The organism is Carboxydocella thermautotrophica (genome assembly GCA_003054495.1).
GTDB lineage: Bacteria > Bacillota.
Map to the genome: position 1 here is coordinate 398,438 of CP028514.1, position 57,671 is coordinate 456,108.

Here is a 57,671-nt window from a genome sequence, read left to right on the forward strand (position 1 = left end):
GGGAGGACCTGCCGGGGCGCCCATTCAGATCAATATCAAGGGGCAGGACCTGGAGGAGCTGGCTCGCCTTGCGGATGAAGTAGTGAAAAGGGTGAAACAGGTGCCTGGAACCCGGGAAGTGGAAAGCAACCTGGAAGCCAGTCGGCCGGAACTGCAGATTTATCTCAAGCGGGAAGTGGCGGCTCAGTATGGTCTGACGGCTACTCAGGTAGCCAGTGCAGTACACCAGGCTCTGGCCGGGGAAACTGCCACCCGGTTCCGTACTGGCAAAGATGAAATAGATGTGCGATTGGCTCTGGAAGACAGCTATGCCGAAAGTCTGGGGCGCCTGGCAGCGTTGCCTTTATCCCTGCCTGGGGGCGGGGTGGTGGCATTGGGTCAGGTGGCAGACCTTTCGGTTACCATGGGCCCGACCTCCATCAAGCGGGAGGAAAATGCCCGGGTAGTGACGGTTTCGGCAGAAAATGTGGGCCGGGACCTGGGCAGCGTCACCAAAGACATTCAAAAGGCTCTGGCCGACCTGCCCTTGCCCCCTGATTATACCCTGGAATATGGCGGGCAGAACAAGGAAATGATGCAATCCTTTGTCAGCCTGGCGCAGGCGCTGGTATTGGCGATAATTATGGTCTATCTGGTCATGGCAGCTCAGTTTGAATCCTTCCTCTATCCTTTTATCATTATGTTCTCCTTGCCTACTACCTTTATCGGGGTGGTAGCAGGGTTGGCCTTGACTGGCAGAGCCTTTAGTGTCAATGCCTTTATCGGAGTGATCATGCTGGTGGGGATTGTGGTTTCCAATGCCATCGTGCTGGTGGATTACATCAATATCCTGCGGGAACGGGGCAAAGACCGCTGGACGGCCATTCTGGAAGCCGGGCATACCAGGTTGCGCCCGATTCTGATGACTACCCTCACTACTGTGCTGGGGATGATTCCTCTGGCTCTGGGAATTGGCGAAGGAGCAGAGGCGGAAGCTCCGCTGGCTACGGTAGTAGTAGGGGGATTGACCACCTCCACAATTCTGACGCTGGTGTTTGTGCCGGTGGTCTATACCCTGTTTGATGATGTGCGTAACTGGCGCTTTAAAAAATCAAAGATAGGGGGGAATTACCATGAAAGCAAGAATTAAAACCGCAGCCCTTTTCCTGGTTATTTTGCTCACCACTTTAACTTTATCTGATGGGGTAGGAGCACAAACTGCTAATCCTAAAGTGGTGAAGCTCTCCCTGGATCAGGCTATTGATCAGGCTTTAAAACACAGTTCGGATTTGAAACTGGCGCAAATAGCAATAGATAAGGCACAGATTGCTGTGGACAAAGCGGAAAACGGCAAAGAGCAGATGGAAGATGCTAAAGACAAATTGAGCTCGATCGGACAGTGGAATGACAGTTTTGATAACGACCTGGTCATGTATTATTATCCCCGTCAGGCCCGGTATGCGCTAACTATGGCGGAGAAGGCCAAAGCCCTGAAGGAAAAAAAGGTACGCCTGGAAACCCAGCAGCTTTATTATGAGGCTTTAAAAGCCCAGATGATGCGGGATGTCAAGAAACGCAGCCTGGATAAAGCTCAGGAAATGGTGCGGCTGGCTTATGCCAACCAGAAAGCCGGGGTTTTCTCCAAACTGGATGTCCAGAATGCCGAAACCCTGGCCGCATCCGCCAAAGCGGAATATATAGCCTATGAAAATAAGTTTCAGATCGCACGCATGAAATTGAATAAGCAGCTGGGACTGGACCTGGACACTCCCCTGCAATTGACCACTGTGCTCAATTATGTTCCCAGCAATGACCTGGATGTGGAAAAAACCATCAAAGATACGGTGGCTGAATCCCTGGATATTTACAGTGCCAATGAAGCAGCCAGTCTGGCAGCATTGAAGGCTCAGCTGGCAGATAAATATTATACTTCCAATGTTTTTACCAACCGGGAAGCTCAGACGGCCAAAGCAGAGGCAGAAGCGAAAAAAGAAAAAACGGAAGTAGAAGTGCGGCTGGCAGTAAAACAGGCCTATTATACCCTCAAATCTGCCGAGGAGAGGATTAATGTCTTAAAAGCCAGTATAAGTAGGGCCCGGGAGGGACTGCGCATTACCACCCTGCGCTATCAGAAGGGGATGGCAACCAATGCTGAGCTGCTGGATGCCCGGGTTAGCCTGGAACAGGTGGAAGCCCAGTACGCAGAAGCCATTTTCGACTACAATCTGGCACGGGCCCAGTTCACTTCCCGGCTGTTTGTGTTAGCTGGCTCTGAAGCCCAGACTACAGCTTCCACCGGAACCGGGGGGGCAGGATTTTAATGGAAACCAGCGGCAAGCGGGAACAAATTCTGGCGGCGGCGATGGAAGTCTTCAGCCGCCGCGGCTTCCATGAAGCCAAAATGGAGGAGATAGCGGCCGCAGCAGGAGTAGGCAAAGGTACAGTTTATGAATATTTTAGCAGTAAGGCTGAGCTGTTTCAGGAAATGTTTCGGCAAAACATATGTAAGCACCTCTCCCGTCTGGAAGACGCTATAGCGGCAGAAACAACGACAACGGGCAAAATTCAGCGTCTGCTGGAATTGCATTTTCAGTTTGCCTGGGAAGCTCAGGACTTAACCAGGTTAAGTCTGGATTTTGGCCATCTGAATTTTAACCAGGAGTTCAGGCAATGGATTCTCAGACATCAGAGACAAAAGATAGAATTGATTACCCGGCTGGTGAGGGAAGGCCAGGAGAAGGGAGAAATCAAAACAGAACTAAATCCCCATGCGGTAGCGCTGGTTATCCTGGGTACTTTCCATTCGCTGTTCGGGGCAATTATGGCTGGCACAGCCGAAGACAGACTGGTTAATGATATTTTTTCCGTAATTATTCAGGGTTTAGCAGGAAAAACCAACAATTAGTCGAACAATATTATAAATATGCATAACCATTTTAAAGAAGATATAGATACCCTGGTGGCAAGGGGAGGACTGAAAAGGTTGAAAAGGATAGAGAAAAAAGTCAGGGGCCGGGCATATCTTTGCCTGGCAGTCTGGCTATTAGGGCTTTTTTTACCTGTTTCTGCTCAGGCTGCGGTTTTTCGGGATATTAGTTATAGCTGGGCGAAAGGGCAAATTCAGCATCTGGCAGCCCTCAATCTGGTCGAAGGTTACCGCGGTTATTTTGAACCAGACAGATTTTTGACCAGAGCAGAGCTGGCCAAAATTCTGATTGAAATAAATGGCCGTGGGAAGGAAGTTCAGAGCCTGCAGAACGTCTGGGGAGTATTTCGTGATCTGAGTCCGAAACACTGGGCCAATGGCTATATTCTCCTGGCCCAGGAACAGGGCTGGGTTAAGGGTTATCCTGATGGTACCTTTCGCCCTGACCAGCCTGTCACTCGACTGGAGCTGGCCTATATCCTCTCCCGTTTGCAGCCTTCTGACCAGGACGTGCCCTGGTGGAATCTCAGTTTCCGTGACCTGGGGAAAATACCGGAGGAGGCCCTGGGGGTTGTAGCTAACGGAGTGAGCAAGGGATGGCTCCAGGGTTATCCTGATGGCACATTTCGCCCCCACAACAAGTTAACGAGAGCTGAAGCTGCGTCGGTTGTCTACCGTTTTCTGGCTGACACAGGCGGACTTTATGATCTGGTAGGTACTGTAACAGCTTATTACCCAGGGGAAAGTGTTACCTTGAAAGCGGGTAATAAAGAAGTAACTTTGCGCCTAGCGCATGAAGCATTACTGCCCGGTGGTGCCCTGTATAGCGGCTGGTATGGGGGACTAGTGCTGGACCAGCAAGGGCGGGTTCTGCTGGCTGGCCCGTTGCAGGGGGTAAGCGCTGAAGTAGCAGTTCAGAGGAATAATAGTTCCAGTAGCGCCTTAACCCGTGACAATGACCAGTATCGCCTCTTCAATGGACAGCAGGAACCCAGCCAGGCTGCGCCGGACCCGGCGGTCAGCCTCAATATTACCAGGCGGGAAATGGGTGTAGATGAGCTGCTCAACCTGACAGGCGGGGCGACTGGATTGGGCGAAACCATTGCCATTATCGATACCGGTGTGGATGCGGCCCATCCTGATTTGCAGGCTAATATCCAGGGCTGGCCCAAAATAGTGGATTGGCGGGATGTAACTGAGGATGGGCTGGTTAATTTAAAAGAATTGCCTGCTGATCAAGGCAATGTAATCCTGGATGGACAGACACTGGGTGTAAATTCCGCCTGGAGCAAAAGCGGGCTCTGGCGGGGAGGCTGGTGGCAGGAAAACGGAATTGACCTGGATTTTAACGGTACCGGTGATGACCGCTGGCCGGTACTGGTTGCAGATAGCAATAAAAAGGGAATTTATGATACTGTCTGGATTGATACCAATCATAATGGGGATTTTCGGGATGAAACTCCTTTAAAGGTTTTTGCCTCTAACCGCTCAGTACTTAAACTGGGCCAGGGGGAAAAGAAACGGGGGGTTGTCCTGGCTGAGCTGGCCAGTGATGGCTCCAGTTTGCGGCTGGGATTTGACGGCTCCGGCCATGGGACCCATGTCGCCGGGATTGCTGCAGCCAGTGGTCAGGTTAACGGTGTGGCTCCGGGAGCTCGCTTGCTGGTGATTAAAGCCGTGGATTCCCGCGGTCGTTCTGATACCAGTAAGCTGGCTCAGGCCATTAATCTGGCTGCTCGGCTGGGTGCCAAGATTGTAAACCTGTCCATCGGAATCCAGAGTGAAAATGGCCGGAGTTCCATTAACCGCCTTTTGAAAAACCTGTCCGATCAGTATGGTATTATTTTTGTAGTAGCTGCCGGCAATAATGGGCCGGGTTTATCCACTATCACCATGCCGGCAGACACAGCCGGAGTGATCAGCGTAGGGGCCTATATTTCCCCGGCTATGTGGTTACAGGATTACGGTTACAAGGTTAATAGCGATACCCTCTGGTTTTTCAGTTCCCGCGGACCCCGCAAGGATGGCCTGGCTTTGCCGACAGTAGTGGCTCCTGGCAGTGCGGTTTCTACTATACCGGGTGGTGGTTATGAACTATCTGAAGGAACCAGCATGGCTGCTCCCCATGTGGCAGGAGCTATTGCAGTTTTACGTCAGGGAGCCAAAGCTAAAGGATTGCCCGCAACACCTGAACTGATACGACGGGCACTGATCAGGGGGGCTGTGCCCATCAATGGTTATTCAGAAGTAGAGCAGGGAGCGGGCAAGGTCAATCTGGTCAAATCCTGGCTGGTCTTGAAACAGCTGCAGACACCGCCGCCAATGCTGGTGAGCATTAATGGTTATGATTTTGAATCACTAGCAGGACTTTATGGCAGGGAATTTCGGCCTCTTGTGCTTGACTTAAAAATAACCAATATAGACAGTCAAAACTGGCAAATGCGCTTTGAATCAAATATTTCCGGAACAATCATGAGCCAGAACTATCTTTTGCTACCGTCGCTGACAAGCCGAACACTACCCTTGCACTTTAACCTGCCAGCTGAACCGGGGCTATATACCTATCATTTGCAGGGTTATGCCGGGCCTAACCCTGAACCGGCGGTGGATTTGCTAACCACATATATTTCTCCGGAAAAATGGCAGACAGATGGCACGATCAAACGATGGCAAAAAGAGGATAATGCTCAGGCTGGGCAGAGTAAAAGATATTTTCTGAGGGTAGAGGAAGGCAGCAGCAAACTGCGGATCAGACTGCAAGTAGAAGGTGGACAGGGAAGAACCAGGCTGCACCTGTTTGACCCCCAGGGACGGGAAGTGGATCCTGACCTGACGGCTTTTGCCGGAGTTAATCCCGATGGCCAGAACCGCCTGGAAGTCAGCAAAGAGGTGCTGAATCCTCAGGCCGGTACCTGGGAGGTAGTAGCCTATACTTCCGCTACGCTGGCCAACTACCAGTTGACCGAATCCCGGTATAGCCTGCAGGCTGAACTGGAGAGCGGAACCGCTACATCAAAACCAGAAGGGGAATTGCTGGTTACTGTCTTCCGGGCCGAACAGGGGACGATGGTGGCGGTGCGCTGGCCTGATGGAAGACCCTATAATGGCATGATCTTGATTGACAGTGACCTTTTACAGGTAACCAGTGGCCGCGTCTATCTCTGGCCCAGACAAACATTAAACCCCGGCTATTGAGAGCCGGGGTTTTCCCTTAACTGCCACAACATCCCTAACAGAAACCAGAAATAAGTATTCATCATCGGTACCTCAAAAATATTCTCCACCCCATTGTGGGCCAGTACTCCCGTCAATCCTGCTACCAGGCCAGCAGCCAGCAGGCGATCACCGGGGGCGCGGATGCGCCGGTAGGAACCGATGGCATACCGCCAGGCATTGAAGTAAACAAACAGCAATAGTGCCAAACCGATCAGACCTGTTTCCGCCAGAGTCTTGATATAGTAGTTATCGACATAAAAAGTACCCGGGATATCATTTTGAGCCGCCACGGCACCGCCAAACCGGCCCAGACCCAGCCCGATCGCTGGCCGTTTCTCCACCTTTTCCAGGGCTGTGGTCCAGCGGACCAGGCGTCCGCCTTTCTGGCTGCTTTCGATATACTGGGGGCTGAGCATATAACTAATGCGGGCGCCAACCGATGGGGCCAGGACTGGTACCAGCAGAGAGAGGGCCAGGATGGCCACCAGCAGCCGGCGATTGTAGCAGAAGCCGAAGACCAGCATGGCCAGCAGGAAAGCCAGCCAGGCGCCGCGGGAATAGGTATAGACCAGACATAAGAGCTGGGCAGCCAGGATGCCCCAGTACAGTATGTACTCCGACCAGCGCCGGGCAGAAAGGGCAAAGGCCAGGTTAATGGGAATAAACAGCATCAGATAAGAGCCAAGTACGTTGGGACTGCCGATAATGGAAAAAGCCCGAAATGATATAGAGCGTTCTGCCTGGTCTACCCACTTGGCCGGGATGGAAACCCCGGCGGCCTTTTGATAGAGACCATAAGCTGCCACCAGGAATGCCCCCAGCAGGGCCACAAACAGCCAGGTCCGGATTTGGACCCTGTCCCGCAGGAAATTGACGGCCACAAAAAACCAGAGGGAATATTCCACTACAGCCCTGAGGCCATCCAGGCCGATTCTGGTATCGGGGGAGCGCAGGAAAAAGAGGAGCAACATGCCCCACCAGAACAGGATGATATATTTGGCAACTGGTGTGGCCTTAAGCTGCCGCCAGCCCTGGGTGGCTAACAGATAGACAAAGCCCAGACCTACAATAAGGACAAACAGCAATTCATCCCAGAGACCGGCCAGAAGGCCGATGGTTCGCAGGATATAATCGATGATAGGATAGAGGGCTACTAAAAGCAAAAGCAGGCCAGTAAGATTCAGCCGCACCAGGTACTGATAGGTACCAGAAGATTGCAGGAAGTTTTCCAGCTTTTGGGCCAGTACTTCAAGGAAGGTCAGGAGCTGACGGTAAACCAGGTACAGACGGCTTTGCGGCCAGGCTGGCCAGGAATCCACCGGTTCAGTTACCCAGCGATAAAAGCGGCTATTGATGAAGATGCGATAGAACCAGCTGTTGGCGAGCATTTGTTGCCACATACCTTCTTCCTCACTTCCATATTTCTGTTCTCCATTATACTGATGTTGTAAAAGGCAGTCAAATCAGCTACAATAGACAGAGGTGAGACTGACAGATTTTGCGGGAGTTGGTCAAATTGACGAAAATTCGCGTCCTGCACATTATCGGGGGCGGGGAAATCGGGGGAGCGGAAAATCACGTTCTTTCCCTTCTGGCCGCTCTGGATCAAGAAAAATTTGCTCCTACCCTTTGCTGTTTGGCTCCCCGCCCCCTGTACCAGCGGGCCCGGGAGCTGGGAATAGAGGCCTATGCCCTGGATATGCGCCATAAACTGGATATTCATGTGATAAAAAGTATTTATCAGCTGATTAAGGAAAAGGATATCCAGATATTACATACCCATGGGGTACGGGCTAACCTGGTAGGGAGGCTGGCTGGACTCCGGGCAGGGGTGCCGGTGTCTGTAACCACTGTTCACAGTGTGCTGGAATATGATTATCCTGGTTTGCTGGATCGTCTGGTCAACAGCTGGACCGAAAAATCCACCTGGCGCCTGGTAGACAGGTTTATTGCCGTTTCCCAGCTGCTGGCCAGGGATTTGCAGCGCAAAGGCGTGAACGCTGAAAAGATTAGCCTGATTTATAATGGTATCCCGATACCTGCGGAGCCGACTTCCCCGCTGGACAAAGGGCTGCTACGGCAAGAACTGGGGTTGGAGCCACAGCGGCCGTTATTAGGGGTGATCGGAAGATTACATCCCGTCAAGGGCCAGGCGGTGATGTTACAGGCAGCGGCTCGCCTGGTTGCTCAGGGACGGGATTTTACCCTGCTGCTGGTGGGAGAAGGGCAACAGCGTCAGGAATTGCAAAATCTGACATCAGAACTGGGCCTGACGGGATGCGTGCATTTTCTCGGCTTCCGGTCCGATGCAGCGGAAAAAATTATGCCGGCACTGGACATGCTAATCATACCTAGTTTATCAGAAGGATGTCCGCTGGTCGCTCTGGAAGCGATGATCCGTAAGGTGCCGGTAATTGCTTCCCAGGTGGGCGGTTTGCCGGAACTGGTAGAACATGGTGTCAGTGGACTGCTGGTTCCCCCCGGTGATCCGGTGGAGCTGGCGGAAAGAATTGTCTGGCTCTGGGAGCGGCCTCAGCTGGGACGGGAATTGACGGAGGCGGCCTATCTGCGGGCCAGGGAGAAGTTCAGTTTAGACAGAATGGTAGCAGATACGCAAAAAGTATATTTTGAGCTGCTGGCTCGTTTCAGGAAAGGGGAAAAAGACCGATGAACAAGGAAACGGCCCGGGCAGTGGTTTGCCTCTCTTCCATTGACTGGGACCCGATTTGGACCCGTAAACAACAGGTGATGTCCCGGTTGCCCCAGAACTACCGGGTACTTTATGTAGAACCTCCCATTACCCTGTTGTCAGCCTTTAAGGATAAAACCCTCTGGTTCAAATGGACGTTGTGGCTGAAAGGCAATCGTCCCTGGCGGGAGAATATCTGGCTTTATTCTCCGCCACCGGTATTGCCTTTTGGTAATAAATATCGCTGGATCAATAAAATTAACCAGTGGTGGCAGAGCCTCTTTATCCGGCGGCAGATCAGGAAACTGGGCCTCAAGCAGCCCTGGTTATGGATGTACCTGCCAGGCAGTGTGGATATAGTTGACCGCCTGGAACACAGCAAATTGATTTACGATTGTGTGGATGAACATTCCGAATATACCGGGCTGATTGATAAACAGGTGGTACGATCCATGGAAGCAGAACTCTGCCGCCGCTGTGATGTGGTATTTGTTACTGCTCTTGGCCTGTATGAAGATAAAAAAGGCTGGAATCCGCGTACATATTTCATTCCCAATGCAGCCAATCTGGAGCTGTTTGGCAAGGCCCAGGACCAGGCTACCCGGGTGCCGCCGGACCTGGAGCAAATTCCGCCTCCCCGGCTGGGATTTGTAGGGGTAATTCAGGACTGGGTGGACCTGGATTTGCTGGCGGAAGTAGCCCGTCTGCGTCCGAATTGGTCTGTGGTGCTGGTGGGACCGGTAGGGGCTGGGATTGATGTCAGTGCCCTGCAAGCTCTACCCAATGTTTACTTGCTGGGGCGGCGGGAGCAAAAGGAGTTACCTGCTTATCTGAAGGGGTTTGATGTTTGTCTCAATACCTTCAAAATCAATGACTTGACCCGCAACGTCAGTCCCCTCAAGTTTTATGAGTACCTGGCTTCAGGCAAGCCTATTGTTTCAGTGGATATGCCCCAGGTACGAAATTTTGCCGATGTTGTCAAAATCGCTTCAACCCCGGCAGAGACGGTAGCCGCAGTAGAGGAGATTTTAGGCAGCGACAATGAGGAGCAGAAGGCCAGGCGGCTGGCCAGGGCCCGGGAAAACTCCTGGGAGAGCCGGGTTAAACAAATGCTGGAGATTATTTTAAGGAGGCAGTAAACATGACAGAACCGGTAAAAGTAACAGTCTTTGGTCTGGGCTTTGTAGGGCTGCCCCTGGCCCTCAGTTTTGCCATGCGGGGCTGCAAAGTCTATGGTGTGGATGTCAATGAGGAGCTGGTAGCTGAGCTAAAGGCAGGCATAACCCATCACCTGGAGGCTTATCATAGCACTCCTATTCAGAAAATCCTCAAGGATCAGCTGGCAGCTGGTCGCTTCATTCCCACAACTGATGCCAGTGAGGCCCTGACTAACAGTGACAATTTCATTGTTACTGTAGGCATTCCCGTTAAAGAGGGGCGGGCGGATTACAGTCATATAGAAGCAGTAAGCAAAACCATCGCCCGAGGCCTGAAACCCAATGATCTGGTCTTGATTCGCAGTACTGTGGTACCTGGAACTACCCGCAATGTCATCAAGCCCATTCTGGAAGAGCTTTCCGGCCTGAAAGCCGATGAGGATTTCTATCTGGCCTATTCCTCGGAACGGATTGCTGAAGGTAGAGCCTTTGAAGAGTTTGAAAACATGCCGACCCTGGTTTCCGGGGTGGACAGAGCCAGCCGGGACCGGGCCGCCAAGTTGCTCTCCATTGTAACCAAAGCTGATCTTATCCCCTGTTCCAGCATGGAAGTGGTGGAAACTGCCAAGGTAATGGAGAATGTTTCCCGGGATGTTAATATCGCGATGGTCAATGAGTTCGCCCGGTTTACCAAGGCCCTGGGGATTGATATTTTTGAAGTAATCAAGGCTGCCAATACCCATACCCGGGTCAATCTGCTTCTGCCAGGTCCGGGCGTAGGGGGGTACTGTATCCCCAATGCTTTCCACTATCTGGCGCCCAAGGCAGAGGAACTGGGGGTAAATCTGAGTCTGACCCGCATTGCCCGGGAAATCAATGAGCAGGTACCGGAACGGGTGGTAACCATGATTAAACGCAATATGACTCCGGAGTTGCCACCGGTAGTGGCGGTGTTCGGTCTGGCCATGAAGGATTATTCCAATGATGATCGCATCAGTCCGGCCATCCGCATTGTGGAACTGCTACAAAGGGAAGGAATTACTGTACAAGCCTTCGATCCTGCAGTACCAACCCGCTATGAATTTAAGAAAGAAAGTATGGCGGAAGCGCTGGAAGGAGCTCAGGGCATTGTGGTTCTGGCCAGGCAGGAAGGCATCGATTTCCACAACTATGACCTTTTCCGCAGCAAGTTGATCGGGGAACGGCCCTTTATCGTGGATACCCGCAATGTTTACCGCCGGGAAATGGTGGAAGCAGCTGGACTGGTTCTGGAAACCATCTAAACCCATAAATAACGCCCGGGAGCATTTGCTCCCGGGCCTTGAAACTGAGACCTAACGGGTATTGATGGTGAGGACGGAACCTTTCAGCTCATAGCGCAGACTCTTGAGCCAGAAATCCTTGCCTACCCGGATTTCCTGTCCGGCAAATTTCATGGCCGTCGGCCCGATGGATACTTTCCCTTCCAGGGTAACATAGGCATCCTTGCGGTAGGGATTGGTAGTCAGCAAGGTTGAACCATCAGCCCTGGTGGTAACGGTGAGCGCCGGTTTGATTTCCACTTTTTTTACCACCGCATCGGTCACAGCTGTATCAGTAACCAGCTGATCCCCGGTTTTAATGGATTGGGCTTCTTCCGGGCGCACAGCCGGTACGATCACGGTGACTTCGGCATTCTGAGCCTTCAAAGCCTTTGGGGCCAGGAAAAATTTATAGCCGGCACCGGCGATGACCGTTACCAGTCCAATGATCACCAGCAAGTCAATGATATTGATTTTGCCGAATAACCGGCCCTTTTCATCGATGATAGACATGGGTTCACTCCTTTCTTAAATAAGTATGCAAGCAACAAATATTTTTTATTCTCCATTCCTTTACATTTTCCTGCTTGGGAGAAGAGATAAATGAGGAGTTACAAAATTGTCCTATCCGGGTATTATGGTTTTAATAATTTAGGGGACGAAGCTTTATTGGGTGCCATAAGCCAGGGATTAAATGACCGCTGGCCACAACTGGAACTGGTAGTACTGTCTCACCGACCGGAAACGACAGCGGGCCAGCATCAGGTGCGGGCTGTTAATCGCTGGTCTTTGCCTGCGGTTATAAAGGAGCTAAAAAACGCAGACCTGCTGATCAGCGGTGGTGGCAGTCTCTTTCAGGATGTCACTGGCAACAAAAGCCTCTATTATTACCTGGCTATTGTTGAGCTGGCCCACTGGCTCGGGGTGCCGACTTTGATTTATGGCCAGGGGTTCGGGCCCGTTTTGCGTCCCTACAATCGACGACTGGTGGCAGCTGTTCTCAACCGGGTCGACTATATTACCGTGCGGGATAGCGAGTCAGCCCAGGATTTGCGCCAGCTCGGTATAAAGCGGCCTCCTCTGGAAGTGGTGGTGGATCCGGTTCTTGGCCATCAACCCACTGAGACAGAGCGGGCTGCCGGATTACAGCTGTTGACCAGCCTGGGCTGGCAGTCAGGGCAGCCCACCCTGGGTCTGAGCTTACGTCCCTGGCTGGGACTGGAGCACGACTGGCCGGCTCTGGTCACTCTGGCCCGCTACTGGCTGGGCCAGGGAGGGCAGATAGTGCTATTGCCCATGCAATATCCGGGGGACTGGCAGGTTCTGGAGCGGTTGCGTCAGGAACTGGCGGGGTCAGGGCCTGTCTGGCTGCCACCATCCTACAGTCTCGACCAGGCGATTGGAATCTATGCCTGGCTGGACCTGGTCTGCGGGATGCGCTTGCATGCCCTGATTTTTGGTGCCCTCTGGCATAAGCCTCTGCTGGGAATCAGTTATGATCCCAAAGTGGAACGGTTTATCGCTGATGTAGGACAGGTGATGCTGGGAAGCAGCGGACATTTGCAGGCAGAGCCCCTGATAGAAAATCTGCAGATGGTCTGGCAGAAACGAGACACTTTTGGTACCGCCTTAAAGGAGAGACTTCCCTTACTCAGTAACCTGGCTCGACGTCCGGCGCAGCTGGCTTTTCAGATTTTGTCGAATGGTGAATTTAGCTAATTGACGGTGTTGAACCGGTTAGTCTATAATAAATATGATAGAGGGGAGGAGAAAAGATGAACTGGAAACGTTACATCGGGATTGGAGCATTGATGTTGCTCTGTACGGGTGCCGGTTTTTTGCTGGGACAAAAAGTCCAGGCGGATACCGGTACACCAGGTTCGTTAGCTGATCCTCTGGCCTCCCAAAGTTATGTCAATCAGGCGGTAAATCCGAAAGTACAGGAATTGCAGGCCAAAATCCAGCAGCTGACTACAAAAGCTACAGCATTAGAACAACAGGTGAAATTGCTGGAACAACAACTGGCCCAGGTAAAGAAATAACCTCAACCCCACCGGCCCAGGTGGGGTCATGGTTTGAGAGGAGGAATATCCATGGAGAGGAGACACAGGGAAAGGGGCTTTGCTGCCCTGGTGGTGCTGCTGCTGGTACTTGTCATAACAGCGGCAATTGGTTACGGAGCTGCTGGCCTCTGGCTGGGGGAAGATTCCCGGAAAGGTCCTGGCCTGCTACCAGGAAATTTGCGCAAATTTTTTGCCGGTGGACCTACCACTTTTCTCTTGTTAGGGGTTGATGCCCGACCAGGAGAAAAGGACGCCCGGACAGATACTATTATAGTGGCCCAGCTGGACCCTGAAAAGAAAAAACTGGTAATGGTTTCGGTTCCCCGGGATACCCTGGTGGAATTGCCAGGCCATGGCCGGGAAAAAATAAACAGTGCCAATGTATATGGCGGTGTGGATCTGGTTAAGCAAGTAGTCTCCGAGATGCTGAATGTGGAAATCGACTACTATATCAAGACCAATTTTGAGGGCTTCAAACAAGTGGTAGATACCCTGGGTGGGGTCGATATTGAGGTGGAAAAGCGCATGGTCTATCGGGACCCCACTGATGGGACGTATATCAACCTCAAGCCCGGTTTGCAGCATTTAAATGGCAAAGAAGCCCTGGACTATGTACGTTTTCGTCATGATGCCCTGGGGGATGTGGGGAGAACCCAGCGACAGCAACATTTTCTGAAAGCAGTAGCTGAAGCAGCCCTCAAGCCTTCGGTGGTTACCAAACTGCCCCAGCTGATGAAGGATATTAACCAGGCAGTCCAGACGGATATGTCAGTGGGCGAAATGGTCAAGTATGCCACTTTGGCCCGGGATTTTGGCCAGCTGGAGATTGTTTCCCAGACTTTGCCCGGTCAATTTTATAACAATCACGGCAGTTACTGGAAACATGATGCCACTATCGCCAGGACCTTAATTGCCGACTTGATGAACGGCAAGACCTATCCGATGATTGTAGGGGCAGATATCAATGAGGATGAGCGGCCGAAGAAGAAGGTAAGCCGTAAGACCCAGGTTGCTAAAGCCAGAGATAGCAAATCAACAACTGGCAGTGAGAAAAAAACTTCTACCCAGCCGGTTAATAATAATCCAACCCAGACGCCAGATTCTAATCAGAACGGCTCAGCTACCGGCAACGGAGGGAATGAGAATTTAGCTCAAACCCCTGCTGGCAGCATTAATGGCAGCGGATCCGCCAGTACGAATAACGGTAGTGGTACGAGCTCTACCTCAGGTGGTGATACGACCGGTGGAACTACCCCGGAAGGAACTACTCCTGTTGGGACGGAACCCGGAGGGAGTGGGAGCGGTGGTACTCCCGTTACTTCCACCCCTGCTCCGGAGAGTGGCTCCCAGACCACGCCGCCATCTCCGCAGGGGTAACAGAGCAAAGGAGGATGGAATTTGCGGCAGCAGATACTGGGGGTTGCCTTTGATCGGTTGACACTAGCCACAGCGGTTGAACGGATAGAAGAGCTGGTAGTATGTGATAGACAAGCCCCTGCCCTGGTGATTACTGCCAATCCGGAAATGGTGATGCTGGCCCGCCGGGATGAGGAAATGGCCCGGATCCTGGCGGCTGGAGATCTGGTAACAGCTGACGGCATCGGGATTGTGCTGGCAGCAAAAATCCTGGGTTGCCCGTTACCCCAGCGGGTAACGGGCATTGATTTAGCCCAGAGCCTTTTTGACCTGGGGAAGTATAGTTTCTTCTTTCTGGGGGCACGGCCGGGAGTAGCAGAAGAAGCAGCGGCCCGGCTTCAGTCTATCTATCCTGGCCTCAAGATCGCAGGCTGGCATGATGGCTATTTTCAGGATGATGAAGGGGTAATAGCGGCAATCAACCGGGTAAGGCCGGATATATTGCTGATAGCCATGGGCATGGGGCGTCAGGAAAAATGGTTCTGGAAAAACCGGCACCGTTTGCAGGTGAAAGTAGGCATCGGCGTCGGTGGCTGTTTTGATGTCTGGGCCGGACGGGTGAGGCGGGCTCCTATATGGTTACAGAAACTGGGGTTGGAGTGGTTTTACCGTCTGATCAAGGAGCCCTGGCGCTACAAGCGGATGCTGGTATTACCAGAATTTTTATTATTAGCCTTAAAAGAACGACTTGTCAGGGGAAAAGCCCGGTAGTACAATGATATAGGAGGGATTGGGAGTGGTCATGGAAGCCAGGGAAATTATGGAGATTATACCCCATCGCTATCCCTTTTTGCTGGTAGACCGCATTCTGGAACTGGAAGCGGGCAAACGAGCGGTGGGTATCAAAAATGTCACTATCAATGAGCCTTTTTTTCCCGGGCATTTCCCCGGTTATCCAGTAATGCCGGGGGTGCTGATCGTGGAAGCGCTGGCCCAGGTAGGGGCAGTAGCCATCCTGTCCCAGGAGCAGTTTAAAGGCCGTTTGGCCTTCTTTGCTGGCATTGATGGCGTGCGTTTTCGCCGCCAGGTCTTGCCGGGTGACCAGCTGCGCCTGGAGACGGAATTGCTGAAACTGAAAGGTACTGTCGGCAAGGCCCGTGGGGTGGCTACTGTCGATGGGCAAGTAGTCTGTGAAGGGGAATTGATGTTTGCCTTAAGCTAATGTCAGAGGACTGGAGAGGAGAAAGATGGAGACAATGGCTTTATCCCTGGCAGCGGCCTGGGGCATGGCTCTATTGACTACACCGCTGGTCAGGAAGCTGGCTTTTAAGGTGGGGGCGGTAGACCAGCCCAACCACCGTAAAGTCCATGCCCGGGTGATGCCCCGCATGGGTGGTGTGGCGATTTATCTGGCTTTTGCAGCCCTGGCCCTGTTGACTCAGGGATATCGTCCGGAAGTCTGGGGGCTGATCCTGTCGGGAGGTATTATTGTAGCAACTGGGTGTCTGGACGATATTATGGAAATATCACCGAAAGTTAAATTGATGGGCCAGGTAATAGCTGCGATCGTATTGATGGCCTTTGGCGTGAAAGTCAGTGTGATCACCAATCCCCTGGATGGGGGTGTGATCTTCCTGGACTGGTGGGCCTATCCGGTTACCCTTTTCTGGCTGGTCGGGATCAGCAATGCTGTTAACCTGATTGACGGCCTGGATGGCCTGGCGGCAGGTACCAGTGTAATCGGGGCTGTCACCATGGGGATTGTGGCCTGGCAACAGGATCCGGCGGTAGCTATCCTGGCCTGGTTGCTGGCTGCGGCTACCCTGGGCTTTATGAAATATAACTTTCATCCGGCCTCCATTTTCATGGGGGATGCGGGCAGCCTCTTTCTGGGCTTTGCCCTGGCGGCCCTTTCCATCATGGGGGTAGCCAAAGGGGCTTTTGTCATGTCGGTGTTCGTTCCCATCCTGCTGGTGGGGGTACCGGTGCTGGATACTACCTTTGCCATCGTCAGGAGAATGGCGAATGGCAAACCCATCTTTCAGGCAGATAAGGCCCATTTACATCACCGCCTGATGGCTTTGGGTTTATCCCACAAACAGGCGGTACTGGCTATTTACCTGATCCACGCTATTTTTTCCCTGGCAGGGATTCTGGTCAGCTTCCTGCCTGCCCGTTTAGGCTGGCTGGTACTGGGGGCGTTGACCTTGCTCGCCTTTATGGGGGGGCGCTGGCTGGGTGTGATTGGGCGGAGAGGCTATGAGGTCCATCACCATAGACACTAAAGTTGGGTAGAGGGTTTCTATCTTCCGGATAGAACCCTTTTATTTTCCAGGAGCGGTAGGGAGGGAAATTGATGAAAAACAGCGCAAAATTCTGGCTTGGGGCAGTAATGCTGCTAGTCCTGCTTCTGGGGGGCGCAAACGGGGCTGGAGCCGCAGAACCCTGGTGGTATTATGAGCAACTGCCTTTGGAGCCGGTAGTGGCAATTTATACAGCACCAGACGGTAAAGAAATCGTAAGTTTGTCCTCTGCCTGGTCTGACCCTGGCAAATTACAGGCCTTATATTATGAGTTAAAAAACAATGTTCACGGTAAGGAATGGGATTACCTGGGTGGAGTGGTTATTTACCCTGATTATCCCCTGGGCCGGGGCGTAGGAGGTCTTTATGTTCCGGAACTGGGCTGGGACAGCAGAGGACAGAGATATGTCACACCTAAACGGCCGATTTTTTTATTTGGCGGTGACGAGCAGACAGAGCTGGCTGATGTCGCCAAAACTATGGCCCATGAATATGGTCACCATTTTACGGTCTACTATTTCTGGACTAAATATGGTGTAACCTTTGACAACTACTGGCGCACTCCCTGGTATGATATCCGGCAGGGGATTCGGGACCCGAGGGTAAATAACGGCAGCCATGCCTGGGACCCGGCAGAGATTGCGGCTGATGATTATGCCCAGCTCTTTGGTTCTCCCCAGGCCCGCCAGTTTACTAAATTCACCAGCCAGTTTGGCTATTTCAGCAGCAGCAGCTATAATCTTTCTCCCCAGGAAAACCTGGCCCTGCCTCTGGCAGCTCAGGTGCCGGGGCTGGAAGCCTACTGGCGGCAGCTGGCCGGTCTGCCTGCAGCTACCAATCAGCCGCCTAAGCCACCCCAGCTGGCATTAACCGGCAGCGGCCAGGATGAAAGGGGCCATTACCTTACTTTCTCCTGGAGTCAGGCGGTAGATGACCGCTATCCTGCCAGCCTGGAATACACTCTGGTCTATCACGGGCCCAATGATACTCTGGCTGCTCCGGTTGCCTATACCTTTGGAGATAACCGGGAGGCCAGGTTTTACCTGGGGCGGGAAACGGGTTCTTATTATTTTCGGGTCTTTGCCAGAGATGCCAGCGGGTATGTGGTTTCCTCGCCAATATTAGTGATAAATCTGTCTAACCTCCCGGCACCGACTGCTGTCCCCAGGGGCTGGTTGTTCTGGGATATTGGGCCCGATTACTGGGGTTATCTCCAGGTAGAGAAAGTAACTGCAAGAAAGATTCTTGTACCCAATGCTTATAACAACTTTGTTCCCTGGGGCAATATCACCCGGGCCCAGCTGGCAGTTTTTCTGCAGCGGGCCTTCCCACAGGCTCCAGCGACCCAAACACCACCGGTCTTCAAGGATACAAGCAACCATAGTTATGCCTGGTATATCAACTGGGCAGCCAGCCGGGGCTGGCTGAAAGGGACGCCCCAGGGCTATTTCTATCCTGACAAGCTGGTGACTAGAGCGGAGCTGGCGGCGGTACTGGCCCGTTTGCCGGGTGTGGACCAATTGCCCGTAGCGCAAAGTGGTGGCCTTTTTCCTGATACCACCAACCACTGGGCCAGGGACATTATCCGGGATGATGTTCGCCGTGGGCTGATGTATGGCAATCAACAGGGATATTTTAATCCGGATCGGGCGACGACCAGAATTGAATTTTCCGTAGCTTTGAGTAAATTGCTTTGAGTTCAGGACAAAAAATAAATTCCCCCTATGGTAGTTATAAAAGCTAACATAGGGGGATTGTTTTTGGGTGCCGGGTATTTTTTAGTCCGGTACTCTGGCATATTTAAAAGCTGTGGGGGCCTGGCCGGCCGGTAGGAGCAAATCCTGGCTGGTTTTTACTTCGATCTTGACTCCATTGACATTGATTAGCTGATCCAGGGTTCCGCCCAGAATATTGATACCAGCGGTAAGCGAGGCACTGTCACCGATGGCCTGGATTACATAGGGGTAGGTTATGGCATGACTGCCGACAATGGTATTGCCACTGGCACTCTGGGTGATGGCAGTATACTGGGTCAGGCGGATGCCATTTATGGCTATACCTTCAGCCCCCACATTCCAGAGCTCATTGATAATGCGGATCAGGTCATCATAACCGATGGGCGTCTGACTGGAAACGGTGATGGTAATGCCAGGCCCCCGCAGGGGTGCCAGGGCACCGGCAGCTCGCAGGCGGCTGTTTTCTTCCCTCAGGGCGGAAAGGAGACGCTGGCCCTGGCTGGGGTCGGACTTGATCAGGCGCAGGCGGTTCTCCAGCTCCCACTTTTCCTGTAATAGAGCTTCCCGCTTTTCATTCAGGGTCTTGATCACTGAAGCCAGGTTTTCCTGGCTCTGTGCCGTATAGTCTCTGAGGGCTGCTTCCTGGGTGTTGAGCTGGACTGATACCAGCAGCCCCAGGCTGAAAGTGGTAAAAGCCAGAGGTAGCTTTAATTTCTGCCAGTGCATGCTTAACTTCCTTTCTCAGCCGGTGGAGTCAGCGGCTGGCCGTAGCGCAGGGCCAGGGCACCACTGTAGGCCGGCACGAGGATTTTCTGGTGTTGTTCGATTCGGATGGGATAATCCAGAGATTTGAGCACACTATAAGTAAAGCCCCTTTCCACAGCCCGTTTCAAGGCGACGGGGTCCCCGATGGCCTTGATCTGATAGGGGGCGGTCAAACGGTTGGAATTGGTGAAAACGATAAAGCCGCCGCACTTGATATCACTGGAACTGATTATCCGCTCACCATTGACAGCGATGGCTTCGGCACCCCCTGCCCTGAGGTCATTGACCAGGTAGACCAGGTCGCTGTCATGGACCAGATAATCCCAGTAATCCACTTGCTGGTTTTCCTTGCGGGCCAGTTCCAGGGCCTCCGTGCGGTCATTGACCACTATTACCACTCCCGGTCCTTCCACTGGTGTCAGACCGACGAGGGCGCGGGTCAAATCCATTTGGGCCCTGATTGCTTGCAGTGTCAGGCTGCCTTCTGCCTTCTGGCTGGCTTCCCATTCTGCCAGCTGCTGGCGTAGACTGCTGACTTCTTTTTCTATAGCCTTGTTTTCCTTTTCCAGGCGGGAGGCCATGGCGGCCAGGGTCTCTGCCCGCTTGGTATTGGGACCGTTGGTTAACTGGTCATGGATGCGCAAATCGATGGCAATGAGTAAACCGGTCAAAACCGCAATTAAGGCGATAGGGGCTTGCCAGGGTGATAGTTCCCGGCGCTTGAGGGAGAGTTTCATTTTCCTGTGCCTCCTGCAAAATTTCTGGGAATTTATGCGGAAAAGAAAGGGATTTATCAATTTAAAGCGAATTTCTTTATAGTCTTTGGAAGGATAGGGAGGTCAGGGTATGCCCGGCTCTAACACCTATTATAGCATTATCGCTTTGTTAGACATAGCCCTTGTTACTTTTGTTTTATATAAAATCTTTTTGTTAATTAAGGGAACCCGTGCCATCCAGCTCTTGAAAGGGCTGGGTATATTGCTGGCGGTCACCATTATCAGCCAGTGGGCTGGACTCTATACTATTAACTGGTTATTGCAAAAAACGATTGGGATGGTGTTTGTGGCCCTGCCGGTAGTGTTTCAGCCGGAATTGCGCCGCGCCCTGGAACAACTGGGACGAGGCAAAATCTTTGCCAGCTCTTCCCGGCAGCTGGGGCCAGAGGCCAGAAAACGGTTGCTGGAGGAGCTGGTTCGGGCCATCAGCCAGGCCAGTCAGCAGAAAATAGGGATGTTAATCGTACTGGTGGGGGAAAGCAAATTGCATGAATTTACGGAAACGGGTACATATATCGATGGAGTGGTTTCCCGCGAATTGCTGGCTAATATCTTTAGTCCCAATACCCCCCTCCATGACGGAGCGGTAATCATCGATGGGGAGCGAGTGGTAGCAGCGGGCTGCCTGTTACCTCTGTCGGAAAACCGGGAGGTAGGGCGGGAGCTGGGTACCCGCCACCGGGCCGCCCTGGGTATCAGTGAAGTTTCCGATGCGGTTGCTATTGTAGTTTCGGAAGAAACAGGTACCATTTCCGTTGCTCAGGAAGGCAACCTGACTCGCTATTTAAGTGAAAAATCCCTTAAAGAAATGCTGGAGGTTCTATACAGTGCGCCGGAAAACCAGAACCGGCCCTGGTGGAGGAAAGTAAGATGAAAAGATTCTGGGAACGCAATACCGGACTGAAATTGCTGGCTCTCCTGACTGCTATTGTCCTCTGGTTTTACGTCAATCAGCTGGAAACCGGGGGCCAGCAGGAGATTCAGGCGACAGTACCAGTAGTGGTCAAAAACCAGCCAGCACAGCTGGTCATCGTAGAAATGCAGCCCACGGTGAATGTCCGTTACCTGAGAGGAAACAAGACTACCCTGCCGCTCTGGGGCAACCGGACCGGTGCTGAAGTCAAGGCGGAAGTGGATTTGAGCCAGGCCAAAGCCGGCCTGAACTGGGCCAAAGTCAAAGTGCAGGTACCCGAAGATGCCCGCCTGCTGGAAGTGAGTCCGGCCCAGATTGCTATTCGTTTGGAACCCTGGAACAAAACCCGCTAAGGAGGCTGCCTATGGCTATTCGCATCAATAATCTCAGGTTACCGCTGGAACACAGTGAACGGGAACTTACCCGCCAGGCGGCCCGGGAGCTGGGCCTGAAGGAAAAGGATATCCTTAGTCTGCAAATCGTGCGGCGCTCGGTAGATGCCCGGCGCAAGGACAGGATCTGGTTCGTCTATGCCGTTGATGTGGAGGTAACTCAGGAAGAACGGGTGCTGGCCCGCTGCCGGGGCAAAGGGCAAATTGCAGCCGTCTCTACACCGGCTGCGGAACCGGAACTGAACAAAGGCAGTCTGCTTTTGAACCAGCGGCCCATTGTGGTAGGAGCAGGGCCTGCGGGGCTGTTTGCCGCCTTGCTGCTGGCCCGCTATGGTTATCGGCCGCTGGTGCTGGAACGGGGAGCCGATGTCCACAGCCGGGCAGCAGCGGTGGAGGAATTCTGGAGCACCGGCAACCTGGATCCCCGCAGCAATGTCCAGTTCGGGGAAGGGGGTGCTGGGACCTTTTCCGATGGCAAACTCACTACCCGCATCGATGACCCCCGCCGCTTTCTGGTGCTGAAGGAGCTGGTTAAGGCCGGGGCACCGGAGGATATTCTCTATGTACATAAGCCGCATATCGGTACGGATATATTGCGCCGGGTGGTGGTCAATCTGCGCCGTCAGATCGAGGCACTGGGCGGGGAGGTGCGCTTCCTGGCCCGGGTTACCGACTTGATTCTGGAAGGAGACCGGATACAGGGAGTCATTGTTAACCATACGCAGGAAATTCCGGCTGAAGTAGTGATCCTGGCAGTAGGTCACAGTGCCCGCGATACCTATCGCATGTTACACCGGCATCAGGTCAGCCTTACGCCTAAAGCCTTTGCCATCGGTGCCCGCATTGAACATCCCCAGGCCCTGATCGACCGGGCCCAGTATGGCGCCTTTGCCGGGCATCCTCGCCTGGGAGCGGCGGATTATCACCTGACCTATCAGGATGAGGAGAGCGGGCGGGGAGCCTACACTTTCTGTATGTGCCCCGGCGGTCAGGTAGTGGCCGCTGCTTCAGAACCAGGCCAGGTGGTGACCAATGGCATGAGCAACCGGGACCGGGCCAGCGGCACCGCCAATGCTGCCCTGGTAGTGCAGGTATTCCCTCCTGATTTTCCCGAGGAGGGACCGCTGGGTGGGATCGCTTTTCAGGAAAAATGGGAACAGGCCGCTTTTCGCCTGGGGGGAGAAAGCTATCAGGCTCCAGCCCAGCGGGTAGAGGACTTTCTGGCCGGTCGTCCCAGTTCAGAAGTAAAAGGGGCCAGTTACCGACCGGGTATTACTCCTGCCGACTTGCATCGAACTCTGCCGCATTATGTTGCCAAAGCCATGGAAAAAGCTATAATAAATATGGATAAAAAACTGAAAGGATTTGCCCACCCCGACGCGGTTTTAACCGGGGTGGAAACCCGCACTTCAGCTCCGGTCCGTATCAACCGGGGAGAAGACCGGCAGGCCCTGGAGATTGCTGGTCTCTATCCGGCCGGAGAAGGAGCCGGCTATGCCGGAGGTATAATGAGTGCAGCGGTAGATGGCTTGAAAGTAGCGGAAGCCATTATCCAGCGCTATCGGGAAGGAGATTACTGAGATGGGAAAATTGTTTGGTACTGATGGGGTACGCGGTATTGCCAATCAGGAATTGACCCCTGAGCTGGCTTTTCGCCTGGGCCGGGCCGGGGGTGCAGTGCTGGCCCGGGCAGCCCGGGAACAGGGGATAGAGCGGCCAGCACTGGTGATCGGCCGGGATACCCGCATTTCCGGCCAGATGCTGGAGAGCGCTCTGGTAGCCGGTCTTAATTCAGCAGGAGTGGATGCCTGGCTGGCCGGGGTGATTCCCACGCCGGCGGTAGCCTATCTGATCCGGGCCTACGGAGCCCAGGGCGGGGTAGTGATTTCCGCTTCCCACAATCCAGCTCCGGATAATGGGATCAAGTTTTTTGGCCCCAGTGGCTACAAGCTTACTGATGAACAGGAGGAAACTATTGAAGCCCTGCTGGGCGAAACGGCAGAGGAGGACCACCTGCCCCGGCCCATCGGGGCCCAGGTTGGCCGGGTGCGTCAGCTGGAGGATGCGGAAGATCGCTATCTGGCCTTCCTCAAATCCACCATCCCGGGCGATCTGAGCGGCCTGAAAGTGGTGGTGGATTGCGCCAATGGGGCCGCCTGCCGGGTTTCCCCCCGCCTGCTGCGGGAACTGGGGGCGGAGGTTTTGGTCATCAATGACCAGCCTGATGGGCTCAATATCAATGCCGGCTGCGGTTCGACCCATCTGGACGCTCTCAAGGCAGCGGTGGTGGAACACGGGGCTCAGGTGGGGATCGCCCATGATGGTGATGCTGACCGGGTGCTGGCTGTGGATGAAAAAGGCCAGGTTATCGACGGGGATGTAATCATGGCCCTCTGCGCGCTGGCATGGCAAAAACAGGGCCGACTCCAACAGAATACCCTGGTGGTAACGGTGATGACCAACCTGGGCTTACATCTAGCTTTAAAGCCCAGGGGCATCAACATCCTGGAAACCAGGGTAGGGGATCGCTATGTCCTGGAAAAAATGCTGGAAAGCGGCGCCGTCCTCGGGGGCGAGCAATCAGGGCATATCATTTTTCTGGACTACAACACTACCGGTGACGGGGTGTTGACGGGATTGCAGTTACTGCATATTATTAAAGAGGCGGGTAAACCCGCTTCCGCAACAGCTGCGGTGATGGAACGCCTGCCCCAGTTCCTGGTGAATGTGCGGGTGAAGGATAAGGAGGCGGCCATGGCCAGCCTCAAGGCCCAGGAAGCTATCCGCCAGGCGGAAGCTCAGCTGGCCGGCCAGGGCCGGATTCTGGTGCGGCCTTCCGGCACTGAACCCCTGATCCGGGTGATGGGCGAAGGCCGGGACGGAGCCTTAGTGGAAAAACTGGTACGGGAAATTGCCGCCATTTTTGAACAGATGTAGGCTATAAGCAAGCGGGCCGCCTGCTGCGGGCGGCCCCCTGGCCTTAATTTTTTAAGGGGGTGAGACATGAAGAAAAAGAGCAACGGGCATACTGAAAAAAAGCGCCGGGACTCCTGCGGGAGTTGACGAGGTGAGGGAGCATCGAGGTTTCGGCGGATGCCCTCCGGTGAGGGGCCCAGGCCGTAAGGACGGGACAAAACCTGGCAGTGATGCCAGGGCCAAAACCCGTACCGGGGCCCGGATTTTGGCTTGAGGAGGATAACTTGCATGTGTGGAATCGTCGGCTATATCGGTAGTAAACCGGTTGTACCTATATTGCTGGATGGACTGGCTAAACTGGAGTACCGGGGTTATGACTCCGCTGGTATCGCTGTCCTGACAGAGCAAGGCATTGCTGTGGAAAAAAGCGTGGGCAAACTGGCCATACTGGCAGAAAAACTGGCCCACAATGCTCCCCAGGGTACTCTGGGCATCGGCCATACCCGCTGGGCCACTCATGGCCGCCCCAGCGATATCAACAGTCATCCCCATACTGACTGTGCGGAAAAATTTGCGGTTGTCCATAACGGGATTATTGAAAACTTCCAGAAGCTGAAGGAATGGCTGGCCGCCAATGGCCACACCTTCCGCTCGGAAACGGATACTGAGGTACTGCCCCACCTGGTGGAACATTTCTACCAGGGCGATTTGCTGGCCGCCGTTCGGGAAGTGGTGAAACACATTGAGGGCTCCTATGCCCTGGGCATCATCTGCCAGGATGAGCCCGACAAAATCGTGGCCGTGCGCAAGGACAGCCCCCTGGTGGTTGGCCTGGGTCAGGGGGAGAATTTCATTGCCTCTGACATCCCCGCCATTCTCAGCCACACCCGCGATACCTATATTCTCAATGACGGGGAAATGGTTCTGCTGACTGCCAATGAGGTCAAGGTCTTTGATCAGCAGGGGCAGGAAATCAACAAGGAAGTCTTCCGGGTCCACTGGGATGTGGAAGCAGCGGAAAAAGGCGGCTATCCTCATTTCATGCTGAAGGAAATCCACGAACAGCCCAAGGCCCTGCGGGACACCCTCTCCGGCCGTCTGGCCACCGATAACTCCCGGGTCCTGCTGGAAGAACTGCAAATGACACCGGAGGAAGTAAAGCAGATCAAGAAGATATTCATCACCGCCTGTGGTACCGCCTATCACGCCGGAATTGTAGGCAAGTATGTCATCGAAGACCTGGCCCGTATTCCGGTGGAAGTGGATATCGCTTCCGAATTCCGCTACCGCAATCCCATTATCGACCAGGATACCCTGGTAGTGGTGATCAGCCAGTCCGGCGAAACCGCCGATACTCTGGCTGCCCTGCGGGAGGCCAAAAACCGCGGCGCCAGAGTGCTGGCCGTTACCAATGTGGTGGGCTCTTCGGTGGCCCGTGAAGCCAACTGGGTGATTTACACCTGGGCTGGTCCCGAAATCGCCGTGGCCTCCACCAAGGCCTACACCACCCAGCTGGTGGTGATGTACCTGCTCGGCCTCTACCTGGCCCAGCAGCGGGGTACCCTTACCCAGGAGCAAATCAGGGAAGTGGTCACCGCCCTGCGGGAACTGCCCGCTCAGGTGGAAGCCATCCTGGGCCGGGAAGAGGAAATCAAGGGTTTTGTGCAGAAATACGCCCACTGTGAGGATGTGTTCTTCCTGGGCCGCAGCATCGACTATGCAGTGGCTATGGAAGGCTCTCTCAAGCTGAAGGAGATCTCCTATATCCACGCAGAGGCCTATGCCGCCGGGGAGCTGAAGCACGGTACCCTGGCCCTCATCGTCGAGGGGATTCTGGTGCTGGCCCTGGCTACCCAGATGGATGTCTTCGATAAGATGGTGAGCAATATCAAGGAGGTCAAGGCCCGCGATGCCTCGGTGGTGGGCATCACTTTCGAAGGGGAAGAGGAGCTGGCCAAGAGTGTGGATGAGGTGATCTATATTCCCCGCACCCATAAGCTGACCAGTGCGGTGCTGACGGTAGTGCCCCTGCAGTTGATCGCCTACTATGTGGCGGTGGCCCGCGGCTGTGATGTGGATAAACCGCGGAATCTGGCCAAGAGTGTGACTGTGGAGTAAAATGAAAAGGAAAAGGGTTGAGCGACGAGCTCAGCCCTTTTTGTTGTATCTAACGAGTGATATTCTCGAGCTGGGGTTGGTGAGTACCTACCGTTAGCTGAACGTACGGACTGAGGTGCACGAATCCAATTGTTCAGCGCTACACCGATTATAGGCTTATTTTAATTCTTTTATTAATAAATGTGTATAATTTCGGGCACCATGTAATACGCGATATACATATACTTTATTTTCTATAACCCGGTAAAAAGCTATATAAGGTTCAACGATAATCATGCGGAAATTAAACTTTTTCAGCGAGGGATCGAGTAACGGGGTTCCAGAATGAGGAAAATTCTCTAAACGGCTCAAGGCGTGCATAATACTTTCAAGTATACTATCTGCAGCGCTTGGATTATCTACCATAATATAATCAAATATCTCGTCTAGGTCTGTATATGCGGCAGGGAGTAGTTCTACATTATATTTTTCCATGGATTTTCTCCTTGAGCCGTTTTTGTGCCTCAGCAAGCGTGATGGTTGGCTCGCCAGCAAGGCGTTGTTGTTCGGCCAACAATAATTTTTCGCGGAGATCAAGCATAGCTTCTCGACGTTCAAAAGCCTCAATACTCATTATTACAAGATCGCCTTCACCATTTTTTGTGATGTATATAGGTTCTGCTTTTTCATGGGCAAGCTGGGAAATGGTATTATATTTATTACGAAGCATTGTAGATGATTTTATAATCATTTAATTGGCCCCCTAGTAGAATATTCTACTTTTATTATACGATAATTCTAATAGAATATAAATAGGCTTCTCCTCTCGATCCGGCAGCTGGCCAAAGATTTGCACATTAGTGTAATCACCACAAAACGGGCTTATGGGAATTTTTCTCTATCTCTTCAAAACGGCTGTAATTCCTCTTACTGCTAGCGGAAAGTGGCGAGGTATTGCAGATATTCTGGCAGTAGGTTTTTATTTATCTGGATCAATAACTCTGTTCGGGATTAGTTTGTTAGAAATTGGAGTACTGGAGTGGCCATATTCCTCATAGTAGCTCATATAGCAATGATTTTTGGAATGCTGAGTCCTGATATTTTTAGCCACGGTGGCAGTGGGATGAAAATGTGAAGTGCGATAAACTGCTGGTATTATCTACTCAGGATAAAAGATAACCATCTGGGCCCTTACTGTTTCCTCGCCTGCATTAAAATAGGCATGGGGCCTGTCCGCTTTAAACCTGATGGCATCCCCTGTCCTGACCACATATTCCTTCAAGCCGACCTGGATAGTCAGTTCTCCGCTAAATACAGTAATGAATTCCTGCGTCCCCTGACCGTGAGGCTCTGCCTGCAAAGAGCCTCCTTTTTTTATTTCAATTCCATAGATTTCAAAGCGGCGGCCCTCCTCGTAGGGGAAATAGGGATAAAGATAGTATTTGCCATTGTCTTCCACCAGGGGCTGAAGCTCCTGGTGGCGGATGAGCTCTGTTGCAGATTGGGGTGAGTTTAACAAAGAAGTAAAGGATATCTTCAGGCCATTGGCTATCTTCCACATAATTGCGATGGTGGGGTTGGCTTCTTCCCGCTCGATCTTGCTGAGCATGCTTTTGCTGACACCGGTCAACTGGGCCATTTTATCCAGACTGAGTTTTCGTTCTTCGCGAATTCGTTTTAAGTTGGAGGCAATAACAGAATTAAGATTTTCCAAACAGGCTCACCTCAACATCTTGTATTATATAGTAGATACATTGTATAATACTACGAAACTGTTTATTATAGTAAACGGTTAACCTATTTTATTATACTGAGAGACAGGAGGGAGGGTCAATGGCCAACTGGTTAGCTTTTCTATACGTCTTTGTGGTGACCTTTACTCCGGGCCCCAATAATATCATGGCTCTGGTCAATGCAAACCTATTCGGTTTTCGCAAAACCGTAAAGTTTTTACTGGGGGTTTTTACCGGTTTCGCTCTGATCATGCTGGTGTGCAGTTATTTTAACCTCTGGCTGTTCAATCTGTTGCCTAAAGTACAGATGCTAATGGGTATCATCGGTGCCGTCTATATGCTCTACCTGGCGATTATAATTATGAAGAGCGGGGAACCGGAGGAAAAAGAGGGGAATGCGCAACTCAACTCTTTTCTGGCCGGTCTGACCATGCAGTTTGTCAATCCCAAGGTGATTCTATATGGCATTACGGTTATCTCCAATTTTATTATTACTCATTACAGATCTCCGCTGACTCTATTCCTGTTTTCCCTCTTTCTAGCCTTTGTAGGCCTGGTGGCTACCTCCAGCTGGGCCCTATTTGGAGTGGTGTTTAAGCGCTTTTTGGCCCGTTATCGGCGGCCGTTTAATATAGTATTGGGCTTATTGCTGATTTATAGCGCTGTTTCTATATCAGGTATGGTTAAGTAAATTATCAGGAAGCTGAAAAATTTATTCAACAGTGTTACATTTCCATACAAACAACTCTATATGTATATAGTGAGCAGGCACGAAGAGAGTCCTCGTGCCTGCTCTGTTTGTGCGCCCGGCATGGGCGTTGTCTATAGGGTGAAAGTCCCGAACGGTGAAGGTAGCAGTAGCCGTATGAGAGTACCGATGCGAAGTATAGATGCGGAATGAACCGTAGTAGTGTAGGTGGACGAATTGAGTTTAGATATCTATTATAGCGAGCCTTTTGCGAAGAAATTTATAAGCCTTATGATCCGTAATGCGTGGTGCGTAACGAGCTGGTTTTCAAAAGGGCCCCCTCTATGTTTATGAGACCAATAGGCCGGCAGCGTGGAATTTATAAATTTTTTACTTGCCAATACTACCAAAATAAGGTATAATAATTTTGCCGGCAAACTTGCCGGCAAAAGGATGGTGTAAAAACACATGAAGAATGATCCAATTTTAGCCGACATAAAACAGGATGCAGACTCATTACCTTATTCCCTTTGGGAGGAGATAGGCTTCCGCTTTGGTGATAAGGGAACCCACACGAGCAGAACCATTATGCTGGAAGAGTTATCGTTATTACTTCATGAATGTGCAGAAGATGCGACGCGTGATGACTATGTAACGGCAATTGTTGACTACAATTGCCTGGGCAAGCGGACAGTTGCGACTCGAAGACTTTCCAGTCAGCGTATGCGGGAGTTATATGGTCTCGATCCATCGCTGCCTATATTTAGGATTTTGCGTTATTGCTGGAACGCAGATGAGAAAGGTCACCCACTTCTTGCCTTACTTACTGCTATGGCCCGGGATCCCCTTCTACGAGTTACATCCCTCCCCATTCTCCGGATGCAACCAGGGGAAGAACTGGCCCGGCAACAGATGATAGATGTCCTTCGCGAAAGTACTAGGAACCGACTAAATGATAGCACGCTTGATAAGGTTGTGCGCAACGCTTCTTCATCCTGGACCCAGTCAGGACACTTAAAAGGTCGTGTTCGTAAGATTCGCCAAAAAGTTGAGCCTACACCTGTCGTCACCGCATATGCTCTTCTTTTAGGTTACTTACTTGGTGCCCGGGGTCCCGGTTTATTCAAAACATTATGGACAAAGGTGCTTGATACACCCCCAGAGGAACTTATTTCCTTGGCAATGGATGCGAAGCGCTTTGGATTCTTGGATATAAGCTATTCCGGCGGTATAATCGAAGTTTCAGTTGACCGTATGTTAACCGAGGATGAAAGGAGGCTGATTCGTGAGTAGAATTGAAGAGCTGGCAAACCGCTATCGTAACCATATTGCTACGCCATGGCAGCGTAATCTGGCCGGCGAGCAAAGGATGATTTTTGTTGTCTATGCTCCAGCCCATGAGCGTAAACTCCGTGCCAGGTTAGAATTGTTCGAGATGGCGACCATTGAATCTGGACATAAATGGAAATCTTTCGACTTTACCCAAACCTTCGCCCGATGGATGAGCGGGTTAGAATACAAGGAAGTTTATTTCGAGGAGCCCGAAAATCTGGCGATACCCCTTGAGAGTGAATTCCCGTATTTTGCAGCCGCTGAACTCCGTAAAGTACTTACTGGTGAAGATGTTGACTCTGACACTGTGGTTGCTGTTTATGGCGTTGCCAGCCTGTACGGATTCACTAAAGTATCGTCGGTTCTGAAAGAAGTAGTAAGAGATATTCGTGGGCGATTGGTAGTCTTTTTCCCGGGCGAATTCGAAAATAACAATTATCGTCTTCTTGGTGCACGAGATGGTTGGAATTACCTGGCTATTCCCATCACTTTACATAATGGGGTGAGCGATTGATGAAGAACCGGGAGATTTTCCAACGAGATCCTATTGTTTCAAAACTGCTCAATGACGGCGTAGCTACAGTTACTGAAGCGGCCACTTCTAAAGAGATTGAAACCCTTCGCTATGAACTGGAGCATTTTGTTTGCGAGGGGCAGTATAAAGACGGACTTATACGCATTCTTGAGTCTTACTTGAGCAATGCGGATTCGACAAGCCAGCCAGCCGTTTGGGTAAGCGGTTTTTTTGGCAGCGGTAAATCACATCTTCTGAAGATGCTCCGCCACTTATGGGTTAACACCAAATTTGAGTCGGATGGAGCGACTGCCCGTGAGCTGGTCAGGTTACCGGTGGAAGTAAAAGATTTGCTTAAAGAATTGGATACGTTAGGGAAAAGATGTGGCGGGCTTCATGCTGCGGGGGGGACGCTGCCGTCCGGTGGAGGGAAAAGTCTTCGTCTGGCTGTTCTCAGTATTATCTTTCGCTCGAAAGGCCTGCCCGAGTCTCTTCCCCAAGCCCAATTTTGCCTTTGGCTTCAAAAAAATGGCATCTACAGTCAGGTTGAAAAGGTTGTGGAAGATTCAGGCAAGGACTTTCGGCAAGAACTTCGTCATTTATATGCCAGTCCGGTAATAGCCAAAGCACTGTTGGAGGCTGACCCTGATTTTGCCTCCGATCTCAAGCAGGTGCGAGCCACTATTCGTGCCCAGTTTCCTGATGTAGACGATATTTCGACATCCGAATTCATCCAGATCATTCGTGATGTCCTTTCTGTAAACGGTCAACTTCCCTGCACGGCGATTGTACTCGACGAAGTCCAGCTCTTTATAGGTGACAGTACGGCTCGTTCATATGATGTGCAAGAAGTAGCCGAAGCCCTTTGTAAGCAGCTTGATAGCCGAATACTGCTTATAGGGGCTGGTCAGACTGCGCTGAGCGGTAATCTTCCGCTTCTTCAGCGATTGAAGGATCGTTTTACAATACCTGTGGAACTCTCCGATACGGATGTTGAAACTGTAACTCGCCGGGTAGTGCTGGCCAAAAAAGCAGATAAGCGTAAGGCCATCGAAGAAATATTAAATGCTTACGCTGGTGAAATTGACCGACATCTTGTCGGTACTCGAATTGCTCCCCGAAGTGAAGACCGGAGCATTATCGTCGAAGACTATCCCCTTTTACCCGTCCGCCGCAGATTTTGGGAGCATGTCCTTCGTGCCGTTGACGTTCCAGGAACCAGTAGCCAACTTCGTACTCAACTCCGTATTGTTCACGACGCTGTCCGGGAGATTGCCGAAAAACTTCTGGGTACGGTCGTGCCGGCTGATTTCATATTTGACCAACTCCAGCCAGACTTGCTTCGCACTGGGGTTCTTTTACGGGAAATTGACGAAACCATTCGTAATCTGGACGATGGAACTCCGGAAGGTTTGTTAGCCAAGCGTATTTGCGCACTTATATTCCTCATCCGCAAACTCCCCCGCGAAGCCGTCGCTGATATTGGTGTCCGTGCTACCACGGATATGTTAGCAGATCTTCTGGTAAGCGACCTGGCCAGTGATGGCCCTGCCCTGCGCAGAGAGATTCCACGGATTCTTGAGAAACTGGTTGAGGAAGGGAAGCTTATCAAGCTGGACGAGGAATACAGCCTTCAGACCCGGGAAAGCAGCGAATGGGACCGTGAATTCCGCAACCGGCAAACCCGGCTAAGTAATGATCTTACGGCTTTGTCCAGTAAACGTTCGGCTCTGTTGAATTCGGCCTGTATAGACGTCCTTGGTAATATTAAACTTCTCCAGGGGAAGTGCAAGGTGCCGCGTAAGCTGGTAATTCACTTTGGCAGCGAGCCACCTGAAACTCAAGGCCACGAAATCCCGGTTTGGGTCCGTGACGGCTGGGGAGAAAACGAAAGTACTGTTGTGGCCGATGCCCGGGCGGCTGGTAATGACAGCCCGACTATTTTCGTCTATATTCCGAAAGCAAGTGCCGAGGACCTAAAAAAAGCGATTATTGATTATGAGGCGGCTAAAGCGACCATCGAATTTAAGGGTACTCCTACAACTCCAGAGGGACGGGAAGCTCGCGATGCTATGTCCACTCGTATGAAAACGGCAGAGGTTACCCGGGATAGCATTATCCAGGATGTAATTAATGCGGCTAAGGTGTTTCAGGGCGGTGGACAGGAGCGTTTTGAACTGTCCATAAAAGAAAAAGTGCAGGCAGCCGCCGAAGCGTCCTTGGACCGCCTCTTTCCGAATTTCCGGGATGCTGATGATGAACGGTGGCCGACTGTTATCAATCGGGCAAAGAATGGCGACGAAGCCGCCTTCCAGGCTGTAGGCTGGAACGATGCACCCGAAAAACACCCTGTCTGTTCAGCTATTCTTTCTGAAATCGGATCCGGCAAGACAGGCAAGGAAATTCGCGAAACCTTTGAAAAAGCACCTTATGGCTGGCCGCGTGATGCTATTGACGCTGCTTTGATTACGCTTTTTGCCACTGGACATCTTCGCGCTATATATAAAGGAGTCCAGCTTGACCGTGGTCAATTGGATCAAGCTAAGATTTCGGCTACCGACTTCCGGGTAGAAACGGTAACCATAGATGTCCGCAGCCGCATGAAACTACGAAAGCTTTTTCAAACAGCAGGCCTTAGCTGCAAGGCGGGGGAGGAATCTTCTGTAGCCGGGCAATTTCTTGCCAAGCTTATGGACCTGGCCGAGCGTGCCGGTGGCGATCCGCCACTGCCTGAGCGTCCATCTAAGACCCATTTGGAAACAATGCGGGGACTTGCTGGTAACGAACAACTTGCAGCGATACTGGAACAGTTTGACACCTTGTCCCAACAACTGCAGAATTGGTCAGCATTGGCGGACTTGGCGACAAAGCGCAAACCTGCGTGGGATAGACTTCAGATCCTGTTGAGACACGCCCGTGGCCTCCCCGAAGCGGAAGAACTGCAAAAGCAGGCCAATGCTGTGCGCGATGAACGTCGATTGTTAGAAGAGCCCGATCCGGTTCCGGATATTCACAGAGCAGTCGTCAAAGTGCTCCGTAGTGCTGTCAGGCAGGCTCACGCCAACTTTGAGACGGTATATAACCGGGAGAGAGCGGCACTCGAGGGAAATGAGAACTGGCAGAAACTATCTCCGGAACAGAAGCAAAAAATTCTTGCGGCTGAAGGTATTGCCAGCGTTCCCCGACTTTCCATAGAAGATGACGAGTCCTTGCTTCGAAGTCTCCAGGAAATTCCTCTGTCAAGCTGGAAAACCAGGACAGATGCCCTTCCTCAACAGTTTAGCAATGCTGCCATGGCAGCTGCGAAGTTGCTTGAGCCAAAAACGCAAAAGGTAAAACTGACCAGCAGCATTCTGAGGACAGAAAATGATGTTAAAGCCTGGGTGGCTAAAATTGAGAGAGAACTTCTAGAAAGGATTAAGAACGGCCCCATCGTGATCTCGTAGGAGGGGGAAATGGATGCCGGTACTATCAGTAGAACAGCGAAATAAACTTGAACGTACAGTCGTCGAAGCCCGGGATGTTGCCGAAGCCGGAGCCAAGGCGGCCCTGGAGTCCCTGGCTGTGCACCATCACGAACCTTACAGCCATATGAGTCCAGAACAGCGTCGGCTTCGCAACCACCTTCGTGCCCGGGCGCGGCAACTGGGGGATAAGCAGGACAAAAGCGGAAAACTGGAAATCACGTATCTGATTCAGGAGTGTGCTTACGAGCACTGGCATAGGATGCTCTTTGCCCGTTTCCTTGCGGAAAATGACCTCCTCATCGAGCCGGAGATGGGGGTGGCCGTTAGTCTGGAAGAGTGTGAGGAACTGGCCAAGGAGGAAGGTACCGATCTTTGGACCCTGGCCAGCCGTTTTGCCCAGCAGATGCTGCCGCAGATCTTTCGCCCGGATGACCCGGTGCTGCAGGTTACTTTTCCGTACGAATATCAATTGAAGCTGGAGCAGTTGCTCGACGACCTGGAGCCAGATATCTTTAAAGCCAGCGACGCCCTCGGATGGGTCTACCAGTTCTGGCAGAGTAAGCGGAAGAAACAGGTGAATGAGTCGGGCAATAAAATTGGCGCTGATGAATTGCCGGCTGTCACCCAGCTCTTTACAGAGCCTTATATGGTCAATTTCCTTATTCACAACACCATTGGCGCCTGGTACGCGGGCAGGGTACTGGTGGAAAATCCGCAGCTGGCCGGGCAGGCAGAAAGTGAGGAAGAGCTTCGTAAGGCGGTTTCATTACCCGGTGTAACCTGGGATTACCTGCGTTTCGTCCGAACCGGCGATGGGGAGGGGACGTGGCGTCCTGCCGCTGGCACGTTCGAGGGCTGGCCGAAACGGGCAGCCGAGCTTAAAATACTGGATCCCTGCTGCGGCTCGGGCCATTTCCTCGTAGCGGTTCTTTATCATTTAGTCCCGATTCGTATGGCCGAGGAAGGCCTTACGGCCCGGGAGGCATGCGACGCCGTCCTTAGAGATAATCTCCATGGCCTTGAGATCGATGAGCGCTGCACGCAGATCGCCGCCTTTGCCCTGGCTCTGGCGGCGTGGACCTATCCTGGAGGCGGCGGATACCGTCCCTTGCCCCAGTTGCGAATAGCCTGTTCCGGCATCGCTCCGAATACGAAAAAGGAAAACTGGCTCGCCCTGGCGGGAGATGACGAGCGTCTGCGCAATGGCATGGCCCGGCTTTATGACCTTTTCCGGGATGCGCCCCTTTTAGGAAGCCTTATCGATCCGAGTTCCGCTGTAGAAGACAGCCTGTATGAAGCCCGGTTTGATGAACTCCGCCCTTTACTGGAAAAAGCGATATCCGCGGAGAAAGATGATTACCCTCAGCATGAGTTAAGGGTTGCCGCCTGCGGTATTGCTGATGCGGTTCAGATTCTTGGAGGGCTCTATCATTTGATCATAACTAATGTTCCATACTTGGGTCGTGGTAAGCAGACCAATCTAATCAAAGAATTTTGTGCGCAATATTACTATGAAGCCAAGAACGATATTGCTACTGTATTTTTGGGTCGGCTGCTCCGTCTCAATTCACCTGCCGGCACAACGGCCCTGGTCATGCCGCAGAACTGGCTGTTCTTGACTACTTATAAAAAATTTCGTACCCGGATGCTGAAAACAAGGCGATGGGAAATACTTGCTCAACTTGGTGAAGGAGGATTCGAAAACTCGCAAGCAGCGGGTGCCTTTACTGCTTTACTGGTCATTTCCGCTTCTGCTCCGCCAATGGGACATACCTTCGCCGGCCTCGACGCTACCGCCCCCCGCACGGCGCAGGAGAAAGCTGAAATTCTTCGAGGAGCCGAACTTAAGACGGTGGTGCATGCGGAGCAGCTGAAGAATCCGGATGCACGGGTAGTTTTGGATTCGCTTAATTTGAAAAAATTGCTATCACAATATGCAGATTCATTTCAAGGGATATCGCCTGCAGATTTTCCACATTACGGCCGTTTCTTTTGGGAAATAGCAGCAAGTGGTTTTAGTTGCCCTGAATGGTCTTTTTGGCAGTCGACTGTTACGGTGCATCAACATTATGGCGGTAAAGAGCTAATGCTTTGGCAAAACGCAGATTTTAAACGGGCTGTTGAAATTGGCAAGGCATATATTCGTGGAAAAAATGCCTGGGGAAAACCAGGAGTTGTTGTAAGTGCGATGCGTGGATTACCCTGTACTATATATACTGGGGAAGTATTTGATACAAATGTTGCCGTCATCGTTCCTCATAATCCAGCCCATCTCCCCGCCATCTGGTGTTTCTGTTCTTCGCCTGAATATAACGAAGCTGTCCGCAAGATTGATCAGAAACTGAACGTAACAAACGCGACATTGGTTAAAGTCCCCTTCGACTTGGAATACTGGCAGAAAGTCGCCGCCGAGAAGTATCCAAATGGTCTTCCCGAACCTTATTCAGACGACCCCACTCAATGGATCTTCCACGGGCATCCGGCAGATTCTACCAGCCCCCTTCAGGTGGCGGTGGCCCGCCTTTTGGGCTATCGCTGGCTGGCGGAACTGGATGATTCGATGCGGTTGTCTGCGGAAGCACGCGAGTTGGTACAGCGCTGCAGGGAGTTGGAAGATTACGCCGACGGCGACGGCATAGTCTGCCTCCCTGCTGTTCGTGGCGAAGAACCAGCTGCCGAACGCCTGCGGGCATTACTCGCCGCCGCCTACGGGGAGGAATGGTCGCCAGCCAAAGAGCAGGAACTTATTATTGCAACGGGTTCTGAAGCGAAGGATCTTGACGAGTGGCTCCGCAACGATTTCTTTGAACAGCACTGTAAGCTATTTCACCACCGGCCCTTCATCTGGCATATCTGGGACGGGCGCCGGCGCGACGGTTTCCATGCTCTGGTCAACTACCACAAGCTGGCTGAGGGCAATGGCAAAGGCAGGCAGGTTTTAGAAAGCCTTACTTATAGTTATCTCGGTGAGTGGATTACCCGGCAGAAAGATTGGGTGAAGCGAGGCGAAGGTGGTGCTGAAGACCGGCTGGCAGCTGCATTGGAATTGCAAAAACGCCTTATTGCCATCCTCGAAGGTGAACCTCCTTTCGATATTTTCGTCCGCTGGAAGCCTATCGAACAGCAGCCCATCGGCTGGGAACCGGACATTAATGACGGAGTGCGGATCAACATCCGGCCGTTTATGGCTTCTGACATTCCCGGCGGCCGAAAAGGTGCCGGCATCCTCCGGTGGAAGCCCAATATTAATTGGGGCAAGGACCGCGGCAAAGAACCAACGCGTCCTCAAGAACAGTTTCCCTGGTTCTGGAAGAATGGTAAGTTCACCGGCGAGCGGGTCAATAATGTGCATTTAACCAATGAAGAAAAAAGAAAAGCACGTGAGGCAGTGAACAGGAGTAGATAACTATGTCGATTAGGACAAGTGAAATGTCGGCAAATACACTTTTAGAAGCCGTACGCCAGTCGTTGCTTCGAGCCGGCCGGTATGATCCGGGTGCTGTTGTCCCGCCAGCAGTGATTCTCTGGACCGATGCCGACGGCCAGTGGCAGCCGTTGGTATCCCAGTTGCGCCCGCTTATGCCGGAGCTTTTGACCCTGGGAGATTACAACCCGGAAGAAAAAACCGGACCGGCAATTTGGTTGCGGTGTGTCATTGAACGAATGCTACCTGAAGTTGAACTAGCGGATAAAGCCATCCCAGTCATTTACATGTCAAACGTGAGCCGGCAGGTACTCCGAGCCGGCGAGGAGTGTCCGGACAGCCTCAAACCGCTGGTGGAACTGCAGTATCGCGGTACGGTTTGGACACAGCGTAACGGTAAAGACTGGACAGTTGAGGCATTTTTGGTATCAGAAGATGGTCTGGGCCTGGATGTGGCTAAAGATAAACAGACCCGGCAGGCGATGCTTCGGGCACTACCGCAATTGGCCACCACCCCTGTATCACGGCTGCGAGGTAAACGCCTGGAGGCTGAGGATTTTGATAAGTTGATGGTTGCCGATACCTCCCGGGACTTGCTGTTATGGCTGAATGACCCGGTTCATACGCGCGAGAAATGGGGTAACGACAAGTGGGCGGCATTTTGTGCTCGTTGTAAGGTGGAATATGAGATCGATCCGGGAGAAGGCGAACTTGTTGTTGCTGAAAAAATGGGATTGCGGGATAACGAAGCCTGGCAGACTTTGTGGCAAAGATATGCCGAAGCCCCGGCGCTTTACCCCGGTATTCCCGAAATCTTGCGGCGCGCCAAACCGGCCAGACTGTTATTTGACCGGGAGCCCTGGCCGGACGAAAACGAGGCGGAAGAGGATTCGCTGAGGCAGAGTCTTTTGGAATTGGAAAGATTATCTCCCGCTGATGCCAGACAAAGAATCGAAGAACTCGAGAAGGAACACGGTGCACGGAGGGAGTGGATCTGGGCCCGGCTGGGACAGAGCCCGCTGGCCGTGGCCTTAAAACACCTCGTAACTCTGGCCCGAAAAACAGCTCAAGGCCTTGGAGGCGACTCGCCAAAAGCAATGGCTGATCTGTATACGGAGGGTGGATATCTGGCCGATGATGCCGTATTGAGGGCAATTAGCAGCGTAAAATCATCGGAGGATGCGAGGGCATTACAAGTTGCTATTCGCAGTATTTATCTGCCCTGGCTAGAGGATGCAGCCCGGCATTTTCAAGATTTAATTGCAACCTTCCCTTTGCCGAACGTTGCCAGCAAAAAACAAACTTTAATTGCCGCCAATCCTGGGCAGTGTTTGCTTTTTGTGGACGGACTTCGATTTGATATTGCCCAGCGTTTGATTGCCATGGCCGAAGAAAGACAGCTCCAGGTAAATATAAATTGGCGCTGGGCGGGACTGCCCACAGTAACTTCAACGGCGAAACCAGCAGTCTCCCCAATAGCAGGAAAGCTTTCAGGTGAACTACCTGGCGAAGACTTTATTCCGGAGGTCAGTGAGGTTAATCTTTCACTAACTACCGACCGGTTTCGCAAGCTCTTAACGGAAGCAGGCTATCAGGTGTTTAATTCCTTTGAGACGGGCAACCCGGATGAGCCTGGAGCACGTGGGTGGACGGAATTTGGCGAATTTGACAGATTGGGTCATACATTGCAAAGCAAGTTCGCTGCCCGCATCGATGAACAGCTTGAGCTAGTTCTGGATCGAATCCAAAATTTACTGGAGGCAGGCTGGAAGCAGGTACGCATTGTCACGGACCATGGGTGGCTTTTAGTTCCGGGTGGGCTGCCGGCCATGAAACTACCCAAATACCTCACCGAAAGCCGCTGGACAAGATGCGCCGCCATCAGGCCGGGAACCCGTGTTGATGTGCCAACTGCTGAATGGTACTGGAATGCCTATCAGCACTTTGCTTTTGCACCGGGGGTATATTGTTTCGTCAAAGGTAACGAGTATGCCCACGGAGGCGTAAGCCTTCAGGAATGCCTTATTCCTGAATTGACCTTTAATTCTATAGAGTTAGCTCCAGTAACGGTTAGTATAAGGGAAATTCAATGGTTTGGGTTGCGTTGTCGCGTTGCAGTTAATACCGGCAGTGCCGAAGTCATAGCCGACCTGCGGACAAAACCCAATGATCCGAATTCCAGTATTACTACGCCCAAGCAGATTGATTCCACTGGACGTGTTGGACTTCTTGTCGCGGACGATTCCCTTGAAGGAACTACGGTCAGTCTTGTCCTGCTCGACCCATCAGGACGCGTGCTTGCAAAGCAGGCAACCACCGTTGGAGGTGAGGACTAAATATGGAGCTTGACGCTCTCGATAAACTAGCAGCTTCTGTATTCGATGGGTATATAGTACGGAAGGACTTGGTGCGGAAATACAGCCGGCTGTATCCTGTACCTACATACGTGGTAGAATTCCTGCTCGGTCGGTATTGTGCAACTGTCGATGAAAAAGAGATCGAGGAAGGCCTGGAGATTGTTGAGAGGCAATTAAAGGATCGCACGATTAGGACCGGTGAAGAAGAACTTTTTAAAGCACGGGCAAGAGAGATTGGCTCGGTCAAAATAATTGACCTCATCAAGGCTCGATTGGACACCAAAAACGATTGTTTTGTTGCTGAACTGCCGAGCCTGGGGCTAAAAGATGTCCGGATTGACGATAACCTGGTTCGTGAAAATGAGCGAATGCTGACCGATGGGTTTTATGCAGAAGTCACCCTCGTCTATGATGCTGCCATTGCCCAGGAGAAAAACGGTCGTCCCTTCGCCATTGAAAGCTTACGAGCCATTCAACTTTCAAAGGTAGACGCACTGACAGTACTACAGCGAGGGAGGAGTCAATTCACCACCGACGAATGGAAACGTCTTCTAATACGTTCCGTAGGATTAGAACCGGATGCACTTTCAGAACGGGCTCAAAATATCGCCTTATTGCGGATGGTGCCTTTTGTAGAGCGAAACTACAATCTTGTTGAAATAGGCCCCCGGGGGACCGGCAAAAGCCATTTGTTTCAGCAAATCTCTCCTTACTCCCATTTAATTTCAGGTGGTAAAGCCACAGTGGCTAAAATGTTTGTGAATAATGCCACCGGGCAACGTGGTCTTGTCTGCCACTATGATGTCGTGTGCTTTGATGAAGTATCCGGTATATCCTTCGATCAGAAAGACGGCGTCAACATTATGAAAGGCTACATGGCCTCTGGCGAATTCTCCCGCGGTAAGGAAAGTATTCGTGCTTCCGGCGGCATTGTAATGCTGGGGAATTTTGATGTGGATGTTCAGCAACAGCAACGCATCGGCCATTTATTTAGTCCACTCCCGCCGGAGATGCGGGATGATACGGCTTTTATGGACCGTATTCATGCCTATGTTCCAGGGTGGGAGTTTCCCAAGCTCAATCCAAATATTCATCTTACGGATCATTTTGGATTAGTTAGCGACTTTCTCTCCGAGTGCTGGCACAAACTCCGTGATGGTAGCCGGGTTTCCGTGCTGCAGGGTAGGGTTAACTGGGGAGGAGCGCTCAGCGGTCGTGATATTGAAGCCGTCAATAAAACCGTTAGCGGCCTGATCAAGCTGCTTTTCCCTGATCCCGAGATGTCGATACCTGATGAAGAGCTGGAAAAGATCGTCCGAATTGCCCTGGAATTACGTCGCAGGGTGAAAGAACAGCAAAAGCGCTGTCTTAAGACGGAATTTCGAAATACTCATTTCAGCTACTCCATGGGAGTAGATGGGGTGGAACAGTTTGTTTCCACGCCGGAACTCCATAGTGATGAAACCATTGACAGTGATCCCTTGCCTCCAGGGCAGATATGGGCGATCAGTCCCGGTGGTCAGGACGCTTCGCCAGCTTTATATCGAATAGAGGTTACCGTTGGTCCTGGCAGTGGAGTAAAAATTCTTAACTCACCCGTTCCGCCGGCATTTCGGGAGAGCGTCCGTTACGGAGAACAGAATCTGTATGTTAGAGCCAAAGAGCTGGTTGGAGACCGCGATCCGCGCGCGCATGAGTTTTCCATCCAATTACGCGCTATGGACGTGGAACGTTCAGGCCAGGGACTCGGATTACCAGTGCTGATTGCCCTTTGCGGCGCTCTAATTGAGCGAAGCGTTAAGGGTGGATTGATCATAGTCGGAGCCTTAAACCTTGGCGGTTCAATTGAGATGATACCAAATCCGGTTGCTGTGGCCGAACTGGCCCTTGAGAAAGGAGCTACGACGCTGTTAATGCCAATATCTTCTCGAAGGCAACTGTTTGATCTTCCTGACGAAATGGCTACGAAGATCAACATCGAATTCTATGCTGATGCAACGGATGCTTTTGTTAAGGCGATTGTTGATTAGTATACAAAGCTGGGGGATTCGAGTTGACAGTTAGAACCCAAGGGCTTGCAGCCGCACACCGAGGATATATATATCAAGATTTAGCGACGGCCTATTTCTTTGCTATAGGGTTGGTGGATCGCTTTGTCACAATGACTGTTGACCGTAAGGTCTACCCCGGTGACCGGTTTGACGATCTGACGGTTCGAAAAACCGTAGGTGTTGTGCGGCGGCAATTCAAATCTAGTGAAAACGATGCAAGGTGTTTAGAAATTAAGGATTTCACTACCGACCGTACAAGTCTAAGAATTGATTACCTTGTCCGTAGTTATAAGAAAACTAGTACGTCAGCAGCAGAAGAATATCGCCTTTGCGCTACATGGGCGAGACCTACGGACCCTAATCTTTTAATGCTTCTTGAGGAGGTTCCTGGACAAGTATCTTTTACAGGCCACCCCTCAAAACTTTACCGTCTACGACCTGATTTAATCTGGCCTGAGGGTGGTTCGCCTGTTTGGAAGCCACTTCGGGAGGCAGGGGACATTTCGCGGCAGGATTTTGTTGACTTCGCCGCACGCTTTATTATCGAATTGGAGTGCCCGCAGGCATCCAGCGACCTTACTAATCCTGGGCCACTCGAAAGGCTGCTTTTCCGTGTTCTGTCAGAGAGCATTGGTGTGGGGCGCTACCCGAATCAGCATCGAAACGAAGTGGATGTTGCGGCCAGGTTGGTACAGTTAGCTAACAAAGCGCGGTCTGAGGGCCAGACTTTGGAGCCAACAGATATAGAGGCCGAACTTCGTCTGCGCACGGATTATGGGCGGGTAGCCCAAAAGTTTGCGCTCGATAGGGCAGAGTTTGTTAATCGGGACTCACTGCAGAACATTCTGCTTGACCAAATCAAGTCTCAAAAAGTGGTTATCCTCACCGGTGGCCCAGGTTCTGGAAAATCGTGGATACTTACTCACCTTGCTGAAAAGTTGCGAAACCGTGGGAACTTGGTGGCGCGTCATTATTGTTACCTGGAACCAGGTGACCCGGATGTCCAGCGGCGTGTTACGACAAATGTTCTCTTTGCTAATCTGATTGCTGAGTTAGTAGATAGTCTTCCAGCACTTAAGGAGAGACATCGGCCGATTTATGCAGCAGGTCCTCGTGAACTGGAAACCTTATTACAACATGCCGTTGAGTTAGATACTACAAAAAAGGTTGTTTTAATCATTGATGGTATTGATCACATTTCCCGCGTATTAAGTGAGTCCCGCTCGGTTGCGGCGGAAGACACTGACATCGTTGAGGAACTTGCTGCACTTAATCTACCTGAGGGTGTATGTCTTGTAATCGGCTCGCAACCTGGTGAACAACTTAATCCTTTACTAGGTTCTGCTACGCCCATTACCATGCCAGATTGGGAACGCCAAGAAATCGCTGTTCTGGCTGACCGTCTTGGAGTCATTGAGATTTTGCGGAAGGAAGGGTTTGCAGACATCGAAGAGGAGTTCATCGTCGAACTCCATCAGCGTGCCGAGGGCAATCCCCTATATGCAACGTTTTTATGCCGCCAAATCCTGGTCCAATTTAGGGGGCGTAGCGCGTTCAATCCGATGGAATCTCTTCGGGAGGCTCCGCTTGCTGGCGGTAACATTTCTTCATATTATGAATATCTTCTTCGCACGGTCCACCTTGACTGCCGCATAATTGCTGAGTTTCTTGGAGTCATTGATTTCGGGGTTACGGAGCGAGAGTTGCAAGAAATCTTCCCCGAAATTACCCACCACATTCCGATTGCACTAGCTCATTTGTCTCCTATTCTAAAGCGGGTAACTGCCCAGGGGGGAGTAAGGATTTATCATGAGAGCTTCCGCCGCTTTATTATGGAGTATATCCGGGCTTGCGGGGGCTCAGTCGCGGCTATTCTCTCGCGAGTAATTGACTGGCTTACCAAACGGGGATTTTATGATGAAGCAAAGGCATATCGTTTCCTACTTCCCTGTTTGCGTCGGGCAGGACGGAATCAAGAGATCCTCGAAATGGTCGGCCCCAATTTCGTGTCTGATAGTGTTGCAGCCGGACATCCACGCAGTGCAATTGAAGCCAACTTGGGAATTGCCATCGACGTCGCCACAGAAGAGCGAGATTGGCCAGCCTTGTCCCGTTGTGCCGAATTGCTTCGTTCAGTTCATACGTGCTTTGAGGAAAAGCTCTTGGACGTTGAGTTATACGGGCGAACCTTCGCAGCTGTGTTCGGGGCCGCAGCGCTTAGTGAACGGTTGCTTTTTGATGGGCAACCAACCATGCCACGGGATCAAGGACTTATCCTTTGCTCACTCTGTGACGATGCCGGTGAAGGGCCTCCATGGGAGGAATATCTTAATCTTCCGAGGAGCAATAGTGAGGACTCTAATAGTGAGAAGACTGCCGTAGCCGAATTTCACGGATGGCTTCGTGTCAAAGGTTTAGAAGAAATGAGTGAACGTGTGTCAACCTGGCTTGAACGTACCTCAGACCCTCCTCTGGAATATCTTCGCGGAATACTGCGTAAGCTTGTACAATTTGGTGGTCCTCCTACCCTCATTAAATTATTAGATAGATCACGCATGGCAACCGAGATTGCAAGTGTGGTCAAGTTGGAACTTGCACGGGCATACTTTGAAAATGGGGATCTTAAGGCAGCAAGCGAAGTCGCTACCCAAGCTGTACAGGGTACCACCTCTGTTGAATTGGCCTATGAATGTTTAACCCTAGGCGCAGCACTGACCGAGGTAGCCAAAAAGTGCCCTGATCTTGACACACTACATATTGGTCTTGACGGGGAACGCCATTACCTGGATACAGAACCGGTGCGTAAATGGGTGGCGGGTATCGGAATTACAGCCTTTACAAATCCCCGCCTTCTTTCAACGTGGCTAAGCCGCGTCGAAGGAAAAGGATGGTATCGGGCCTGGCTTCGGTTTGTCATATTACTTTCACTAGCAGAAGTGAAAGCCCAGCAAGATGCCCCTGCTGCTGAAGAAGATATATTAGCTGCCCTAAGAGAGTTGGCTAGCGATACCTATCCATTTAGAGGTGTACCTCGAGCCTGTGACCTTTATCGAATTCATACGGTTATACATGACACTATTTCCCGCGCTCTTCGATTATTGCATGGGATACAGCAATGGGATGAAGCGCTGGACTTACTTGCCAAAATAGCAGATGGTACAACCACATACTTTCAAGGCATACCAGATGGGCCCCTTATTCCAGAAGCATTAATCGAGATACTATTGCCATATAGCTCCCGGAAGGAACTCAATGAGCGGATTGTGCAGGCAATTGAACGTCAGGTGAAACGGGCTGAAAAAGTTGGTGAGTTCTATGAAATCCATGCTACACACGAGATGTATTTATCACTTGCATTAGCAAAATGTGGGCATATAGATCTTGCCCGCGCTCGGTGGCAGAATGCAGCTGTGTACCTTACTGCATACGGTTTTCGAAAGGATATTACTATATATGAGCTCCTAGAGAGTCTACCGGTATTGGGTTCTGCTGACTCTGAACGAACAATTAGCGCCTTGGCTAAAGTTCAGCCACTGGTGGATGCAGTGGTAGATCATACTGATGGCAAGGAAACCCGCCATGCCCCAAACCATTGGTTTCGTACCTTGATCAAAGTCGATTTAGTTGGAGGGCTTGCTTTGCTGGCACGCTCGCTTGTGTTGCGGGGTGGGAGAATTGACTGGCGGCTGGAAAGTGCAATCGAAGATGTCATCGATGCTAGCAGAGAAATTGGGAATCCTCTTATTCTTAACTTCCTGGAGTCAACCTTACCATTCACAGGTGCGGTAGAAGAGGTAGAAAAGCGGCTAACAGTGATCGAACGCCTTCTAAGTGTGGACCCTATAGCAGGCGAACAAGCCCTTCGTAGGCTTGCTGCACAGGTTCAGGGTGATTCAGAAAAATTCAATTCTGCTGCTTACGAAAAGGTGGAAGGATTTGCACAAAGCCATGACTTTTCCCTACCTGCGGGTAGGCACGAAGTAGGTCCGACAGAGACGGAAAGTGGCGAGACACGGACAACTACATTGCATAAACAAGATGATTTCCCCGTGTTTCATGATGAGCCATTATTTCCGTGCGAGGCAACCCCTCTAGACATTATGAAGGAATTGCGTCAAACTCGCCGGCAGTCCCTGGATAAAGGGATTAACCAGCCTAAGTTCGTCAATGCCCTGGGCTACCGACTTGTTGAATTGCTAGATCAGGGTAAAGAAAGCGAAGTTATCCGCCTGATACGATACTGGGCGCGCGAACACTTCTTTGGAAGTGCAGCAACACCATTGGCCGAATTAGCAGAGGGACTTCAACGACATGGATACACTCGTGCTGCGTGTATTGCCTATACACTGGCTTACGCGCGCTCGCGAGGAGGTGGAGGCTGGTTAGTGTTGGGTGGTCAGGCATACGAGCCTTGGCTTATGCATGCACTGACATTATCAAAAAATGAAGCCATAGAAACTTTGGCGATGGAGATTGCTCATCTTCTCCACAAATCAACATATGTTATCGGTATTACGAGGCATCTTACCGAACTGTGTGTAGCGTGGGGCCAAGTCGATGTTGCCTTTGCGGTATGGAATGCTGCATTCGAAGTTATTAACCATCGTTTGCCTCGGGGCGAAATCCCAGTCGGTCCTTTTGTACCGTATACGCCACAGGATACCCCACTATGGTCGCTTGATGAGGGCCTTCTATCAGTTCTATTGGCTAGAGTCAGTCACCCGGAACTTGAGAGGAAGTTAACAGCCCTCTCCAGCCTTGCAGCCATAATTGGGTCTATCACGAAGAATGTTATTGCCCCATTGCAACAAACGCTTCGTTTAGATACCCCATTAACCTCCATCCTAGTAATACTTCAGACGCTTCTGGAAGCAGAAACAAAGCCTTATGATATTACTACTGCCCTGCGTGCTGAGCTTTTAGAACTTAGTAGATGTGAAAGTTTCGGTCTACGTATCCTAGCTCAAGTTCTTCTCAAACGGGCCAGTATTAAACCACTAGCCGGAAACCCATCTAACCTACGTTCGGTAGCAATGCAATTGGAAAACAATAAAGAAAAAGCCATCCTCTCGCTTGATTGGGGCAACCGCATAAAAACAATTGCAAACATCTGGCCGCAGTTTCCATCATATATAGCGGTACATTTCAACCAGCTTTGGGATGGATCAAAAGTTCATGAGGAGCGGGCGCGGTCTCGCCATAAAGCTGCGAAGGACCACGTGAGGCGTAACTTACCTCCAGTACCTTTACTTTTTTGGGAGAATGAATTGTTTGAATGTGCCTTCCATGATGTTTTGAATGGAGTCGATGCTTACCTTTGGCGTCGAGGTTTATGGACTCCTACTGCTACCAATGAAATTGCGGAGAGGGTCTTGCCACATTTAAAGCTTCACGTTGCAACCTGGCATAGCCGAGTCGTCCGCCCACCCTTTCCTCTACCCAGTGAGCAGTGTACTGAAATACTACCAGTTTCTGTTATCGATGGTGAGGATGAGTATAACGGCTGGTATCGCTGCGGCTACTACGAGGAGGAACTGATTTTAGACAATAAAGTGCTGGGTGATGTAGTTGAGAAAGTGACTGTGGTTGCTGGGATTGTGTTTTTGGAGAGCTTCGGTTTTAAGAAGCCCTTTCCCTTAGGGAATGGTAATGCAGAATTTTGGTGGGAACAGGGTAATGACATTCCTTTTTTGCACCCAGATGGGTTCGTTGGACCTCTGGTTGGTTTGGATTGGATAAGTGATTTTTTAGGTGTGCGTCCCATTTTGATGTTACCACCTACGCTCAAGGCACGATGGGGGTTACAGCCAGGTCTGTGGCCCGGCCCGCTAAAATTAGTTGACAGGCAAGGCCAAGCTGCAGTTGTTTTCCGTTGCTGGAAAGTACGCCCTGTAGGTGACGATCTTGCTCAGGAGATCCCGATGTTGCAAGGATGTGAACTCCTTGTGCGACCCGACCTGTTTAATCAGCTATTACAGGGTTCCATGCGGATTCCGGTTGAAGTAAAAGAAATAATTCATAGTGCCCCAGGTGATTACTAGAAATAGAGTGCTGTATTGATTTTCCTTACGAAATTTTTATTTTTACAAGCAATTAAAGGTACGAGCAGATGCGTCTTCTAATGGCGGTGATGGTCGCTGGTGCCTTTGGCAGTTATATCAGGATCGAAAGTGCCCAGCGCATTGGTTTGCTGCCGGTAATTCCCGGCGGACGTGTTGTGGCGGTCGGCAATGCTGCCGGAGATGGGGCCCGGCTGGCCCTGGTTTCCCGTAGCCAGCGGGAGCTGGCCAGGGAACTGGCGGCGCGGGCCCGGCATATAGAGCTGTCCGCCCATCCGGATTTTCGGCGGGAGTTTTTACAAGCCCTTCAGTTCCCGGTGATTTGACATTGATATAAACGGGGTGTTGTGTATATTAATATGCTAAGGGGAGCAGAAAAAATTATCCAGGATTATGGCTATTTCCCTACTTTTCATGATGATATCATCAAGGAAATTCAAATTACTCCCGGGCGAATAGAAATAAAGGCAGAGATGGTAACTTTCCCGAAGGGCGAAACTCTTATCCTGATGTAATTTTTGTTTGTGAAGGGATAAACTCCTTTGAACAAGAATATGTAATCGATGATTTGCTAACCTATATTTTTAATTTAGACTTTACAATGGTTGACAACTTGATCCAGATGGAAATAGCCGGGGATGGAGTGGTAGGCAGAGTTGTATGTAAAAATCTTGAAATAAAATTAGCTGATTAAATCCGGTGGGAAATATTTAGTTTGCTTAGAGGACGATGACCTTTTTGCACATTCTCCACATCAGTCTGGTCGTCATTTTGGCAACAAATATGCGATAATAAAGGAAACGCGTAAACAACTTGTTGACTAAAAGGGATAATCAACATATACCATATACTATAAAAAAGGGGTGTTAAATTTTATTAATACGGGCCAACTACTCAGGATAAAAAATAACCATCTGAGCCTTTACAGTTTCTTCGCCTGCATTAAAATAGGCATGGGGCCTGTCCGCCTTAAACCTGATGGCATCCATTGCCCTGACCAAAGCGGCGGCCTTCCTGACTTTTACTCCGGGCCCTAATAATATCATGGCTCTGGTCAATGCAACCAGTTCGGATTCCGCAGGACTCTGTTTTCCCTTTTTTTGGCCTATGTTGGTCTGGTGGCAACCTCTAGCTGGGTACTATCCGGAGTGATGTTCAAACGCTGGCCTGCTATCGGCGACCGTTTAATATTGTACTGGGTTTGCTTCTGATTTATAGCGCGATTTCTATTTCAGGGATGATTAAGTAAAATTTTTTCGACTATGTTACATTTCTATGCGAAAAACACTATATGTATATAGTGAACAGGCACGAGGATAGTCCTCGTGCCTGCATTGCTTACAGCAATAAAAATCTGGAGGGAATATTATGGTAAATGAGGAATTTACAACATTGCGTCAAACGGAAGAGATGTTGAAGTATCTGGGCATAGATACATCTACTTTTTCATTAGCGGATTTACGGCAAATGCAGCCTAAACTGGAGGTTCTGGAAAGGTTTGATAAACGAATGCTGCCGGTGGAAAAAACACTGAACCGGATTATGGCAGAAGGGGAATATACAACAGCAGAGGCAGTGGTGATCCTTGTTACTTATGTATTAAATTTGATTCAAAAAGCCAAAGGCGATGAAGGCATAGATATACTTGTTTCCCTGCCGGAGTATTATATACAGGCATTATTGCATATTATGGACAAGGATTGAGGTGCGATTACAACTTTTGACAACCAAAGGTGCTTTCGGTAAAATAATTTTATAACTGATGCCAATTTATTTCTGGAGTGACCACTGTGCATTTTTTTGAAGTCAACCTCAATCCCCAGCAAGAAAAAGCTGCTACCCATGGCAGGGGTCCGGCCCTGGTTCTGGCCGGGCCCGGTTCCGGCAAAACCACTGTCATCACCGTTAGAACTGCTTTCCTCATCCGGGAACTGGGTGTATCCCCGGCCAATATCCTTACCCTTACCTTCAACCGGGCCGCCAAACTGGAAATGGAACAGCGTTTTCGCCGCTTTTCTGGCAGTGAAATAGGCTACCAGGTCCAGTTTTCCACTCTGCACAGTTTCGGCAACCAGGTGGTCAGGGACTACGAAAACCTGAAAGGGAAACGGCTCAAACGCATCGAAGGGGATGAACAGGCAGTTGAAAACAAGCGCAACATCCTGCGCAAGCTCTACCGGGAACTGAATGGCACCAACCCCGGCGATGAAGAGCTGGAAAACCTGAGCAACGAAATCGGGCTGGTGAAGAACAAAATGCTCACCAGCCTGAGCGGTATCAATTTTAGTACCCCCAATTTTGAGGGCCTTTACCGTGCTTATGAAGAATACAAAAAGTCCAATTTCTATATGGACTTTGATGATATGCTTACCTATGCCTATGCGATTCTAAAACGTTATCCTGACATTCTCAACTTTTACCGCAACCAGTACCCCTATATCCAGGTGGATGAGGGCCAGGACCTCTCGAAAATTCAGTTCGAAATCCTGAAATTGCTCATTCAACCCGGAAACAACCTCTTCATCGTTGCTGATGATGATCAGTCCATTTATGGCTTCCGGGGAGCAGAACCCGGATATATCCTGGAGATGGAACGGCAACTGCCGGGTTGCCGAATTTATAAGCTGGAACAAAACTATCGCTCCAGTCGTAATATCGTAGAAATCAGCAGCCAGTTTATCAAGGCCAATCAAAACCGCTATGACAAACAACACCGGACAGATAATGCCAGTAAGGCTGATCCTTTTATTATTAAAGTTAAAGATGAACTGGAGCAGCTGCGATTGATTATAAAAACAGTTAAAGAAAAATGGCAACAGTATCCGGATAGCAGCATTGCCATACTATACCGCAATAACCTCTCGTCTCTTCTGCTGGTGGATGGTCTGGAGCGGGAGGGGATTGGTTTTAAATTAAAACAAAATAAACTGTTCTTTTTCAAGCACTGGGTGATTCAGGACCTGCTTGCCTTTATGCGGTTTGCTCTTGATCAGACGGATGGGGATGCTTTCCGGCGGATAGGGCATAAAATGAAACGTTATCTGTCCAGAGACCTGATAGAATTGGCACTGACGGCTAAGACCGGGAAAAATGTGCTTGAAATTCTGCTTACCAGTGAGCGTTTGGCAGCTTATCAGCGAAAGGTTATTGCCGATTTGAAGGGAGAATTCCAGCGGCTGGCCCGAAGCCGTCCGGTAGCGGCCCTGGAGTATATAGAAAAGAGCTTCAAGTATTTCGAACTGCTCAAGAATTACTGTCAGTCCCAGAACCTGAACTATGATTATTATTATAGCCTGTACGGTGAACTGAAGAATCTGGCCGGCAATTATCCTTCTCTGGCGGCCTTCCTGGAGCGGATGACCCGGCTGGAGCAAATCTTTGAACAGGGGCAGGTGAGAATGGGGGCACAACAGCAACTCACTCTCAGCACTATCCATTCAGCCAAAGGGCTGGAGTATGATTGTGTATTGATGGTGGATTTATGCAACCCGGAAATTCCCGGCCAGCGGGCAATGGACCTGGCTATAAAAAATGGAGATAATTTCCTGTTGGAAGAAGAAAGGCGCCTGTTTTATGTAGGCATGACCCGGGCCCGTGAATATCTCTACCTGATTACCCCGCTAAGAAAAAATGGGGCTGTAGTCCCGCCTTCGCTGTTCGTGGAGGAAGTGCTGACCTGTATCGATAGGGAATTCGCCAGTCATAACATGCATGGGGCGGTGGTTTATCATAATAAATTTGGCAAAGGCATAGTGGTCGAGGTAAAAGAAAATGATAATGGGCGCACCGTTATTATAGTAGAGTTCAGCGGAGTCAGGCGTAAACTGGATTTGGGAATCTGTCTGGAGAATGGAGTGTTGCATTTTGGGGAGGTAAGCAGCAGCTTCAGAAAACTATACTATAATTGATTGTATGAAAACCAGGGCCAAGGCGGTTCTGGCGGTAATCTGGACTTTTTCTATGTTTAGGAAATTATTGGAAACAATGGAAACGTGTCGATTAAATGGGTTGCATAATTTTAGCAAAAAATAGAGGACATAAATTCTATTGGCTAACACGTGCACAAAAAGTTTAATTCAGGTTAAAATAAGCAGGAAAAGCCCGCTTTTTGCAGAATATGACCCGAGGGACTAATGTCAGTAAATTTCTGGGGGGATTTTTATGGATAAAGGTAAAGTGAAGGAAAAATTACATAATTACACAAGAGCAGTAGAAAGGTTGCGGGAATCGCTGGCCAGAGATGAAAACGATGATATTGTTCTGGATGGCGTAATTCAGAGGTTTGAATTTACTTATGAGTTGTCCTGGAAATTATTGAAAGCATATTTGGCCTATACTGGTATAGCTGAGGTCAGAACACCCAGGGAGGCCTTTAAGGAGGCTTTTGCAGCAGGTTTGATAGTAGACGGCGATATCTGGTTGGAGATGATTGATGACAGAAATCTGACATCCCATACCTATGATGAAACTGAAGCCAGACGTATTTTTGAAAGAATAAGAAACAAGTACTTCAGAGAATTGTCCAAACTTAAAGAAATTATCAGCAAGGAGATGGAACAATGAGATTCGGCCTGGAACAGAGGATTATTGAAAAAATTGTTTCAGTAATAGATATGTGCAAGGTAGTACAAAAAGCTGTTATTTTTGGGTCCAGGGCGAGAGGTGATTTCCGGTATAACTCCGATATAGATATTGCAATATATATGGACGGTAAACCCTATCCGGGATTTTTTGCTGATCTTGATAATGCTGCTGAAATATATAAAATTAATGTGATTGATATGGCCAGCGTTACCAATGAAAAACTGAGGCAAAATATTGAAAGGGAAGGGATTGAAATATACAGAAGAAATAATTAATAAGGAGTCCTAGCTAAAGTTTTAGACGCCCTGGTAAGGGGTGTCTTTTTTATTACCTTTTTTAGCCAGATGGCTAAACTGCGCAAAATGGGGCAAACTAGGTATGTGAAAAATTTTGGCGAAATGGTGAGTGCTGCATGAATGGAGAAAGAAACTTGCTTAGCCCCAGAGAGATAGAGCAACATGCGCTGGAATTAGCCCAACAGCATATCCTTGGCAAAAAAATGCGTTTCCCGCGGGCTCTGCTGGCCGGGGTGAAGCGGCATTACCAGACCATTCTGGAGGTCTATCAGATCCTGGATCGGGAGCTGGACCGGGAGCAGCCCCTGCCACCAACGGCGGAGTGGTTGCTGGATAATTTCTACTTACTGGAGGAACAGGTCAAGGATATCCAGCACACTCTGACCCGCAAACCTCACTTGCGCTTACCTTTGCTGGAGAATAAGGAGATGGCAGGATTACCCCGGGTATATGGGCTGGCCCGGGAGCTGGTGGAACATACTGATGGCAATCTGGATGAAGGCAAAATCCTCAGCTTTATCGGGGCCTATCAGCAGCGGCAGGTTCTGGCCATGACGGAATTGTGGGCCCTGGCGGTGATGCTGCGCATTGCGCTCCTGGAACGGATTAGCCAGCTTTGCCAGGAACTGAAGGTCTGTCACCGACAGCGGCAACGGGCCTGGCAGGTAGCAACCCAGTTGCAGGCGGGGGAAGTGCGTCGGCTGGTCCGGGAACAAAGGGAAGCTGGCGGACTGGAGCCTGCCTTTCTGGAACTGCTGGTACAGCAGTTGCGCCGGCAGGGCGGCAAAGCAGCCCCTTTGCTGGCGGAGCTGGAACAGGAACTGGCTGCGAGCCAGCTGAGTCTGGAGGAATTGATCAGGGAAGAGCACGGACGGCAGGCGGCCCGGCAGGTAGCTATGGGGGCCGCTATTACCAGCCTCAGGTCAGTAGCGGCTCTGGACTGGAATGAAATTTTTGAGGCTTTGAGTCAGGTGGAAGCCATGTTGCGGCAGGATCCTTCTGGCCATTATTCCCAGATGGATTTTGCCTCCCGGGATTATTACCGGCATGAGATTGAAAAACTGGCCCGGTATTACCAGCTGCCGGAAAGGCTGGTTGCCGAACAGGTACTGACCCTGGCCCGGGCTGCTGCGGAACAGGGTAAAGGTGAGGCTGCGCGGCATGCAGGGTATTACTTGCTCGGTGAGGGCAGAGGAGAACTGGAGGATAAACTGGGGGGACGGCCCCGGGGCCTGGGTGGGTTGCGGAGCTGGCTCCGTCAGCATCCCTACCGGGTCTATTTCGGTTCCCTCGTTTTCCTGACTCTGGCAGTGATAGGGCTGTTGATGGGGTATGTCAGCCGGGCCCAGGGGGGGTGGAGCTGGAGGCTGCTGGCTTTGCTTCCTCTGGTGGCTTTGCCGGCCAGTGAAATCGCTTTGATACTGGTTAATTTCTGTGTCAGCCGGCTGTATACTCCCCGGCCTTTGCCCAGGCTAGAACTGCGGGAAGGCATCGGGCCGGAAAATAGCACAATGGTAATCATTCCTACTCTGTTGCCTAAAGCCAGTAAGGTGCAGGAGCTGGTGGAAAAGCTGGAGGTTCATTATCTGGCCAACCGAGAGGAAAATTTGTATTTCGCTCTGGTGGGGGATTTCAAAGATGGTCCAGAGCCAAAGGCTGCCGATGATGAGGAAATCGTGGCTACTGCTCTGGCGGGGATTGCCGAGTTGAACCGGCGTTATGCTCCGCAGCGACCGCGCTTTTTTTACTTCCATCGGGAGCGGCGCTATAATCCGGCCCAGGGCCAGTGGCTGGGCTGGGAACGGAAGCGGGGGGCTATCATAGAGCTCAATGACCTGCTTCGGGGCGTTCCTGACACCAGTTTTACTGTACTAAGTTGTGAACGGGAGCAGTTGCCCATGGTGAAATATATCATCACCCTGGATGCTGATACCAGTCTGCCCCTGGGGACGGCCCGGCAGTTAATCGGCACCATGGCCCATCCCCTGAATCAGCCGGTAGTAGACCGGGAGCAGGGGCTGGTAGTGCGGGGTCATGGGATTTTACAGCCCCGGATTGGGGTGCAGCTGGAAAGCGCCAATCGCACCTGGTTCAGCCGGATTTTTGCCGGTCAGGGAGGAATAGACCCCTATACCACCGCTGTTTCCGATGTTTATCAGGACTTGTTCGGGGAAGGGATTTTCACCGGCAAAGGTATTTATGAGCTGGATACCTTCCAGACCTTGCTCAAGGAAGCTATACCGGAAAATGCCGTCTTGAGCCATGACTTGCTGGAGGGGAGCTATCTGCGGGCCGGGCTGGTGACGGATATTGAACTGCTGGATGGCTATCCCGCCCGCTATCTGGCCTATTCCCTGCGCCAGCATCGCTGGGTGCGGGGAGACTGGCAGCTTTTGCCCTGGCTAAAAAGCCGGGTCAAGGATCGGCAGGGGCAGTGGCGGCCCAATCCCCTTTCGCCGCTATCCAAATGGAAAATCTGCGATAACCTGCGCCGCAGTCTGGTCAGCCCGGCTCTGGTGCTACTGGTAGTGCTGGGAACAGGGCTGCTGCCGGGTAGCAGTCTGGTCTGGCTTGGCCTGGGCCTGGGAACAGTAGCTCTTCCCACCCTGCTCTATTTATTGAGTGAAGGGGTACAGGGGCGGACGGTGCTGACAGGGGTAAGGGCCAGTGTATACCAGTCCCTGTTGCAGTTCCTTTTCCTGCCCTACCAGGGCTATTTAATGCTGGATGCCATTATCAGGACGTTAGTGCGGGTGCTGGTGACCGGCAAAAATCTGCTGGAATGGATTCCGGCCGCTGAGCTGGAGACCTTGCTGAAAAACGACCTGGCAACCTATTACCGCAAGCTGTTCATGGCTCCGCTGGCCGGGGTGCTGGTAGCAGTTCTGGCCTGGGGACGGGGAGAAAGCCCGGCAACAACAGGGCTGGGCCTGCTGGTTGGCCTGACCTGGCTGCTGGCCCCGGCGGTGGCCTGGTGGGTAAGCCGGGATTATATGCGAGCGCCAGAACGCCTGACAGCGGCGGAGGAGGCGGAACTAAGGCGGCTGGCCCGGCAAACCTGGGCCTATTTTGAGGACATGGTGATAGCCCAGGACCATTATCTGCCTCCTGATAATTACCAGGTGGATCCGCCTAAAGGGGTGGCCCATCGCACCTCTCCCACCAATATCGGATTATTGCTGGTCTCCACTCTGGCCGCCCGGGACCTGGGTTTCCTGGGGACAGGGCAAATGCTGGAGCGAATCCAGGCTACTCTGGCTACGGTGGAAAAACTGGAAAAATGGGAAGGCCACCTGTATAACTGGTATGATACCCTGACCCTGCGGGTACTGCGGCCTCGCTATGTCTCCACTGTGGACAGCGGTAATTTTGTCGGCTATTTGCTTGTACTGGCGGAAGGAATCAGGGAATATCTCAAGCGACCTGGGCTGGAGCCGGTTTTGCTCCGGGGGCTGCTGGACACGATCGCCCTTTATAATGAGGAAGCAGGCAACGCAGGGGCCATAACTACCGGGGAGCTGGAAAGCCTGCTGGCCAGTGCAGAAAGCAGCCAGGCGGAATGGCTGGTTCTGCTGGAACAGCTGGAAGAGCAGCTTCAGGGGAGGACCAGTTCTTACTGGGGCCAGAAGGTGCTGGCTATGGTGCAGGCCTTGCGGGCGGAAATGGCCTGCAACCAGGAGGAATTACGGAGTCGAGGCGAGGATTTGCTGCAGCGAATTCAGAATCTGGTGGAAAATACCCGTTTTGCCCCCCTGTACGACTCCCGGCGCAAGCTCTTTTCGATCGGTTACCATGTTGATGAAGGGCAGCTGACCAAATCCTATTATGACCTCCTGGCTTCAGAAGCGCGTCTGGCCAGCTACCTTGCCATCGCCAGGGGAGAAGTGGAGGCTCGCCACTGGTTCCGGCTGGGGCGAAAGCTAACCCGGGTAGAGGGGGACAAGGGACTGGTCTCCTGGGCGGGGACCATGTTTGAATACCTGATGCCCCTGCTGGTAATGCGCACCTATGAAAACACCCTGCTGGATGCCACCTATTCCTTCGCCGTCAGAGTGCAACAAAAATACGGCCAGGAGCGCGGGGTACCCTGGGGGATATCGGAGGCAGCTTATTATGCCTTTGACCTGGCCCTCAATTACCAGTACAAGGCTTTTGGCGTGCCTAACCTGGGTCTGAAGCGGGGCCTGGCCCAGGAACTGGTGGTAGCCCCCTATGCCACTATACTGGCTCTGCCCCTGGTGCCGCGAGCGGCTCTGACCAATTTGCGACGGCTGCGGGAAGAAGGGCTGGCAGGCATCTACGGCTTTTACGAAGCCATTGATTATACCCTGGGGCAAAAAGCGGTAGTCAAAAACTACATGGCTCATCACCTGGGCATGAGCCTGCTGGCTCTTACCAATTTTTTCACCGGCAACAGTATGCAGCAGCGTTTTCATACCAACCCGGCTGTGAAAGCGGCGGAAATCCTGTTACAGGAGCGCATACCGCTGAAAGTGAGTATTATTAAGGAACAACGGGAAGCCTTTCGGCCCCGGCAGCGCAAATTTCAGGATGAACCGGAAGTGGTCAGGAAATACGGAG

At 51.3% G+C, this 57,671-nt stretch carries 41 protein-coding genes and 1 pseudogene (2 of these 42 running past the window's edge); 35 read left to right on the top strand and 7 right to left on the bottom strand.

Going from position 1 to position 57,671, the window contains the following annotated elements:
- From CTH_RS02010 to CTH_RS02025, 4 genes are all read left to right on the top strand, one after another.
- Positions 1-1,129: the end of an efflux RND transporter permease subunit gene (locus CTH_RS02010; RefSeq protein WP_078665189.1), read on the top strand. The gene continues 1,997 nt to the left of window position 1, outside the view; the window shows 1,129 of its 3,126 coding nt (coding positions 1,998-3,126); its start codon lies beyond the left edge, outside the window; it ends in the stop codon at positions 1,127-1,129.
- Entirely contained in the window at positions 1,113-2,300 is a 1,188-nt protein-coding gene (locus CTH_RS02015) for a TolC family protein (RefSeq protein WP_079933573.1), read from the top strand. Before CTH_RS02010 ends, CTH_RS02015 begins: the two co-directional genes overlap by 17 nt.
- Positions 2,300-2,884 carry a TetR/AcrR family transcriptional regulator gene (locus CTH_RS14055; protein ID WP_078665187.1) on the top strand — a complete coding sequence of 195 codons (585 nt, stop codon included), beginning with the start codon at positions 2,300-2,302 and terminating at the stop codon, positions 2,882-2,884. The genes CTH_RS02015 and CTH_RS14055 overlap by 1 nt, the downstream gene beginning before the upstream one ends.
- A gap of 78 nt (positions 2,885-2,962) precedes the next feature.
- Positions 2,963-6,100, top strand: coding sequence for a S8 family serine peptidase (locus tag CTH_RS02025; RefSeq protein WP_159073797.1), 3,138 nt, complete (start codon positions 2,963-2,965; stop codon positions 6,098-6,100).
- Here CTH_RS02025 and CTH_RS02030 read toward each other — a convergent pair.
- On the bottom strand, positions 6,094-7,521 hold the full coding sequence (locus tag CTH_RS02030) for an O-antigen ligase family protein (RefSeq protein WP_107752869.1): 1,428 nt from the start codon (positions 7,519-7,521) through the stop codon (positions 6,094-6,096). The two genes, CTH_RS02025 and CTH_RS02030, sit on opposite strands and share 7 nt — an antisense overlap.
- Before the next feature lie 116 nt (positions 7,522-7,637).
- Here CTH_RS02030 and CTH_RS02035 point away from each other — a divergent pair, with 116 nt between their 5' ends.
- From CTH_RS02035 to CTH_RS02045, 3 genes are read left to right on the top strand one after another with little or no spacing between them, the layout of a single operon-like run.
- Positions 7,638-8,792 carry a glycosyltransferase family 4 protein gene (locus tag CTH_RS02035; RefSeq protein ID WP_159073798.1) on the top strand — a complete coding sequence of 385 codons (1,155 nt, stop codon included), beginning with the start codon at positions 7,638-7,640 and terminating at the stop codon, positions 8,790-8,792.
- On the top strand, positions 8,789-9,949 hold the full coding sequence (locus CTH_RS02040; RefSeq protein WP_078665183.1) for a glycosyltransferase: 1,161 nt from the start codon (positions 8,789-8,791) through the stop codon (positions 9,947-9,949). Before CTH_RS02035 ends, CTH_RS02040 begins: the two co-directional genes overlap by 4 nt.
- Before the next feature lie 2 nt (positions 9,950-9,951).
- Positions 9,952-11,250 (top strand): nucleotide sugar dehydrogenase, encoded by a 1,299-nt coding sequence (locus CTH_RS02045; protein WP_078665182.1) that lies wholly within the window; start codon positions 9,952-9,954, stop codon positions 11,248-11,250.
- 51 nt (positions 11,251-11,301) lie between these two features.
- Here CTH_RS02045 and CTH_RS02050 read toward each other — a convergent pair whose 3' ends face one another.
- A complete protein-coding gene (locus CTH_RS02050; protein ID WP_078665181.1) occupies positions 11,302-11,781 on the bottom strand; it encodes a DUF4330 domain-containing protein in 480 nt (159 codons plus the stop codon).
- A gap of 90 nt (positions 11,782-11,871) precedes the next feature.
- Between CTH_RS02050 and csaB the strand changes: the two genes are divergently transcribed.
- From csaB to CTH_RS02085, 7 genes are all read left to right on the top strand, one after another.
- A complete protein-coding gene (gene csaB / locus CTH_RS02055; protein WP_107752873.1) occupies positions 11,872-12,987 on the top strand; it encodes a polysaccharide pyruvyl transferase CsaB in 1,116 nt (371 codons plus the stop codon).
- Positions 12,988-13,043: 56 nt separating this feature from the next.
- Positions 13,044-13,310: a hypothetical protein gene (locus CTH_RS02060; RefSeq protein WP_078665179.1), complete on the top strand. Its 267-nt coding sequence runs from the start codon at positions 13,044-13,046 to the stop codon at positions 13,308-13,310.
- A 51-nt stretch (positions 13,311-13,361) separates the two neighbouring features.
- Positions 13,362-14,708 carry an LCP family protein gene (locus CTH_RS02065; protein WP_078665178.1) on the top strand — a complete coding sequence of 449 codons (1,347 nt, stop codon included), beginning with the start codon at positions 13,362-13,364 and terminating at the stop codon, positions 14,706-14,708.
- 21 nt (positions 14,709-14,729) lie between these two features.
- Entirely contained in the window at positions 14,730-15,458 is a 729-nt protein-coding gene (locus tag CTH_RS02070) for a WecB/TagA/CpsF family glycosyltransferase (protein ID WP_078665177.1), read from the top strand.
- A 31-nt stretch (positions 15,459-15,489) separates the two neighbouring features.
- On the top strand, positions 15,490-15,909 hold the full coding sequence (gene fabZ, locus CTH_RS02075) for a 3-hydroxyacyl-ACP dehydratase FabZ (protein WP_078665224.1): 420 nt from the start codon (positions 15,490-15,492) through the stop codon (positions 15,907-15,909).
- A 25-nt stretch (positions 15,910-15,934) separates the two neighbouring features.
- On the top strand, positions 15,935-16,972 hold the full coding sequence (locus tag CTH_RS02080) for a glycosyltransferase family 4 protein (protein ID WP_078665176.1): 1,038 nt from the start codon (positions 15,935-15,937) through the stop codon (positions 16,970-16,972).
- Between the two features lie 71 nt (positions 16,973-17,043).
- A complete protein-coding gene (locus tag CTH_RS02085) occupies positions 17,044-18,687 on the top strand; it encodes an S-layer homology domain-containing protein (protein ID WP_078665175.1) in 1,644 nt (547 codons plus the stop codon).
- An 81-nt stretch (positions 18,688-18,768) separates the two neighbouring features.
- Here the strand turns inward: CTH_RS02085 and CTH_RS02090 are convergent, their stop codons facing one another.
- Both CTH_RS02090 and CTH_RS02095 read right to left on the bottom strand, forming a co-directional pair.
- Positions 18,769-19,452, bottom strand: a complete 684-nt coding sequence (locus CTH_RS02090) for a DUF881 domain-containing protein (protein ID WP_078665174.1) — start codon at positions 19,450-19,452, stop codon at positions 18,769-18,771.
- Between the two features lie 2 nt (positions 19,453-19,454).
- Entirely contained in the window at positions 19,455-20,228 is a 774-nt protein-coding gene (locus CTH_RS02095) for a DUF881 domain-containing protein (protein ID WP_078665173.1), read from the bottom strand.
- 109 nt (positions 20,229-20,337) lie between these two features.
- On the opposite strand from CTH_RS02095, the gene cdaA reads away from it, so the two are divergent.
- The 5 genes from cdaA (at position 20,338) to glmS (ending at position 26,606) form a co-directional block, all read left to right on the top strand.
- Positions 20,338-21,141: a diadenylate cyclase CdaA gene (cdaA, locus tag CTH_RS02100; protein WP_078665172.1), complete on the top strand. Its 804-nt coding sequence runs from the start codon at positions 20,338-20,340 to the stop codon at positions 21,139-21,141.
- Positions 21,138-21,533 carry a CdaR family protein gene (locus CTH_RS02105; protein ID WP_078665171.1) on the top strand — a complete coding sequence of 132 codons (396 nt, stop codon included), beginning with the start codon at positions 21,138-21,140 and terminating at the stop codon, positions 21,531-21,533. The genes cdaA and CTH_RS02105 overlap by 4 nt, the downstream gene beginning before the upstream one ends.
- 11 nt (positions 21,534-21,544) lie before the next feature.
- Entirely contained in the window at positions 21,545-23,152 is a 1,608-nt protein-coding gene (locus CTH_RS02110; protein WP_078665170.1) for an NAD(P)/FAD-dependent oxidoreductase, read from the top strand.
- Position 23,153: 1 nt separating this feature from the next.
- Positions 23,154-24,509, top strand: coding sequence for a phosphoglucosamine mutase (gene glmM, locus CTH_RS02115; protein WP_078665169.1), 1,356 nt, complete (start codon positions 23,154-23,156; stop codon positions 24,507-24,509).
- Between the two features lie 267 nt (positions 24,510-24,776).
- Positions 24,777-26,606: a glutamine--fructose-6-phosphate transaminase (isomerizing) gene (glmS, locus tag CTH_RS02120; RefSeq protein WP_078665168.1), complete on the top strand. Its 1,830-nt coding sequence runs from the start codon at positions 24,777-24,779 to the stop codon at positions 26,604-26,606.
- A 156-nt stretch (positions 26,607-26,762) separates the two neighbouring features.
- On the opposite strand, the gene CTH_RS02125 is transcribed toward glmS, so the two are convergent.
- Both CTH_RS02125 and CTH_RS02130 read right to left on the bottom strand, forming a co-directional pair.
- The gene (locus CTH_RS02125) at positions 26,763-27,080 is read right to left on the bottom strand and encodes a type II toxin-antitoxin system RelE/ParE family toxin (protein WP_107752875.1); all 318 of its coding nucleotides are present in this window, start codon (positions 27,078-27,080) and stop codon (positions 26,763-26,765) included.
- Positions 27,067-27,336 carry a type II toxin-antitoxin system Phd/YefM family antitoxin gene (locus CTH_RS02130; RefSeq protein WP_078665166.1) on the bottom strand — a complete coding sequence of 90 codons (270 nt, stop codon included), beginning with the start codon at positions 27,334-27,336 and terminating at the stop codon, positions 27,067-27,069. The genes CTH_RS02125 and CTH_RS02130 overlap by 14 nt, the downstream gene beginning before the upstream one ends.
- Positions 27,337-27,469: 133 nt before the next feature.
- On the opposite strand from CTH_RS02130, the pseudogene CTH_RS14345 reads away from it, so the two are divergent.
- Positions 27,470-27,720, top strand: a pseudogene (locus CTH_RS14345) (DUF6803 family protein).
- A gap of 24 nt (positions 27,721-27,744) precedes the next feature.
- Here the strand turns inward: CTH_RS14345 and CTH_RS02145 are convergent.
- Positions 27,745-28,299 (bottom strand): helix-turn-helix domain-containing protein, encoded by a 555-nt coding sequence (locus tag CTH_RS02145; RefSeq protein ID WP_107752877.1) that lies wholly within the window; start codon positions 28,297-28,299, stop codon positions 27,745-27,747.
- A 119-nt stretch (positions 28,300-28,418) separates the two neighbouring features.
- Here CTH_RS02145 and CTH_RS02150 point away from each other — a divergent pair, with 119 nt between their 5' ends.
- The 15 genes from CTH_RS02150 to CTH_RS02215 all read left to right on the top strand — a co-directional run.
- On the top strand, positions 28,419-29,009 hold the full coding sequence (locus tag CTH_RS02150) for a LysE family transporter (protein ID WP_107752879.1): 591 nt from the start codon (positions 28,419-28,421) through the stop codon (positions 29,007-29,009).
- A 465-nt stretch (positions 29,010-29,474) separates the two neighbouring features.
- Positions 29,475-30,299 carry a hypothetical protein gene (locus CTH_RS02155; protein WP_107752881.1) on the top strand — a complete coding sequence of 275 codons (825 nt, stop codon included), beginning with the start codon at positions 29,475-29,477 and terminating at the stop codon, positions 30,297-30,299.
- A complete protein-coding gene (locus CTH_RS02160; RefSeq protein ID WP_107752883.1) occupies positions 30,292-30,852 on the top strand; it encodes a DUF1788 domain-containing protein in 561 nt (186 codons plus the stop codon). Before CTH_RS02155 ends, CTH_RS02160 begins: the two co-directional genes overlap by 8 nt.
- Entirely contained in the window at positions 30,852-34,298 is a 3,447-nt protein-coding gene (brxC, locus tag CTH_RS02165) for a BREX system P-loop protein BrxC (RefSeq protein ID WP_107752885.1), read from the top strand. Before CTH_RS02160 ends, brxC begins: the two co-directional genes overlap by 1 nt.
- Positions 34,299-34,311: 13 nt before the next feature.
- Positions 34,312-37,725: an Eco57I restriction-modification methylase domain-containing protein gene (locus CTH_RS02170; protein WP_107752888.1), complete on the top strand. Its 3,414-nt coding sequence runs from the start codon at positions 34,312-34,314 to the stop codon at positions 37,723-37,725.
- Positions 37,726-37,727: 2 nt separating this feature from the next.
- Positions 37,728-40,079: a BREX-1 system phosphatase PglZ type B gene (pglZ, locus tag CTH_RS02175; protein WP_107752890.1), complete on the top strand. Its 2,352-nt coding sequence runs from the start codon at positions 37,728-37,730 to the stop codon at positions 40,077-40,079.
- 2 nt (positions 40,080-40,081) lie between these two features.
- A complete protein-coding gene (brxL, locus tag CTH_RS02180) occupies positions 40,082-42,130 on the top strand; it encodes a protease Lon-related BREX system protein BrxL (protein ID WP_107752892.1) in 2,049 nt (682 codons plus the stop codon).
- 23 nt (positions 42,131-42,153) lie between these two features.
- A complete protein-coding gene (locus tag CTH_RS02185) occupies positions 42,154-48,192 on the top strand; it encodes a P-loop domain-containing protein (protein WP_107752894.1) in 6,039 nt (2,012 codons plus the stop codon).
- 80 nt (positions 48,193-48,272) lie between these two features.
- Positions 48,273-48,536, top strand: coding sequence for an ASKHA domain-containing protein (locus tag CTH_RS02190; protein ID WP_159073799.1), 264 nt, complete (start codon positions 48,273-48,275; stop codon positions 48,534-48,536).
- Between the two features lie 33 nt (positions 48,537-48,569).
- Positions 48,570-48,725 (top strand): hypothetical protein, encoded by a 156-nt coding sequence (locus tag CTH_RS14060; protein WP_159073800.1) that lies wholly within the window; start codon positions 48,570-48,572, stop codon positions 48,723-48,725.
- An 853-nt stretch (positions 48,726-49,578) separates the two neighbouring features.
- Complete coding sequence (locus tag CTH_RS02195; RefSeq protein ID WP_107752898.1) at positions 49,579-49,914, top strand: hypothetical protein; 336 nt, start codon at positions 49,579-49,581, stop codon at positions 49,912-49,914.
- A gap of 86 nt (positions 49,915-50,000) precedes the next feature.
- Positions 50,001-52,118 (top strand): ATP-dependent helicase, encoded by a 2,118-nt coding sequence (locus CTH_RS02200; protein WP_242979094.1) that lies wholly within the window; start codon positions 50,001-50,003, stop codon positions 52,116-52,118.
- A gap of 253 nt (positions 52,119-52,371) precedes the next feature.
- Entirely contained in the window at positions 52,372-52,773 is a 402-nt protein-coding gene (locus CTH_RS02205; protein WP_078666475.1) for a nucleotidyltransferase substrate binding protein, read from the top strand.
- Positions 52,770-53,069: a nucleotidyltransferase family protein gene (locus CTH_RS02210; protein WP_078666476.1), complete on the top strand. Its 300-nt coding sequence runs from the start codon at positions 52,770-52,772 to the stop codon at positions 53,067-53,069. The genes CTH_RS02205 and CTH_RS02210 overlap by 4 nt, the downstream gene beginning before the upstream one ends.
- 137 nt (positions 53,070-53,206) lie before the next feature.
- Positions 53,207-57,671, top strand: partial view of a glycoside hydrolase family 94 protein gene (locus CTH_RS02215; protein WP_107752902.1) — the 5' portion only. It continues 3,839 nt past the right edge of the window; the window shows 4,465 of its 8,304 coding nt (coding positions 1-4,465); the start codon lies at positions 53,207-53,209; its stop codon lies beyond the right edge, outside the window.

Coding starts and splice junctions, on each gene's coding strand:
- CTH_RS02015 (WP_079933573.1), top strand. CDS start 1,113: ATGAAAGCAAGAATTAAAACCGCAGCCCTTTTCCTGGTTATTTTGCTC.
- CTH_RS14055 (WP_078665187.1), top strand. CDS start 2,300: ATGGAAACCAGCGGCAAGCGGGAACAAATTCTGGCGGCGGCGATGGAA.
- CTH_RS02030 (WP_107752869.1), bottom strand. CDS start 7,521: ATGTGGCAACAAATGCTCGCCAACAGCTGGTTCTATCGCATCTTCATC.
- CTH_RS02040 (WP_078665183.1), top strand. CDS start 8,789: ATGAACAAGGAAACGGCCCGGGCAGTGGTTTGCCTCTCTTCCATTGAC.
- CTH_RS02045 (WP_078665182.1), top strand. CDS start 9,952: ATGACAGAACCGGTAAAAGTAACAGTCTTTGGTCTGGGCTTTGTAGGG.
- CTH_RS02050 (WP_078665181.1), bottom strand. CDS start 11,781: ATGTCTATCATCGATGAAAAGGGCCGGTTATTCGGCAAAATCAATATC.
- csaB (WP_107752873.1), top strand. CDS start 11,872: ATGAGGAGTTACAAAATTGTCCTATCCGGGTATTATGGTTTTAATAAT.
- CTH_RS02060 (WP_078665179.1), top strand. CDS start 13,044: ATGAACTGGAAACGTTACATCGGGATTGGAGCATTGATGTTGCTCTGT.
- CTH_RS02065 (WP_078665178.1), top strand. CDS start 13,362: ATGGAGAGGAGACACAGGGAAAGGGGCTTTGCTGCCCTGGTGGTGCTG.
- fabZ (WP_078665224.1), top strand. CDS start 15,490: ATGGAAGCCAGGGAAATTATGGAGATTATACCCCATCGCTATCCCTTT.
- CTH_RS02080 (WP_078665176.1), top strand. CDS start 15,935: ATGGAGACAATGGCTTTATCCCTGGCAGCGGCCTGGGGCATGGCTCTA.
- CTH_RS02085 (WP_078665175.1), top strand. CDS start 17,044: ATGAAAAACAGCGCAAAATTCTGGCTTGGGGCAGTAATGCTGCTAGTC.
- CTH_RS02090 (WP_078665174.1), bottom strand. CDS start 19,452: ATGCACTGGCAGAAATTAAAGCTACCTCTGGCTTTTACCACTTTCAGC.
- CTH_RS02095 (WP_078665173.1), bottom strand. CDS start 20,228: ATGAAACTCTCCCTCAAGCGCCGGGAACTATCACCCTGGCAAGCCCCT.
- cdaA (WP_078665172.1), top strand. CDS start 20,338: ATGCCCGGCTCTAACACCTATTATAGCATTATCGCTTTGTTAGACATA.
- CTH_RS02105 (WP_078665171.1), top strand. CDS start 21,138: ATGAAAAGATTCTGGGAACGCAATACCGGACTGAAATTGCTGGCTCTC.
- CTH_RS02110 (WP_078665170.1), top strand. CDS start 21,545: ATGGCTATTCGCATCAATAATCTCAGGTTACCGCTGGAACACAGTGAA.
- glmM (WP_078665169.1), top strand. CDS start 23,154: ATGGGAAAATTGTTTGGTACTGATGGGGTACGCGGTATTGCCAATCAG.
- glmS (WP_078665168.1), top strand. CDS start 24,777: ATGTGTGGAATCGTCGGCTATATCGGTAGTAAACCGGTTGTACCTATA.
- CTH_RS02125 (WP_107752875.1), bottom strand. CDS start 27,080: ATGGAAAAATATAATGTAGAACTACTCCCTGCCGCATATACAGACCTA.
- CTH_RS02130 (WP_078665166.1), bottom strand. CDS start 27,336: ATGATTATAAAATCATCTACAATGCTTCGTAATAAATATAATACCATT.
- CTH_RS02150 (WP_107752879.1), top strand. CDS start 28,419: ATGGCCAACTGGTTAGCTTTTCTATACGTCTTTGTGGTGACCTTTACT.
- CTH_RS02155 (WP_107752881.1), top strand. CDS start 29,475: ATGAAGAATGATCCAATTTTAGCCGACATAAAACAGGATGCAGACTCA.
- brxC (WP_107752885.1), top strand. CDS start 30,852: ATGAAGAACCGGGAGATTTTCCAACGAGATCCTATTGTTTCAAAACTG.
- CTH_RS02170 (WP_107752888.1), top strand. CDS start 34,312: ATGCCGGTACTATCAGTAGAACAGCGAAATAAACTTGAACGTACAGTC.
- pglZ (WP_107752890.1), top strand. CDS start 37,728: ATGTCGATTAGGACAAGTGAAATGTCGGCAAATACACTTTTAGAAGCC.
- brxL (WP_107752892.1), top strand. CDS start 40,082: ATGGAGCTTGACGCTCTCGATAAACTAGCAGCTTCTGTATTCGATGGG.
- CTH_RS02190 (WP_159073799.1), top strand. CDS start 48,273: ATGGCGGTGATGGTCGCTGGTGCCTTTGGCAGTTATATCAGGATCGAA.
- CTH_RS14060 (WP_159073800.1), top strand. CDS start 48,570: ATGCTAAGGGGAGCAGAAAAAATTATCCAGGATTATGGCTATTTCCCT.
- CTH_RS02195 (WP_107752898.1), top strand. CDS start 49,579: ATGGTAAATGAGGAATTTACAACATTGCGTCAAACGGAAGAGATGTTG.
- CTH_RS02205 (WP_078666475.1), top strand. CDS start 52,372: ATGGATAAAGGTAAAGTGAAGGAAAAATTACATAATTACACAAGAGCA.
- CTH_RS02210 (WP_078666476.1), top strand. CDS start 52,770: ATGAGATTCGGCCTGGAACAGAGGATTATTGAAAAAATTGTTTCAGTA.